This is a genomic window from Streptomyces sp. NPDC088732 (assembly GCF_044751205.1).
Classification (GTDB): Bacteria; Actinomycetota; Actinomycetes; order Streptomycetales; family Streptomycetaceae; genus Actinacidiphila.
The window spans coordinates 53,770-110,533 of sequence record NZ_JBIVLI010000014.1 but is presented as its reverse complement, the minus strand read 5'-3'; the positions used below and the strand labels follow the sequence as shown (position 1 = coordinate 110,533).

The window sequence follows — 56,764 nt, the reverse complement described above, 5'->3', positions numbered from 1 at the left end:
CTCGACGCGGTGGAACTCGCCGAGGCGGCAGGCGACGACGCGGGCGAGGCACGGGCCCGCCTCCACCTCGGGGACGTCCTGCGCCAGAGCGGCCGCCACAGCGGCGCCCAGGCACACCTGCGCCGGGCGCTGGAGCTCTGGCGGACGCTGGGGCGGACCGCGGAGGAGGCCGACACATGGGGCAAGCTGGCGACGCTCCACCTCGTCATGGGCGAGTTCGGGGAGGCCGCAGACGACGCGGAGCAGGCGCTCGCCCTCGTGGCCGACGACGCAGCCTCCCCCTCCGACCGGGCCCACCTGCGGGGGCTGGCCGGGGCGGCCTACCTGCGGCTGGGACGGTTCACGGAGTCCCGGGCGGCGACCGAGGAGGCCGTGGCGGCGCACCGCCGCGCCGGAAACCGGCTGAGCGAGGCGTACGCCCTGGGCGGTCTGGCCGCGCTGGCACTTGAGGAGGGCGACCACGAGGCGGCACTCGGCGCCCACCGCGCAGCGCTGCGGCTGTTCGAGCGGCTCGGCACCGTCCCGGGCATCGCGGGTACGCACGGCGCCATCGGCGACCTGCTGCTCCTGCGCGGCGACGTCCCGGGGGCCAGGCGCGAACTGGAGGCGGCCGTCGGCCTGTTGAAGGACCTGGGGCACCCGGTGGCCGAGGGCACGATGCGGCTCAGGCTCGCCGCGGCCCTGGCGACGGCCTCCGACGTCCCCGCCGCGGCCGAGCAGCAGCACCTCGCGGAGTCCCTGCTCGCCGGCACAAGCACCGGCCCGGAACTCCACGCCCTCAGAACCCGCCTCACCGCCCTCGGCCTGCCGTCCCAGGAAGCCTGAACCGCTCCGCGGCCCCCACGGCAGCGGCGCCAGGCGCGCCCACGAAGCGGTGGACTCCTCACACGTCAGAGCCTTGAAGGGGCCATCAAGACGGCACGGAGGCTTGCTGAAGACGGTCCCGCCGATACGCGGCGAGCGGGGCCGGCCGCAGCGTAGCCCCGATGTCGTTCTCGCAGACCGCGGCTACGACCCGCGACAGTGCCGTCGCCTGGTTCGCGGCCTCGGCATCCAGCCATGGACCGCTCGGCGCAACACCGGGCTCCGTCCCAGGGATTCATCCGCGATGACATCCATGAGGCCCTCCTCAGTCCCGGATGACCGTTGATCTGCCGGCGGAGGCTTCCCTCACTCCGGCGACAGGTGGTCATCCCAAACGCGAAGCACGTCGGCAAGCAGAAGGCGGTGGGTTTCGATCCAGTTGGCCGGCAGGTCGATCGGGACCCGTACCGTTGCCATCGAGACGAGGACGTCTTCAACCACCACCTCGGGGCAGTCGCGTTCGCCGTTGAGGTCGATGAAGACCGAGGGGCCGCGCTGGACGTGCAGCCAGGCGATGTCTTCGCCGGACTCAAGCCGCGTGAGCGCCTCGCCCCAGGACGTCAGCCGCGACCGCCACAACGAGAGATCCACCCGCCCACTGACGAATGGCGTGTCGACGACGATCTCTGCCGCCAGCCCTCCATGCACACCCTGCAAAGGGCCCAGCACCGTGATGCGGACACTGTTGCCCTCGTCATCACGCAACAGAGCCAGGTCCAACCCCCCGACCGTCACCACGTCACCTCCTGCAGAGATGAGCCGATCCTGGCTCACGGTCCGCTTGGCCGGCAAGCGAATTCGGTCCGCGTCGATTTCTTTCGCCACGAGTTCGCAGGCCACGATCCGCCTCAGACCGAGCGCAGCCAGTGCCAGGTGTGCTCCCTGCTCGCCGGCGCAAGCACCAGCCCGGAGCATGGGAGTGCCCACCCAGAAGGCCTGAGCCCCCCAAGGCAGCAGCCCCGAGCGGACCGGGCCGCCCGTGCCGCGCGGTCCGCGCGGTCCGCGTGTCAGCGCCGGGCGGATGCCGCAAGGGCACGGGCGCCGCAGTTCGTCCCCGTGCCCCGAAAACCAACGCCAGGCACGAGGAACAGAACTGCCGGACCTCCGGACCGTCAGCGGGCGCCGCGGAGGCGCTCCATGTCGCGGCGGTCGCGCTTGGTGGGGCGGCCGGTGCCGCGGTCGCGGACCACGGGGGCCGGCACCTCCTCCGGGGTGGGCGGCGGCGGGCTGTTGTCGACGAAGCACTCGGCGGCCACCGCCGCACCGACACGCTTGCGGACCAGCCGGGACACGACGACGACCCGCTCCCGCCCGGCGCCGCGCAGCCGTACCTCGTCGCCCGGGCGGACGGCCTGCGCCGGCTTCACGCGCTCGCCGTTGACGCGCACGTGACCGGCCCGGCACGCCGTGGCGGCCATGGAGCGCGTCTTCGTGAGCCGGACGGACCAGATCCAGGCGTCGACCCGCACCGGGCCCTCGTCGTCAGCCATGGTCCGACCCTAGCGCGCCCGCTGCACGGAACGCGGCGTCCGGTATGCGCCCTTGACGGAAGGCCCCGCCGTACACAGGATCTGCACAGGCATGTACGCGTCAAGAATTGCTCAAGAACGTCCCATCACCGCACGACTCCATCCCCCCACACACCGGAGTGACCTGTGCCCGCAATCAGACTCGTCGCGGCCGGCGCCGCCGGCGCCTTGGCCGCGGTCCTGCTGACCGCCTCCGCCACGCCCGTCGCGGCACGGCCCGCCCTCGCCGCCGCGCCGGACATCCCGGTCGCCAACGTCAAGGCGCACCTCAGCCAGCTGCAGTCGATCGCCACCGCCAACGGCGGCAACCGCGCGCACGGCCGGACCGGCTACCGGGCCTCCGTCGACTACGTGAAGGCCAAGCTGGACGCGGCCGGCTACACCACCGCGCTCCAGCAGTTCACGTCCGGCGGTGCCACCGGCTGGAACCTCATAGCGGACTGGCCCGGCGGCGACACCAACCACGTGATCATGGCCGGCTCGCACCTCGACTCGGTGACCGCCGGTCCCGGGATCAACGACAACGGCTCCGGTTCGGCCGCCGTCCTGGAGACCGCCCTCGCGGTCGCACGCGAGAACCTGCAGCCCACGAAGCATCTGCGGTTCGGATGGTGGGGAGCGGAGGAACTCGGCCTGATCGGCTCCAAGGCGTACGTCAACAGCCTGTCCACCGCGGACCGCGGCAGGATCGACGGCTATCTCAACTTCGACATGATCGCCTCGCCGAACCCCGGCTACTTCGTGTACGACGACAACACCGCGCTGGAGAAGGTCTTCAAGGACTGGTTCGCCGCCAAGGGGATCGCGACCGAGATCGAGACCGAGGGCGACGGCCGCTCCGACCACGCGCCCTTCAAGAACGCGGGCGTGCCCGTCGGCGGCCTGTTCAGCGGCGCCGACTACATCAAGACGGCGGCGCAGGCGCAGAAGTGGGGCGGCACCTCGGGTCAGGCCTTCGACCGCTGCTACCACGCCTCCTGCGACACGGCGTCCAACATCAACGACACCGCGCTCGACAACAACACCGACGCCATCGCCAACGCGGTCTGGACGCTCTCCACCGCCGCGGCTCCCCCGCCGGGCACCGTGTTCGAGAACACCGCCGACATCACCGTCCCCGACGCGGGCGCGGCCGTGGAGTCCCCCGTCACCGTCAGCGGCATCTCCGGCAACGCGCCCACCGCCCTCGCCGTGGGTGTCGACATCCGGCACACCTGGCGCGGCGACCTCGTCGTCGACCTGGTCGCCCCGGACGGCACCGCGTACCGGCTGAAGAACTCCAGCAGCAGCGACTCCGCCGACAACGTCATCGCGACGTACACCGTCAACGCGTCCGCCGAAGTGGCGGCCGGCACCTGGAAGCTCCGTGTCCGCGACGTGGCGGCCCAGGACACGGGCTACATCAACAGCTGGAAGCTGACCTTCTGACCTGCTCACGCACGGTGCGCGGGGCCGGCCCGGTCGCCGGCCGGCCCCGCGAGCCGGCCCAGCGAAAAATTTGCACGCGCCGACTATCGGCGGCCCGACTTACCATGGAGCCATGACCGCCACCACGGACTCCGCACCCACCCGGCTCGCGCAGAGCTGGTGCGCCCTGTCAGTGCTCCACAACCGGATCGAGGCGCACGTCGAGCGCGCGCTCGAGGCCGGGCACGGGCTGAGCGTGCGCGAGTTCTCCCTGCTCGACGTCCTCAGCCGGCAGCACGCGGGCGAAGGCGGCCATCTGCGGATGGCGCAGGTGGCCGAGGCCGTGGTGCTCAGCCAGAGCGCCACCACGCGGCTGGTGACGCGACTGGAGGACCGCGGCCTGCTCACGCGCTACCTGTGCGCGACCGACCGCCGCGGCATCTACACCGATGTCGGCGAGGCCGGTCTCGCCCTGCTCGCGCAGGCCCGCCCGACCCACGACGAGGCGCTGCGCCAGGCGCTCGCCGACGCCGCCGCGGAGCCGGAACTCGCGCCCCTGGTCGAGGCGCTGGAGTCGCTCGACTGCGGCGCGTGACACCGGCCCGCCCGCTGCGGACCGGCGGGCGCCGACCTACGCTGAGAGGGGCGCGGACCGCGGTCGCCCGCGGCGCCGCGCCGCAACGGGGCATCCCGCGAGAGGAGAATCGCCGATGACCACGCACCACTCCGACTCCCACCACGCCTCCCAGGTCGACGTCCTGCTCACCGACTGCGCCAAGCAGGACGCGGGAGCCGTACTGGGCGCGCTGGAAGCCGCCTTCCCCACGCGACCCGGCGAGAGCCTCACCGAGGCAGTGGAGCCACGCCCCGGCGCCAAGCACCCGACCGTGTGGGCGGCCTCCGTCGACACGCGCAGCCACGGCCACGAGCTGGGGCCGGTCCACCTCGACGGCCCGCTCACCGCCGACCTGTCCGGCGGCCCGCGGCACGTCCGCGAGGTGAAGAAGGTCCTCGGCGACTGCTTCGAACTGGAGGAGCAGGGCAGCGTCTCCGGTGACCAGGAGGTCGAACTCCGCGTCCGCCTGACGGAGATGCCCCACCGCTGAGCCGCCCGTGCCGGAGAGCCCCCGGAGCCATCGCTCCGGGGGCTCTCTCACGCCACGAACAGGCCGGTGCCCTCGGTCTCCGCCCCGCCGCCGTCGCGTACGGCCTGCTCGGCGGCGGCCAGCCGCTCGACGGCGTCGCGGGCCACGCTGCCTCCCACCGTGAACGGCAGCCGGATGTAGGACTCGAAGGCCCCGTCGATACCGAAGCGCGGACCGGACGGGACGCGGACGCCCAGGCGCTCGCCCGCCATCGCAAGGCGAGAGCCGGAGACCTCCCCGGTGCGCACCCACATGGTCATCCCGCCGGAGGGCACGGCGAACTCCCAGTCGGGCAGCCGGTCCCGCAGGGCGGCGACCAGGTCGTCGCGGTGCGAGCGGGCACGTTCGCGCCGGGCGGCGACGGCGTCGTCCCAGACCTCGTTGCGCAGCAGCCAGGCGACCGCGAGCTGGTCCACGACGGGCGAGCCGAGGTCCAGGTAGGCGCGGGCACTGACCAGCCGGCGCACCACGTCGGGCGTGGCACGGACCCAGCCGATGCGCAGGCCCGCCCAGATCGCCTTGCTGGCCGAGCCGACGGTGACGACCGTGCCGCCGCGGTCGAAGGCGGCCAGCGGCCGCGGCGCGGGCCCCCCGCCGGCGTCCAGGGTCAGCTCGGCCATGGTCTCGTCGGCGATCAGCACGGTCCCCGCCGCGCGCGCCGCCTCGACCAGCGCGCGGCGCTGCTCGTCGGGGACGAGGGTGCCGGTCGGGTTGTGGAAGTCGGGCATGACGTACGCCATGCGCGGCGCCGCGTCGCGCAGGACGCGCTTCCAGTGGTCGAGGTCCCAGCCCGCGAGCCCTTCGCGCAGGGCGACCGGGACCAGCCGCGAGCCGCTCTCTCTCAGCAGTTCCAGGACGTTGGCGTAGCTGGGGGACTCGACGGCCACCCGCTCGCCGGGGGCGACCAGCCGCCGGACGGCGGCGGCGATCGCCCCCATGGCACCGGTGGTGACCATGATCTGCTCGGGGAGGGTGGGGATGCCGCGCGCGGTGTAGCGCTCGGCGATGGCCTCCCGCAGTACGGGCAGCCCGGCGGGGAAGTCGCCGTGGGTGGCGGAGTAGGAGGGCAGGTCCGCCAGCGCACCGCCGACCGCGCGGGACAGCCACGGCTCGGGGGCGGGCAGGGCGGCGCAGCCGAGGTCGATGACGGTGCCGGCGGCGTCCGGCGGCAGCGGCTCCAGGCCGCGCGTGGGCAGGGCGTGCCCTTCGGGGACCGCGGTCCAGGTGCCGGCGCCGCGCCGGGAGCGCGCGAAGCCCTCGGCGCGCAGCGCCTCGTACGCCGCGGCGACCGTCGTCCGGCTGATCGTGAGGGCGAGGGCCAGTTCGCGTTCGGCGGGGAGCCGGGCGGCGACGGGGACGCGGCCCTCCAGCACCAGGACCCGGATGCCGTCGGCGAGGCCCCGGTAGGCCGGGACGCGGCGTCCCGTGGAGCGCTGCGGGCGGGGTTCGAGCAGCCGGGCGAGATGCGTGACACCCACGGTTGCGGTCCACTGCGACATGGTTACCGGTCCACCTTCCGCACATTGGCCATGGAATACGACCACGACCATGCCACACACTCTCACCTACGTCGCCATCACGGCCAGAGGGGGGTCCTGTGGAGGGCCAATCACACAACGGTGCACGCACAGCCCGCAGGCTGGTGCACCTCTACGCGGGACTGACCCTGTACGGCGCGAGCGCCGCCCTCCAAGTGCGCGCCGCGCTCGGTCTGGACCCCTGGGACGTGCTGCACCAGGGCATCGCGAAGCACACCGGCATCAGCATCGGCCTGGTGTCGGTGGCCGTCGGCGCGCTCGTCCTGCTGCTGTGGTGGCCGCTGCGCCAGCGGCCGGGCCTGGGCACGGTCTCCAACGTCTTCGTCGTCGGCCTGTCGATGGACGCGACACTGAGCCTGCTCCCCCAGCAGCACTCCCTCGGCATCCGCATCCCGCTCCTGGTGGCGGGCATCGTGCTGGGCGGCGTGGCGACGGGCCTGTACATCACCGCCGGCTACGGGCCGGGGCCCCGCGACGGCCTGATGACCGGGCTGCACCGGCGCACCGGCCGCTCGATCCGGCTGGTGCGCACCGGGATCGAGGTGACGGTGCTGGCGGTGGGCTTCGTCCTGGGCGGCAGCGTCGGTGTCGGCACAGTGCTGTACGCCCTGTCCATCGGCCCGCTGGCCCAGTTCTTCCTGCGCGTCCTCGCGTTCCCGCCGCCCCCGGCGGAACCGCGGCCGGCGGTCGTGGCCCGGGGAGGGCAGCCGGTGGCGGAACCCACCGGGGGACACGCGATACTGCACGAGTGACTGCAACGAGCCACCCGTACCTCGACAGCCCGGCACCGATCGCCTTCGCCCACCGGGGCGGTGACGCCGACGGCCTGGAGAACACCATGGCCGCCTTCCGGACCGCCGTCGACGGCGGCTACCGCTACCTGGAGACGGACGTCCACCTGACGTCCGACGGGGTGCTGGTGGCCTTCCACGACAGCTCCCTGGACCGGGTCACCGACCGGCGCGGGCGGATCGCCGAGCTGACCTGGGCCGAGGTCCACGAGGCCCGCGTGGCGGGCAAGGAGCCGGTCCCGCTCTTCGAGGACCTGCTGGAGGCCTTCCCCGACGCCCGCTGGAACGTCGACGCCAAGGTCGACGAGGCCGTGGCGCCCCTGATCGAGACGATCCGGCGCGCGGACGCCTGGGACCGGGTGTGCGTGGGCTCCTTCTCCGAGGCACGGCTCGTGCGGGCGCGCGCGCTGGGCGGTTCACGCATGGCCAGTTCCCTGGGCACCCGCGGCGTGGCGGAACTCCGGCTGCTGTCGGTCGGCGGCCGGGTCGCCGAGCGCTTCCTGCTCGACAAGGTGGTGCGGCGCGGCGCGGTCTGCGTGCAGGTGCCGGAGCGCTCCAACGGCATCCGCGTGGTCGACGCCGCGTTCCTGCGGACCGCGCACCGCCTCGGCCTCCAGGTGCACGTGTGGACGGTGAACGACGAGAGCCGCGTGCACGCACTGCTGGACCTCGGCGTGGACGCGATCATGACCGACCGGCTGGACATGCTGCGCTCGGTCTACGTCGAACGCGGCGTCTGGACCGGCTGACGGATCGTCATTTCGGTTCCGGCTTCTCCTCCTTGCCCGGGGTCGGGGTCGGGGTCGGGGCGGCAGAGCCGGACCTGTCGCCCTTGTCGGCACCGTCCGCAGGCTTGGCCTTCGCCGCCTTTTCGGCCTTCGCTGCCTTCTCCGCTTTTTCGTCGGCTGCCGACTTCGTCTTCGACATCCGAGCGAAGACGACGACGTTGCCGGAGTAGCCGCTGGCGCTGCTGTACGTACCGCCGCAGGTGATGACGCGCAGTTCGGGGTCCTTCGTGTCGCCGTAGACCCGGTGGGCCGGGAAACCGGTCCTGTTGAAGACCTCGATGCCGAAGATGGTGAACACCGCGGTGGTGCCGTCGTCACGGGCGACCTCGATGGTCGAACCCTTCTTCAGCGCGCCGAGGCTGTAGAAGACCGCGGGCCCGCTCATGTTGTCGACATGCCCCACGATGACGGAGGCGCCGCGCGCGCCGGGACTCACCGAGTCCTTGTACCAGGCGGCCTCGTTCTTCTCCTCGGGCGGCGGCGTCTCGATCACGCCGTCCTTGTCCAGGCCCACGTTCATGAGTGGGGCGTCCACGCCGATCGACGGAATGCGCACACGCGTCGGCTGGGCCGGTGGCAGCGGCGGCGGCACCTTGATGCCGGAGGCCCCGCCGTTCCCGCCGCCGGCGAGGGCGGCGGCAGCCGAGGGCTGGGGCGGGCCGCCCGATCCGACGAAGCCGTCGAAGGTGAGCACGAGCCCGGACACCACGACGGCGCCCACCGCTACCCCGACGACCCGCCGCCCGCGCCGCGTCAGACGCAACGGCGGCGGCTGCTGACGACGGCGTGCGGCGGGCCTGACCCCGGTCGTACGAGCGGCGGGACGCTGCGGAATCCCCTGCCCGGCACGGGCCTTCGGCGCGGCGGCACGGGGAGCCGGGGCCGCGGGACGGGCCTTCGGCGCGGGCCGGGCGTGCGCCTCAGGACGGGCCTTCTCTTCGGGCCGCTTCTTCGATGCCGGCCGGACCTCCTGCTCGGGACGGGCCTTCGCCTCAGGACGGGCCTTCTCTTCCGGCCGCTTCTTCGATGCCGGCCGGACCTCCTGCTCGGGACGGGCCTTCGCCTCAGGACGGGCCTTCTCTTCCGGCCGCTTCTTCGATTCCGGCCGGACCTGCGGCTCAGGACGGCGCGTCGCCTCAGGACGTGGCTTCGGGGCCGGCTCGGCTGCCTTGGCGTCCTCGCGGGCCCGGGTGGTGGGCGTCTTCCGGGTGCGTGGCTGCGGCGCGGGCTCGGGCGGGCGGCCGGCCTTGGGCTTCTGTCGCGAGCGGGGCGCGGGCTCCGGCTTGCGGCGCTGCCGCGCGGCACGGGACGGCGTCTTCGGGGCCGGGCGGGGGCGCGCGGGCCCGCGCGGCACCTCGTCCTCCCACGTGCCCGGGAGCGGCTGGCCGAACCAGGGGTCGGGCTGCCCGTACCAGGCATCGGGATGTCCGTACCACGGCACGGGAGCGGTGTGCTCCCCGGGATAGTGATCCATCACAGTCCTTCAGCTCCGGCGCCAGGTGCGTGACGGCACATGACGGCCCGTCATACAGGACCGTAGGACGGGTGTGTGCCGCCCGCATTCGGAGGAGTGCGAACGGGGCAATCCGCACCTCACCCGATCGGGTAGAGCGGATGAGGCAGCGGGTCCAATACGGCGGCGCCGGGATGCGGAGCGGTCCCCGGGTACCGACCGTGGCCTGATGAACACTCAGCACCCACGCGCACAGGGTCTCGACGGTCTGCGTGCGCTGGCCGTGACCGCGGTCGTCGTGTACCACGTGCACGCTCCGTGGCTGCCGGGCGGCTTCCTGGGCGTGGACCTCTTCTTCGTCCTCTCCGGCTACCTGATCACCAGTCTGCTCGCCGCCGACCACTGGCGGGGCGGGCGCCTGCGGCTCGTCGCCTTCTGGCGTCGCCGCGCCCTGCGGCTGCTGCCCGTGCTGTGGCTGGTCCTCGCGGTGACCGCGTGCGCGGCGACGCTGGTCGGCGGGGACGGCCGGCGCGACCTGCGGGGCGCCGTGGCGGCCGCGCTCACCTACCGCAGCAACTGGTGGCAGCTCGGGCGGCACGACATGTACTTCGCGCAGTTCGGCGCCGAACCGCCGCTGCGGCACCTGTGGTCGCTGGCCGTGGAGGAGCAGTTCTACGTGGCGTGGCCGCTGCTGCTCTGGGCGGTGATGGCCGTCGTCCGCCGCCAGTGGGCGCAGGCGGCGATCGCGGCGGTGCCGGCCGCCGCGTCGTTCACGGCGATGGCGGTGCTCTACGTACCGGGCACCGACCCCTCGCGGGTGTACTACGGCACGGACACGCACGGCGGCGGCCTGCTGCTGGGCGCGGCGGTCGCGCTCGTGCTGCCGCTGTCACGGGCCGGGACGCTGCGCAGGGCCGGGCACGTGCGGGCCATCGACGGGCTGGGCGCGGCGGGGCTGGCCGTACTGGCCGCGACGGCGCTGCTCGTGTCCGGGACCTCGGCCTTCGTGTACCGCGGCGGTCTGGTGCCGGTGTGTCTCGCGGCGGCCGCGCTCACGGTGGCGGCGGGCGGTCCCGGGAGGATCGCCCGGCTGCTGGCGTGGCGGCCGCTGGCCTGGACCGGGCGCCGCTCGTACGGGATCTACCTGTGGCACTGGCCGGTTCTCGCCTGCCTGGTCAACGCCGCCCCGGAGGCGCTGAGTTCGCCCTTCGTCCGCTGCGCGGCGCTCGCCCTGCCGGTGGTCCTCGCGGCGGTGTCGTACCGCGTGCTGGAGGAGCCCCTGCTCCGGCTCGGCCTGCGCGGGTACGCCGAGTTGTGCAGCACGTTCCTGCGCCGGGCGTGGGGCGCCCGTCCCCGGACGGTGCTGGGAGCGGTGGCCGCGGTCGTCGCGGTGGCCTGCGTGGCGTACGTCGGTGTGCTGCGGGCGCCGTCGGGCGGCGGCCTGCAGGCGCAGATCGCGTCGGGCGAACGCGTGGTCGCGGCGGCGCCGACCGCCAGGATCGCCGAGCCGCTCCGCGCGGAACGGCCGCAGCGGCCCGAGGAGGACGGACCGGACACCGCGACCGGCGGCGCGCCGGACGTGACGGGCGCCGACATCACGGCGGTGGGCGACTCGGTGATGCTGGCCTCGGCGGACGCGCTGCGGGAAGTGCTCCCCGGGATCGCCGTCGACGCCGTGGTGGGCCGTCAGATGGATGCCGCCCCCGAGGTCTTGGAACGCATGCGGGACGCCGGGCGGCTGCGCCGTGTGGTGGTCGTCGGGCTCGGGACGAACGGGGACGTCACCCGGGAGGCCCTCGACCAAATCGTGCGGATCGCGGGCCCCGGACGGCTGCTCGCGTTCGTGGACGTCCAGGCACCCCGGTCCTGGGAAACCCGGGTGAACGAGGCGCTGAGGGAGGCGGTGCGGCGGCACCCGGGGTGCGTGCTGGTCCCGTGGCGGGGGGTGATCGCCCGGCACCCGGGGCTGCTGTGGGGGGACCGCATCCACCCGCGCCCCGAGGGCGCACGGCTGTACGCACGGGCCCTCTCCCATGCCGTGGGGGCGGGATTCTGACGTGCCGTCCGCACCGGCCCGGAGCGCGCCTGCCTGACGGCTCGTCGGCTGACGTATCGTCGGCCCATTCCGAAGTCAAGATCCTCTGACAGAGGGTCACCCGTTTGACCAGCTCTTCACATTTTTCTGACGCGGCTCCAAATGTGTCGCTGACCTGCGGTGACCGCGATCGACCGACAGACCTGATGCCCCGTCCGGAGCAACGCGGCAGCCCGTTCCGAGGTGCGGCCGTATCCCGGTCCTCGTGCCATGGGAGCAAGGACGCGGTCGCAGTTCGTGCCACGGGAAGCCAGTCCCACCTGCCCCGTCCGCAAGGAGGTTCACCTCATGCGTGCTCCACGCATCATGGCCGGGGCGGCGATGACCGTAGCCGCTGTCGTCCTGCCAACAAGCGCTGTCGCAGCCCCTGGCGTCGGGCTCTCGAGCTACCGGGTCTCCCCCGGTGACCTCGTCACGGTCACCGTCGCCAACTGCGTGAGCGACACGGTCATCACGACCAGCATCCCGGAGCGCCCCACCGTGGCGGTCAGCTCGACCGGCGGCGGTGCCAGCTTCACGGTCCCGGCGGCCACGCCCCCGGGCACGTACAACGTGACCGTCGACTGCACCGAGCCGACCGGTCAGGACACCGGCCCGAGCGTCGTGCAGCTGACCGTCCGCGCCATCGACGGCAACGGCAGCGTCCCGGGCGCCGGTGCCGGCGTCGGCACCGGCTCCGGTGACGGCCGGGGCGACAGCCGCGGCGACGACCGGGGTGAGGGTCGCGGCGACGACAACGGCGACCGCGACCGCGACCGTGACCGCGGCGACGACCACGGCGACCGCGGCGACGACCGGGGTGACGACCGGGGCCGGGACCACGGCGACCGGGGCTACGGAGACCGGGGTTACGGCCGCGGCGGGCACGGCGGTTACGGACACGGCCGCGGCGGCTACGGCGACAACTGCGACTCGTGGTGGGGCGGTGGCCGTGACGGCTACGGCCGCGGTGGCGAGGACGGCCGTGGCGGCGACGGCGGTTACGGCGGCGGCGGTCGCGGTGACGGCGGCGGCCGTGGCGACGACGGCGGCCGTGGCGACGACGGTGGCCGCGGTGACGGCGGCGGCCGCGGCGACAACGGCAACGGCGGCCCCGGCAGCCAGGGCCTGAGCGACGACTTCGCCGCTCAGGGCGCGGGCACCGACCTGGCCGACGGCCGCAACATGGACGACAACGGCGGCTTCGGCCGTGGCGGCGACGACCGCGGTGACTTCGGTGGCCGCGGCGGCGAAGGTGGCCGCGGCGGCGAAGGTGGCCGCGGCGGCGAGGGCGGCCGCGGCGGCGACGGCGGTTACGGCGGCGGCCGCGGCGGCTGCTGGGGTGGTGGCGGCCGCGGTGGCGGTGGCGGCGGGATCGGCGGCGGCATCGGTGGTGGCGGGATCGGCGGCGGCGGGATCGGCGGCGGCCCGATCGGCGCCCCGAACACCGGTCTCGGCGGTTCGATCGGCATGAACACCCCCGAGACCATCGTGGGTGGCGCGCTGCTGGCCACGGGTGTCGGTGCCACCTTCTGGGTGCTGCGCCGCCGCCGTACGAACGGCGGCAAGGCCTGATCGTCGCGGACCGCCGCGATCCAGGCATACCGCCCTGCCCCCGGGGCCGCCCCAGCGGCGCCCGGGGGCAGTCGTGTGTCCTGGCTCTCACCCGGCGCCCGGCGGATGGCATCATGCCGATCACATCGGCACGGCGCACGGACACGGAACGGCGGGCACAAGTGGTGAGCACGGACGAGGCGCGGGACACGACGGCGGGCGGCGGCGCCGTGGCGGCCGCGGGCGAAAGACGCCGCGAGCAACGCGGCTGGTACTTCTACGACTGGGCCAACTCGGTCTTCTCCACCAGCGTCATCACGGTCTTCCTCGGCCCCTATCTCACGGACATCGCCGAGGCGGCGGCCGATCCCGACGGCTTCGTCCGCCCGCTCGGGATACCCGTGCGCGCGGGCGCCTATTTCGCGTACGTCGTCTCCGCCTCCGTACTGCTGTCGGTGCTGGTGATGCCGCTCGCCGGGGCGATCGCGGACCGTACCGGCCGCAAGAAGCCGCTGATGGGGCTGTTCGCCTACATCGGGGCCGCCGCGACCACCGCCATGTTCTTCGTGGGCGGTGACCGCTACCTCCTGGGCGGCGGGCTGCTGATCGTCGCCAACGTCGCCTTCGCGGCGTCGGTCGTCCTCTACAACGCGTTCCTGCCGCAGATCGCCGAGCCCCACGAACGCGACGCCGTGTCCTCGCGCGGCTGGGCGTTCGGCTACGCCGCGGGCGCGCTGATGCTCGTCGCCAACCTCGCCCTCTTCCTGGGCCACGACGCGGTCGGCGTCTCGAAGGGCACGGCCGTGCGGATCTGCCTCGCCTCGGCGGGGCTGTGGTGGGCGGGCTTCACGATCGTGCCGATGCTGCGGCTGCGCGACCGGCTCGCCCCGGCGGCCGAGGCGGCCGGGGTCCGGCCCGGATCAGGGTCCGGGGCGCTGCGCCAGGGCTGGCGGCAGCTCGCCGACACCGTCCGGGACATGCGCCGCTATCCGCTCACGCTCGGATTCCTGCTGGCGTACCTCATCTACAACGACGGCATCCAGACCGTGATCTCCCAGGCCTCCGTCTACGGTTCGGAGGAACTGGACCTGGACCAGACGACGCTGATCGGCGCGATCCTGCTGGTGCAGGTGCTGGCGGTGTTCGGTGCCCTGCTGCTCGGCCGGCTCGCCGCGCGGTACGGGACGCACCGCACCGTGCTCGGCTCGCTGGTGGCCTGGACGATCACCCTTGCGGCCGGATTCTTCCTGCCCGCCGGCCGGCCGGTGGGCTTCTTCCTCCTGGCCGCGGCCATCGGCATGGTCCTGGGCGGCAGCCAGGCGCTGTCGCGGTCGCTCTTCTCGCACCTCGTGCCGCGTGGCAAGGAGGCCGAGTACTACTCGGTGTACGAGGTGAGCGACCGGGGGACGAGCTGGCTCGGGCCCCTGCTGTTCGGGCTGACCTACCAGCTCAGCGGCAGCTACCGGGACGCGATCATCTCGCTGGTGGTCTTCTTCGCGATCGGCTTCGTGCTGCTGCTCCGGGTGCCGATGCGGCGGGCGGTGGCGGCCGCGGGCAATCCGGTCCCCGAGACGATTTAGCCCCTCTGAGTGCGACGCGGTAGTGTACGCGGTTGGTTCGACGGATGGGCCGTTACTGCGCGCTAAAGATATCAGAACGCAGGGTGACATCTTTCGTGAGATGTGACAAAACGGGCGCCGATGGGTACAAAAAGGGGCGGCACGACGGGCGACGCACCTCCCGATACGGGAATCTTCACCGCCGACCGGACGTTGACCGGATGACGACGACAGCGACACCTGTCCTGTGGGCGACATAGCCCGGGAGGCACGATTCATGAGTGAGCGAGCTCTCCGCGGCACGCGACTCGGGGCGACGAGCTACGAGACCGACCGCGGCATCGATCTGGCGCCTCGCCAGACCGTTGAGTACGCATGCCGGAACGGCCATCGATTCGAGATGCCGTTCTCGGTGGAGGCCGAGATTCCGCCGGAGTGGGAGTGCCGGGCCTGTGGCCAGGTGGCTCTTCTGGTCGACGGAGAGAGCCCGGAGGAGAAGACGAGCAAGCCCGCGCGTACGCACTGGGACATGCTCATGGAGCGGCGTACGGTCGAGGAGCTGGAGGAAGTCCTGGCCGAACGGCTGGCCGTTCTGCGCTCCGGCGCGATGAACATCGCGGTTCATCCGCGCGACAACCGCAAGACCGCCTGACAGAAGGTAGCGGGCCCGTGAGGGGCGGGCCCCATCCGACGTGCGCCCCGGGCGACGTGGCCTCAGTGCCGCGACCCGGGGTTTTCGTTGTCCTCACCCGCGCCCCGGTCGACCACCTCGCCCGGAATGACCTTGCCGTCGGGGCGGTGGATCCGCATCTGCGTTTCCGCGTCGCGGGCCTGCCGGAAGAGGTCGCCGAGCGAACCCTGTTCCTGGGGCCGGGCGGCGACCCTGCGCTCCAGCGCGCGCCCGCCGACGCGGGTCAGCAGCGAGCGGGTGGGCGGGAAGAGGAAGAGCAGCCCCGCGACGTCGGAGATCAGGCCGGGCACCATCAGCAGCAGGCCGCCGGTCAGCAGCGCGCCGGCGCCGCCCTTCGCCCTGCCCTTGCCCGCGGTGCCGCCGCCGGCGGCTCCAGTGGCCCCGGAGTCCTCGGCCCCCGCCGCGCTCCCGTCCTGACCGGGCGGTGTCGCCGCGCGCACCGCCTCGCTCAGCGACCGCCACGCGCTGCGGCCCGCGTTGCGCACCGCCAGCCCGCCGAGGACCAGTCCTGCGACGAGCAGCAGCAGGACCGTGAAGCCGCCGGCCGCCCTGCCGACCAGGATCAGCAGCCAGATCTCCAGCAGGGCGTACGCGGCCACGGCCGGCGCGATCCAGCGCCGCCCGCGGGAGCGCCCCTGCTGTCGCTGCTGCTGCGGTCCACCGGACCCGTCCGGCGGCGGGGTGCTGATCGTCATACGCCCCATTGTGCCTGGTCGCCGCCGGACGCCCCGAGGGCCCCGGTCAGCTCTTGCGGCGGGCCTCGCCGAAGCGGCGCACGCGGGACCCGACACCCCAGGCGGTGACCCGCCACAGGGCCTCCACCACGATGTCCCGGCTCATCTTGCTGTCGCCGCGCTCGCGCTCGACGAAGGTGATCGGCACCTCGACGACGTGGAAGCCGGACTTCACCGCGCGCCAGGCCAGGTCGACCTGGAAGCAGTACCCCTGCGAGGCGACCTCGTCCATGCCGAGTCCGAGCAGCGTCTCCTTGCGGAAGGCCCGGTAGCCGCCGGTCACGTCGCGCAGCGGCACGTCGAGGAGGAAGCGCGAGTAGGTGCTGCCGCCGCGGGACAGGTACTCGCGGGACTTGGGCCAGTTCACCACGCGGCCGCCGGGGATCCACCGCGAGCCGAGCACCACGTCGGCGCCCTTGAGGGCGGTCAGCAGCCGCGGCAGTTCCTCGGGCTGGTGGGAGCCGTCGGCGTCCATCTCGACCAGCACGCCGTAGCCCTGGTCGATACCCCAGCGGAAGCCGGCGAGGTAGGCCGCGCCCAGGCCCTCCTTGCCCTTGCGGTGCAGCACGTGCACGTGGTCGTCGACGACGGCCAGCTCGTCCGCGAGCTTGCCCGTGCCGTCGGGGCTGTTGTCATCGGCGACAAGGACGTGCGCCTCCGGCACGGCAGCCCGGACCCGGCTCACGATCGGCTTGATGTTCTCGGCCTCGTTGTACGTCGGAATGATCACGAGAACCGTGCCGAGCGGCCCGTAGGCGCTCCCCGGGGCCGTACCGCGGGTGACCCCACCGCCAACGCTCACTGCTGCTCCTCCGTTTGCTTGCTGCCTCGCCTGCCCAGCACGAACGCCGCGACGCACGACAGGAGCCCCACCATAGCGAGCGCCCATTCGGGACCGTCGCCGACGCGGTCGGCGACGGTCAGTTCGTCCCGCAGCGGAAGCCGGGCGCTCAGTACGTCCTGGGTGAACTCCCGGGTCTGCTGCTCGATCCGGCCGTCGGGGGCGACCACGGCCGTTATGCCGCTCGTGGCGGCCGTGACGACGGCGCGGCCGTGCTCCACCGCCCGGAGCTGCGACATGGCCAGCTGCTGCTCGGGCTGGCCGGTGCGCCCGTAGGTCGCGTTGTTGGTCTGGATGATCAGCGCGCGGGCGCCGGCGGCGACGGTGTCGTGCACGATGCCGTCGTAGGCCACCTCGAAGCAGATCACGTCGCCGAGCCGCGCCGGGCCGATCTGGAGCACCCCGGAGTGCTTGCCGGGGTAGAAGTCGCGCGGGATCTGGTCCAGGCGCTTGATGACCTTCGTCAGCTCCTGCCGGAACGGCACGTACTCGCCGAACGGCACGGGGTGCTGCTTGGTGTACGAGGCGCCGGGGCCGGTCACCGGGTCCCAGACGATGCCCTCGTTCTGCACATGGGTTTCGTCCGGGCCGTCGACCAGCGCGCCGACGAGGACGGGGACTCCGACGGCCTGGACGGCCTTGGTGATCAGCGCGTAGGCCTGCGGCTCGGCGAACGGGTCCATGTCGGAGGAGTTCTCCGGCCAGATCACCAGGTCCGGCTTGGGGGTGCGACCCGCCTTGACGTCCGCGGCGAGCTTGAGCGTCGCCTCGACGTGGTTGTTGAGGATCTTCAGCGGACGGCCGAGGAAGTGCAGACCCGGCTGCTGGACGTTGCCCTGCACGATGGCGACCCGGACGCTGTCGTCGGCCTTCGTCGGGACCGGTACGGCCCAGCCCGCCGCGAACACGGCTACCGCCGCCACGGCCGCCCCCGCCGCGGGCACGAAACGACGCCGCCCGAACACGACCGGGCCCGTGCGCAGCAGCCACACGGCGACGGCCGCCGAGGCCAGCAGGGAGCCGCACAGCGCCACGGCGAAGGTCACCAGCGGGGCCCCGCCGAGCGCCGCCAGGGGCGTGAACGGCGAGGAGGTGTTGGCGAACGCCAGCCGCCCCCACGGGAAGCCGCCGAACGGCAGCCGGTCCCGGGCCAGTTCCTCCGTCACCCACAGGCAGGCACCCCACAGGGGCCAGGCCCGCAGCCGTGACGTCACGGCCAGGCCGGCGCCGAGCAGCGCGACGAAGGCGGCCTCGATCAGCGACAGGCCGACGACGGCGTCGTAGCCGATCACCCGCAGCCACAGCAGCAGCCACAGGAAGAACGGCAGGCCGAAGGCGAAGCCGAGCCAGGCGCCCTGGCCGCCGGTGCGGCCCCGGGTCAGCAGTGCCAGGCCCGCCACCGCCGCGATCGACAGCGGCCACAGTCCGTACGGCGGGAAGGCCGCCGCGAGCGCCAGGCCGCACACGGCCGCGATCGCCGTGCGCCGCGCGTGCCGCCGCACGGACCGCCGGACGCGGGCCGCCCTCCCGGGGGCGCCCACGGCCGCCGGCGGGCGGGCCTCATCGGTCGTCGCCGTCGGCTCGGCGGTCGCCGTCGGGGCGTCGGAACGCGGTCGCACGTTCGCGGCCTTCCTTGCAGGTGGGCACTGTGTGAAGTGACCGTACCCCGGATGGCGGCCCCCGCGGACCTCGGGCGGGCAAAGCGGACGGCCGGACCGCGCCCGTGACGGGGCGCCAGGGTCCGGCGCGGCGGTCCCCCAGCGCTGGGGGAAGGCGAGGGGAGGTGGGCTCGGGGCCCGGAGCGCCCTTCGGGCCGACCTGGGACCCGCTGGCTGCGGATCGGCGACAAGGCCGTTGTCTACTGGGCGTCCGGGCCCCTCCCGGTCACACCTGCCGGCCGGGCGAGCCCGTTCCGTACCGCGGGCGCTGGACCTGGCTTCCAGTGGCGCGTGCCAATGCGGCGCGACGCCCCGGGGCCCAGCGGCGGTCGCCGGACGCGTGGAGGCCTCCGGTCGGACGTCCGGTGGTGGACCCGGCCGAACCTACTCGCCCCCGACCGTCGCCTGTCAACAGCCGTGTGACCTGCGCTGATTGGCCAAATCAGCAGGTCAAGCGCGGGCCGCGGACCGTGCCACGCCATGCCGAGGGAGAACCGTTCGGCCGCATCGCGCGGGCTCGCGTCACTCGTTCGGCCGTGCGAACACCGTGCGGCCTCCGACGACCGTCCGCAGGGCGGTGGGCAGCGGCAGGTCCGGGCTGAGGTCGGGCAGGCCGGGGGTGCCGGAGCGCGGGTCGGTGGACCAGTTGGCGACGCGGTCGTCGGGGGCCTGGACGACCAGGTCGCCGGCCTGCCAGACGACGTAGTCCGCGGGCGCGCCCGGGACGAGGACACCCGCGTCGTCGCGGCCCGCGGCGCGCCATCCGCCGCGCGTGTGGGCGTTGAAGGCGCCGCGTGCGGAGATGCGGTGGTCCAGGGTCCGGTGGAAGGCCGCGGCACGCACCGTTCCCCAGGGGTCGAGCGGTGTGACGGGGCTGTCGGAGCCGAGCGCCAGCGGCACGCCGGCGCGGGTCATCGCCGCGAAGGGGTTCAGCGTGCGGGCCCGGTCCACGCCCAGACGCCGGGCGTACATGCCGTCCTCGCCGCCCCACGCCGCGTCGAAGGCGGGCTGCACGGAGGCGACGAGCCCCAGTTCGGCGAAGGCCGCGACGGTGTCCCCGGTCATCATCTCGGCGTGCTCGACCCGGTGGCGCAGGGCGCGCACCCGGTCGAGGCCGACGCGCCGGGCGGCCTCGCGCACGCCCTCGGCGACGGCGGCGACGGCGGCGTCGCCGATGGCGTGGAAGCCGGCCTGCACGCCCGCCGCGGTGCACAGCGCCACGTGCTCGGCGACGGCGGCGGCGTCGAGGTACCCGGTCCCGCTGGTCCCGGGAGCGTCGGCGTACGGGGCGTGGAGGCAGGCCGTCCTGGAGCCGATCGAGCCGTCCACGAAGAGGTCGCCGCCCGCCCCGATCGCCCCCAGGTCGCGCAGGCGCTCCAGGTCCTTCGGGCCGGTGACGGCCTCGGCCCAGTAGCCGAGGACGGACGGGCCCGGCTCCTCGGCCGCCAGGCGCAGCAGCGCGGTCAGGTCGTCCTCGGAGGAGATCTCGGGCCCCGCGCACTCGTGGAGGGCCCCGATGCCCAGCGAGGCGGCGTGCGCGAGCGCGGCGCGCTGCGCGGCGGCGCGCTGTTCGGGGGTGACGGCGGCGTACGCGGCGCGGCGCACCGCGTGGTGCGCGTCGCGGGTGAGCGGCCCGGCCGCGTCGTGGCCGGCCAGCGCCTCGACGCCGGGGACCAGCGCCAGGAGGGCGGTGGTCACGACCGCGGAGTGCACGTCGGCGCGGGTCAGGTACAGGGGGCGGCCGCCGGTCGCGGCGTCGAGTTCGGCACGGGCCGGCGGGCGCTGCTCGGGCCAGCGGGACTCGTCCCAGCCGTGGCCGAGCAGCACGCGGTGGCCCGGGTGGGCGCGCGCGTGGGCGGCCACCCGGTCCAGCGCCTCGGTGAGCGTGCCGGCCCCGGCGAGGTCCAGGCCGGTGAGGGCGAGACCGGTCGCGGTGGTGTGCACATGCGCGTCGGTGAAGGCGGGGGTGACCAGCGCGCCGGCCAGGTCGACGACCTCGTCGACGCCCTCCGTGAAGGAGTCCGCGGCGCCCTCGGAGCCGAGCCAGGCGACCGTGCCGCCGTCGACGACCATGGCGGTGGCGAAGGGGTCGGCGGGGCTGTAGACGTTGCCGCCGCGCAGCAGCACGGTACGGGGGGTGGTCGGCTCGTTCGTGGTGTGCGGCACTGGTTTCGCCTCGCGGGGTGGTGCGGTGTGGGAGTGCTTCGGTGGGGCCGGGCTCAGACGCGTGGCGGCCGGGCCTCGTAGGGGGTGGAGAGCACGACCGTGGTCCGGGTGGAGACCCCGGCCAGGGTGCGGATCCGCGCCAGCAGGTGCTCCAGCTCGATCGGGGTGGCCACCCGGACCTTGAGGATGTAGTTCTCCTCGCCGGCCACGCTGTGGCAGGCCTCGATCTCCGGGACCTCGGCGAGCCGGTCGGCGATGTCGTCCGGGGCGCTGGGATCGAAGGGCTTGACCGAGATGAAGGCGGTGAGCGACAGGCCCACCGCGTCGGGGTCGACGATCGCGGCGTACCCGCGGATCACCCCGCGCTGCTCCAGGCGGCGGACCCTCTGGTGCACGGCCGAGGTCGACAGACCGGTGGCCTTGCCCAGGTCGGTGTAGCTCATGCGCCCGTCGGCCACGAGAAGTTCCACGATTTGCCGGTCCAGCTCCTCCACGACGCAAGAACCTACAGGGTCCGTGGTCGTCCGCGACATCCGGCCCGGTTCCCGGCGGTACGTCCCCGGCCGGCACACATGGCGGACAATTCCCTTGAACGCCGTGTTTCCGGCATCCGTCGCGGGGCAGTCGAACCGGTGCCGAACAGCCACGGAGGTGATGCCGGTGCCGGAAGGCCAGGAGCGACCGCCGAGCGGCGGCGACGGAACCCGCCGGCCGGACCCGGGAGCGCCGGACGACTCCCCCGCCGCCGGCGAACTCGACGAACTGCTGCGCTACGAGCGCGAGCACGCCGACCGGCCCGCCGTGCTCCGGATGCTGCGGGCCCACCGCCGGCGGCTCCGCGGCGAGGAGGACACAGGGGCCCATGGCTGACGACCCGTCACGCCGTGACGCGCACGCACAGCAGGCAGCTGTCGTCCCCCGGATCGGCCGGGACGAGCGCCTCGGTCACCCGTAGCGCCACCGTGGCCGAATCGCCGCCGGCCACGGACTCGGCCGCACGGCTCAGGCGCTCCAGCCCCGCGTCCAGGTCCTGGCCGCGCCGCCCGACCAGCCCGTCGGTGAACAGGAAGAGCCGGTCGCCTGAGCGCAGTTCCGCCGTCGCCTGCCCGTAGGCGCTCTCGTGGCTCGCGCCGAGGATGCGCCCGTCGGGCTGGGCGAGGAAGACCGCGTGGCCGTCGCGCAGGTGGAGGATCGGCAGATGTCCGGCCCGGGCCCAGGTGAGGATGCCGGTGCCGGGCCGGTACTGGGCCAGCAGCATCGTCGCGGTGGCGGTGCCCTTGCTCATCAGCGCGTGGTTCAGACGCTCCAGGACGCGCTGCGGGGGCGTGCCGCTCAGCGCCATGGCCTCGGCGCCGTGGCGCAGTCCGGCCATGGTGGCGACGGCCTCGATGCCGTGGCCCGCCACGTCGCCGACACCGAGCAGGGTCGAGCCGTCGGGGAGTTCGACGGCGGAGAACCAGTCGCCGCCGATCTGGATCGAGGCCGCGGCGGGCAGGTAGGACACGTCGCAGTTGAGTCCGGGCAGGTCGAAGGAGCGGGCGGGCAGCGGCAGCAGCGCGTCCTGGAGGCGGCGGGCCAGCGCCTGCTCGGCGCTCGGACCGCGCTGCCGGGCGCCGAACGCGCGCCGCGCCTCGTCGAGGGCGATCTGCTCGTTCCGCTGCGCGGTCAGGTCCTGGTAGAAGCCGTGGACCGCGACCGGCCTGCCCTCGGCGCCGATCACGGCCTCGGCGACGAAGCGCAGGTGACGGGTGCCGTGCGCGGTGCGGATGCGGAAGGGCACGTCGACCGGCTGTCCGGAGGCGAGCAGCGCCTGCGCGGCGGCGCCGGCGGCCGGCAGGTCCTCGGGGAACAGCTGCCGGGCCAGCTCGTCCATGGGGATGGGGCCGAGCGCGGGATCGCGGTCGAAGATGGCGTAGACCTGCGGGGACCACTGGAGGGCGTCGGTCGCCAGGTCCCAGTCGGCCCAGCCGAGGTTGCCCAGGTACTGAAGCCGCCGCAGCCGTTCGGCCTCTTGGCCGGCCGCGGCCTGCGGCGGCCAGGAGACGACGAGCGCGTCACCGAGGCGCACCGCGCGCACCGCGTGGCGGACGGCGGGGTCGGGGCCGCCGCAGGCGATGCCGGGGTCGTCGGACGCGTCGCTCTCGTAGGGCTCGCCGGTCGTGAGCGCGTGCAGGCAGCCGTGCCAGAGCGGGGTCCCGGCGACCGCGGGGTCGCACTCCAGCACCCGCAGCCCCACCAGCTCGCGCCCGGTGCGGCCCGCCGCGTCCACCGACGCCGGGGCGGCGGCCTCGATCCGGAAGTCGGTCACCTCGCCGCTCCGGCCGCGCACGGGCACGAGCAGGACGACGGCCTCGCGCAGGCAGTCGAAGACGACCTGAAGCGCCGGGGCCCGGTCCGCCGCGCTGTCCGGGGCGGCCGCCGGTTCCGCGCAGGCGGTGCAGACCCGCGCGGCGGCCTGCACCAGGGCGCGGTCGGCGGCGTCGAACGCGTCGGGCCGCCGCCGCAGGAACCCCACCACGCCGACGACGTCCTCGCCGCGGCGCATCGGCACCCAGGCCCGCGACGGCCATGTCTCCGGGCAGTCGCCCACGAGCGGCCGTCCGGCGGTGCCCTTGTGGAGGTCGCTCATCCACACCGGGCGTCGCAGGTTCACCGCCTCGAAGGGTGCGAGGTCGCGGATCGGCGGCAGATGGCCCCAGGCGGAGGCGAGGGCGGTGTCCACCCCGGCGTGGGCGACGAGGTCGAGCCCGCCCCCCGGAGAGCGTACGTAGACCAGGAGCGCGTCGACCCCCGCCGAGCCCGCGAGCTGCTCCTCCAGGCCCTGGGCGAATTCGTCGGCGGTGTCGCCGCCGGCGTTCTCCTTCCCGCCGGGGAGCGGCGTCCCCGCGGCGGAAAGGGCGGGACCGTGCGCGGCGAGCAGCGCCCACGCCTCCTCCACCAGGGTCCGGCCCGCGCTCGCGGCCCGCGCCTGCAATTCCTCGCGGGCCTCGCGGGGTGTCATTCCCAGACGCCCCATGAGCACGCCCCTCGCCCGCTCCACCGCGTCCCGGCCGGGGATCGTCCGCTGCTGGTCGTCCAGCTCCGTGCGGAGGCGGGCGACGGTGCGCGCCAATTGCTCGGCGGCGGTACGCGGCTCCTGCCGGCCACCGAACGCGGAAGCGTGTCCGTCGTGGCTCACCTTGCGAGCATCGCACAGGCGGACCCCCGAACGGGCAGGTCATCGTTCGGCCATCGCGCACCGGCCAAGCCGGGCGACGGGGCGACCGGGGTTAGGAGCATCTCCTCCGGGAAGCCGAACCACCGACCGTTCCACGAAAGGAGAAACCACATGGGCACCATCAGCGAATTCGTCGACGTCGACGTCCCGCTGCACACGGCGTACAACCAGTGGACGCAATTCGAGGAATTCCCGCAATTCATGGAGGGCGTGGAGCAGGTCACCCAGGTCGACGACCGCCACAATCACTGGGTCACGAATGTCGCGGGCGCCCGACGGGAATTCGACACGGAGATCGTCGACCAGCTCCCCGACGAGCGCGTGGCGTGGCGGACGCTGTCCGGTGACGTCAGGCAGCGCGGCGTCGTCACGTTCCAGCGGCTCGACCGGAAGCGCACGCGCGTCAACCTCGCCATGGAGGTCGAGACCTCCGGGCTCGCCGAGAAGGCCGCCGACGCGCTCGGTGTGCTGGACCGGCGCACCCGGGGCGACCTGCGGCGTTTCAAGGACTGGATCGAGGAGCGCGGAGCTGAGTCCGGTGGCTGGCGCGGCCGGGTAGCGCCGGGCGGGTGACGGTGCGACCGTGGCGCCATGACGGACCTGGACGCGGTGGCGGACGAGCTGTACGCGCTGGCGCCGGAGGACTTCACCGCCGCCCGCGACGCGCACGTCAGGAACGCCCGCCGGGCCGGGGACCGGGGGCTGGCCGCCCGCATCGCGGGCCTGCGCCGGCCCTCGGTCGCCGCGTGGGCGGGCAATCTGCTCGTGCGGGAGCACGCCGACGAGGTCACGGCCCTGCTCGGGCTCGGCGAGGCACTGCGGCGGGCCCATCGTGAGCTCGACGGCGCGCAGTTGCGGGCCCTCGGCCGGCAGCAGCGGGTCCTGGTCGAGGCCCTGGGCCGGCAGGCCGCCCGGCTCGCCGCGGACGCCGGGCGGCCGCTGGCGGACGCCGCGCTGGACGAGGTTCGCGGCACCCTGCACGCCGCCCTCGCCGACGCCGGCGCCGCGCGTGCCTGGGCGACGGGGCGCCTCGTGCGGCCGCTGAGCGGCGCCGTCGACTTCGACCAGGCCGTCGGCGGCGCCGTTCCCGCGGCAGGGGCCCCGGCCGGGCCCGAGCACGCGGCGGCCGCCAAGGACACCGTCGTTCCCCTGCGGTCGCGGCCGCACGACGCGGCCAGGCGCCGCCGCAGGCTGGACGAGGCCCGCCGCCACGCCGAGCGCGCCCGCAACGAGGCCCTCGCCCGCGACGCGGACCTCGCGGAGGCCCGCACGGCACTGGACGCCGCCGAGTCGCGGCTCCGCGAACTCACCGAGGCCGCACTGCGCGCGGAGGAGGACCGGCGGTGCGGCGCCGCCGACCGCGACCGGGCGCTCGGCCGGGTCGCGGAGGCCGAGGAGTCGGTGCGGGCCGCCGCCGGGCAGGCGGCCGCCGCCGCGGCGCGCGTCGGCGAGCTGGCGGTGGACCTCGCGGAACCCGGCTCGGGCGGGTAGACGCACGGCCATGACCGCCCAGGAGGAGAACGTGCCCCCGCCGCGGCCCGCGACGGCGCCTGAGCCCGGCAGGACCCTCGGGGTCGAGGAGGAGTTCCTGCTCGTGGACGCGCGCACGCGGCGCATCGCGGGGCTGGCCGGCCCCGTGATCGAACGGGCCCGGCGGATGCCCCCGCCCGCGCCGGACGCCGTACTGCAGCGGGAGCTGTCCGCGGCGCAGGTCGAGGCGGCCACGGGTGTGGCCACGGACCTGCCGGAACTGGTGCGGCAGCTCGACGGGGCCCGGCGCACCCTGGCCGCCGCAGCGCGGGCCGAGGGCGGGCGCCTGGTGTCGACGGGCCTGCCCGTGCTCGACGGGGCGGCGCCGTTGAGCGGCGGGGAGCGCTACGCCGCGATCGCCCGGCTCTACGAGCGGCAGGCCGCGGGATATCTGGCCTGTGGCTGCCATGTGCACGTCGGGGTGCCGGACCGGGAGACGGCGGTCGCGGTGGTCAACTGGCTGCGGCCGTGGCTGCCCGTCCTGCTGGCCCTGTCCGCGAACTCCCCCTGGGACCGGGGCCGGGACTCGGGGTACGCGAGCTGGCGGGTCATGGATCAGGCGCGTTTCCCCGGGTCGGGAATCCCGCCGCGGTTCGGCTCGGCCGCCGAGCACGACGCGGAGGTGGCCCGGCTCGTCGAGTGCGGCGTCCTCGTGGACCCCGCGATGACCTTCTGGCTCGCCCGGCCGTCGCCCCATCTGCCGACGGTCGAGGTCCGGGCCGCCGACGCGCTCGGCACGACGTGGGAGACGGCTCTGCAGGCGGCCCTCACCCGGGCCCTGGTGGCGACGGCGCTCACCGACCTCGCGGCGGGACGCGAAGCGCCCGCCGTACCGGCGCAGCTCGCCTCCGCCGCGCTGTGGACCGCGGCCCGCTTCGGTCTCGACGGCCACGCCGTCGACCCCGTGCGCGAGACCCGCGTCCCGGCCCGTGCGCTGCTCGGCCGCCTCCTGGCACGGCTGGCCCCCGCGCTGGAGGCCACCGGCGACCTGCCCTTCGTCCGGGGTGCCGTCAGGGCCCTCCATCTGCACGGCACGGGCGCCGTCCGCCAGCGCCGGGCCGGCACGGTCTCCGGGCCCACCGCGGCGGTCGACATGCTCGCCGCCCAGACGGAGGGCGCGCCCCCGCCCGGCCGGCGGGCCCATGACTGCCCGGCGCCTGGTTTGTCCGGTGCCGGAGGGGAAAGCCGCTCCCCATGAGGCTCCCGGCGGAGCGTGCGGACCGGGCGCGGTCCTCCGGTGCCGGTCGACGTCCGCCGCGCGCGGACCCGAGCGAGGGAGGCCCGCCATGCGCCGGGACGTCCTGGAGATCTATCTCAACGACCATCTGGCGGGCTCGACCGCCGGCCGCCGGCTCGCACACCACCTCGCCGAGCACCACCGCTCCTCGCCGTACGGCGGCGAACTGAGCCGGGTCGCCGAGGAGATCACGGAGGACCGGCAGGCCCTTCTCGGCGTGATGGACGCCCTCGACGTACCGGCGCGGCGTCACAAGGTGTATGCCGGACGGCTCGCCGAGAAGGCCCGCCTGCTGAAGCTCAACGGGCGCGTGACCCGCAGGTCCGGACTGAGCACGGTGATCGAACTCGAGACGCTCCGGCTCGGCATCGAGGGGAAGTCCCTGCTCTGGCGTACGCTGCTGTCACTCACGCCGCACCGGGACCTGGACGAGGCGCAGCTGAAGGGCCTGCTGGAGCGGGCCCGTGAGCAGGCCGACACGGTGGAGGCGGTACGTCGTCACGCGGCCGTCGCCGCCTTCCGCTGAACGCCGAGGTGTGTGATGGCCCGACCCGGGGTGTGGTGGACGCTGCGGCATCCGCTCCGGGCATGGCGGCGTTCCACGGGCCACCGGGTGATGCGCCAGGGCGGCGAACTGGAACTGCTGCACCGGGCCATGGGGTTCGCGGCGCTGGGCATGGTGACGCTGGTGCCGCTGCTGATCGTGGTGGCGGCCGCCGTGCCGTTCCAGCAGGCCGGGTTCGCGCAGTGGATCGTCGACGGGATGGGCCTGTCGCCGACCCCGTCGGAGGCGGTGCGCAAGCTCTTCGCGGCACCGCGCAGGGTGTTGAGCAGTACCAGCGTGCTGAGCCTCGTGCTGCTGGGGCTCTTCGGTCTGTCCTTCGCGGCCGCCGTCGAGGTGGGGTACCTGCGGATCTGGGAGCTGCCGCCGGCGCCGTGGCACCAGTTGTGGCGCCGGGCGGTGTGGCTGGTGGCGCTGACGGCGTACCTGTTCGCGGAGGCGCAGAGCGGCACGGTGCTGAGGGAGGGCCTGCCGGCCGCGTTCGTGCGGGTGGCGCTGACCCTCCTCCTGGGGGTGCTGTTCTTCTGGTGGGCGCAGCACTTCCTGCTGGCCGGGCGGATCAGCTGGGGGGCGCTGCTGCCGGGGGCCATCCTCACCGTGGCGGGCCTGGTGGGGCTGCGGATCTTCTCCTCCCTGGTGTTCTCCCCGCTGATCGTGACGAACGCGGTCTCCTACGGCGCGGTCGGCACGGTGCTGATCGTCCAGTCGTGGCTGATCGGCGTCGGGTACGTCGTCTTCGGGGCCTGTCTGCTGGGCCGGCACCTGTCCGTCCCGATTGACAGGTTTTCGCACCATTCCGGCGGGCAGGCGCACGACGAGAACGAAGCTGCCGAAGGCTCGGAAGGAGACCCCCATGGGCGCCGAGAAGAAGGCCAAGCACACCGGTCAGAAGATCAAGGGCCAGGTCGAGGAGACGGCGGGCAAGGCCACCGGCAATGACCGGTTGAAGATGAAGGGCAAGGCCGATCAGGTGAAGGGCGACGCGAAGCAGGTCGTGGAGAAGTCGAAGGACACCCTCGACCACTGACGCGCACCGGCGACCGTACGGCGCCGGGGGCCGGCGACGCGCGACGGCGCGTCGCCGGCCCTTGCCCGTGGGCGAAGCCTCAGGTACGGGACGACCGCATGTAGAAGCGGATCCTGGTGCCGTCCGCGCCGGTCCGCGTGCGGACCAGGTCCGCGAGGTGGTGCACCATCAGCAGGCCGCGCCCGTGCGGCAGGCCGCGGGCCGCGGGGCGGCGCCCCGCGAGCGGGTCGTCGAGGCGGCCGGTGTCGGCGACCTCGCACACCACGTGACCGTCCTCGGCCCACACGGCGACGGTCCCGGAACCGCCCGCGTGCACCACGCTGTTGGTGATCAGCTCCCCCGCGGCCGGCGTGAAGTCGCCGAGCCGCTCCCCGGTCAGGCCGAGCCGGCGCGCCCGCTCGGCCGCGGCGCCGCGGGCGACGGCCAGGCGCTCGGAGTCGAAAGGCTCGGAGACGGTGTCCGGCGGTGGCGGCGGGAGGGCGTTGTACGCGGCCACCACGCGGTCCGGCGCGTACGCGGGGCTCCGTGACAGGCGCCCGCCCTCGACGGTGACGGGGTGCGTGGCACGGGCGTCGGCCAGCGCGGTGGCGTCCAGGCGGGCGGCGTCGTAGGGGCACAGGATCGTCAAGGGGCGGCCGGCGAAAGCCAGGTTGATCAGTGCCTCGTGCTGGGCGCAGGCGGGGTGCTCGACAGCGCTGCGGCCCGGCCACACGGGCTCGCCGACGATCCTGACGCGGACGCCCGGGTGCTCGTCGGCGAAGGCGCCGAGCACGCCCGGGATGATGCGGCCCGGATTGCGGCCGGCCTGCTGCATGTCGAGCCAGTGGACCTGGTCCGCGCGCGTCCCCAACTGGGCCCGCAGCAGTTCCAGTCGGGCCCCGGGCACGGCGACGGCCACGGGTTCGCCGCCGTAGAGCCCCTCCAGCACGAAGGGGACCGTGCCCTCCATGTAGTCGCGCATGGTCCGGTAGAACAGCGCCGGGTGCACGAACGGCCCGGCCTGGGAAGCCTCGTTCCGCACCTCGTCACCCTCCCGCCGCCCCCGGCGACCCTACCAACCGCTCACGCGCCGCGGGCGCGGCAGCGCGACTGGGCGGAGCCCCGTAACGGGAGGCGCCCTCCCCCTTCGCGCGCCTTGCCGGGTCCCGCGTTGACAGGCAGCCGGACGGCTGCCTATGGTCGACGGGACAGGCAGCCGGACGGCTGCCTGTCCGGGACGGCGGGACATGGACGACGCGATCTTCAAGGCACTGGCGGACGCCAGCAGGCGCAGGCTGCTCGACAGCCTCAACGCCCGCAACGGGCAGACCCTGCGGGAGCTGTGCACCGGCCTCGACATGGCCAGGCAGTCGGTCAGCAAGCACCTCGCCGTCCTGGAGGCGGCACATCTGGTGACGACCGCCCGCCGCGGCCGCGAGAAGCTGCACTTCCTCAACGCCGCCCCCGTCAACGCCATCGCCGAGCGGTGGATCGACCAGTACGACCGCGAGCGCGCCCGCGCGCTGGCGGACCTGCACAGGGCATTGGAGCTGCCGGCGATGAGCGAGAGCGCGTTCGTCTACACGACCTACATCCGCACCACGCCGGAACGCCTCTGGCAGGCGCTGACCGATCCGGCCTTCACACGCCGCTACTGGGGCGTGGCGTTCGAGACCGACTGGCGGCCGGGGTCGCCCATGGTCTGGGAGGAGAAGGGCGCCCGGACCGCCGACCCGGAGCAGGTCGTCCTGGAGTCCGGGCCGCACCGGCGGCTGTCGTACACCTGGCACACCTTCACCCCGCGCTGGGCCGAGAACGCGGGCGTGGACGCGGACACGCTCGCCCGGCTGGTCCGGGAGGAGCGGTCCCGGGTGACGTTCGAGATCGAACCGCTCGGCGACACGGTCAAGTTGACCGTGGTCCACGAGGCCCACGACCCCGGCAGCACCGTGCTCGGCATGGTCCGGCACGGCTGGCCCGCCCTGGTCTCGGGCCTGAAGACGCTGCTGGAGACGGGCGAGACCCTGGAGCAGCCCGGCTAGGCCGCCGCCTTCCCGGCCGACTGGCAGGCGTCACCCGTACGGCCCAGCATGGGAGGAGGGCCGTGCAACGCTCCAGGCGACGACGGAGGGCTCAGAGATGTCGATGCACACGCCGCTCGTTCTCCTCGACCCGCTCCTCAACCGGGGGAGCGCCTTCACCGCGGAGGAACGCGAGAGTCTCGGGCTCGTCGGCCGCCTCCCCAGCGCCGTGCTCACCTTGGACCAGCAAGCACAGCGTGCGTACGAGCAGTTGCAGGAGGCGCCGGGCGACCTGGCCAAGTACATCTACCTGGAGCAGCTGCACAACCACAACGAGGTCGTCTACTACCGAGTGCTGGCCGATCATCTGGCCGAGCTGCTGCCGGTCGTCTACGACCCCACCGTGGGCGAGGCCATCAAGCGCTACAGCCACGAGTACCGGCACCCCCGCGGCGTCTTCCTGTCCATCGACCGGCCGCAGGACATGCGGCGGGCCTTCGAGTCGCTGAGGCTCCACCGCGACCAGGTGGACCTGGTGGTGGCCACCGACGCCGAGGAGATCCTGGGCATCGGTGACTGGGGTGTGAACGGGATCCAGATCTCGGTGGGCAAGCTCGCCGTCTACACCGCGGCGGCCGGCCTGCACCCCGGGCGGTGCGTCCCCGTCGTCCTGGACGTCGGAACCGACAACGAGAACCTGCTGAACGATCCGCTCTACCTGGGCATCCGCCACAGCCGGGCCCGGGGCAAGCAGTACGACGACTTCGTGGCGGCCTATCTGGAGACGGTCGCGGAGCTGTTCCCGAACGCGCTCCTGCACTTCGAGGACTTCGGGCCGAGCAATGCCCGCCGCCTTCTGGAGGAGTACAAGGACCACTACCGGATGTTCAACGACGACATGCAGGGGACGGGCGCCATCGCGCTGGCCGCCGTCATGTCCGCGCTGAGCATCACCGGTGTGCCGTTCCGCGAGCAGCGCGTCGTCGTGTTCGGCGCCGGCACCGCCGGTGTGGGCATCGCCGACCAGCTGCGGGACGCCATGGTCCGCGACGGGCTGGACACCGATGCCGCCACCCGCCGGGTGTGGCTGGTCGACCAGCAGGGGCTGCTCGTGGACGGAATGCCCGACCTGCGCGACTACCAGGTTCCCTATGCCCGCCCCCGCGCCGAGGTGCGCGACTGGGCGGAGGGGCGGATCGACCTGCTCACGACGGTACGGCACGTACGGCCGACGCTCCTGGTCGGCACCTCGACCAGCCCCGGCTCCTTCGACCGGGACGTCGTCACGGAGATGGCCGCGCACGTCGAACGGCCCGTCATCCTGCCCCTGTCCAACCCCACGGAGAAGATCGAGGCCATGCCGGCGGACCTGCTGGCGTGGACCGACGGCAAGGCGCTGACGGCGACGGGGATCCCGGTCGACCCGGTGGACCACAAGGGCGTCCAGCACGTCATCGGACAGGCGAACAACGCCCTGCTCTACCCCGGTCTGGGCCTCGGGACGATCCTGTCCGGCACCGACCGCCTCACCCCCGCCATGATCCTGGCCGCGGCGGAGGCCGTGGCCGGTCAGGTCGACGCGCGGGCGCCCGGTGCGCCGCTGCTGCCGCCGGTGGCGAATCTGCGTGCCTCGTCGGCGATCGTCGCCAAGGCCGTCATCCGCGCCGCGACGGAGGACCAGGCCGCCACCCGGCACCCGGACGACCTCGTCCAGGCGGTGCAGGACGCCATGTGGCAGCCGGCGTACGGGCCGCTGCCCAAGGAGCTCGGGGACCACGAATGACCGCGCGTCAGCAGGGCGGCGAGTCCGAGCGGCCACCGCGGGTTCGGGACATCCCGATCGGCCTTGCCGCCACGGGCACCCGCCGCGAGACGGACTCCATGGGCGCGGTGGACGTGCCGGCCGACCGCTACTGGGGCGCCCAGACCCAGCGTTCCCTGATCCACTTCTCCATCGGGGACGACCGGATGCCCAAGGCCGTCTACCACGCGTACGGTTACGTCAAGAAGGCGGCGGCACTGGTCAACGGTGACGCGGGTCGGCTGCCGGGCTGGAAGGCCGACCTCATCGCGCAGGTGGCCGACGAGGTGATCCGCGGCGCGCTGGACGAGCATTTCCCGCTGTATGTCTGGCAGACGGGGTCCGGCACCCAGAGCAACATGAACGTCAACGAGGTGATCAGCAACCGCGCGATCCAGCTGGTGGGCGGAACGCTCGGCTCCAAGACGCCCGTTCACCCCAACGACCACGTCAACATGGGCCAGTCCTCCAACGACACGTTCCCCACCGCCATGCACATCGCGGCCGTCCACGAGGTCAGCGACCACCTGCTCCCCCGGATACAGCAGCTCCAGGAAGCGATCACGGCGAAGTCCCGGGCGTGGTGGGACATCGTCAAGATCGGCCGCACGCACCTGGAGGACGCCGTTCCGCTGTCGGTCGGCGAGGAGTGGTCGGGTTACGCGGCGCAGCTCGGGGACGCGATGGACCGCGTCCACGGCACCCTGCCCGCGCTGTACGAACTCGCGGTCGGCGGGACCGCCGTGGGCACGGGCCTCAACGCGCCCGAGGGCTTCGGCGCCGAGGTCGCCGGGCGGATCGCCACGCTGACCGGGTTCCCGTTCCGCGGCGCGTCGAACTCCTTCGCCGCCCAGGGCGGGCTGGACGCCATGGTCGCCGCCTCGGCGGGCCTGCGGTCCCTGGCGGTCCCCCTGATGAAGATCGTCAACGACATCCGCTGGCTCGCCTCGGGACCCCGCTGCGGCCTCGGCGAGCTCGCACTGCCCGCGAACGAGCCCGGCAGTTCGATCATGCCGGGCAAGGTCAACCCGACGCAGTGCGAGGCCATGGTGATGGTGTGCATCCAGGTGCTGGCGGAGGACAGCGCCATCGCGTTCGCGGGGAGCCAGGGCAATTTCGAGCTGAACGCCATGCGCCCCGTCATCGTGAACAACTTCCTGCACTCCGCGCGCATCCTCGGCGACGCGGCGGAGAAGCTGCGCCAGTACTGCATCGACGGGGTGGAACTGCAGCGCGACCAGATCGACGCGTACCTGTCGCGCTCCTTGATGCTCGTCACCGCGCTGTCGCCGGAGATCGGCTACGACAAGGCCAGCAGCATCGCGCACAAGGCCGACGAGGAGGGCACCACGCTGCGCGAGGCGGCGATCGGCAGCGGGTACATCAGTGCCGAGGACTTCGACCGGATCGTGGACCCCGTGAAGATGGTCCGTCTCCGGCACTGATCGAACCCCCCGGCTACTCCCCCAGCCGCGAGCGCAGGAACGCCAGGGCGGCCTCGTCGTCGTCGACGGCGCCGCCCTCGTGGCCGTTGTAGGGCCAGACGGTGATCGCCTTGGGCCCGGCGTAGGCGTTGTAGGCGGCGAAGACCGTCGAGGGCGGGGTGATCTCGTCCATCAGGGCGGCCGAGAAACGGGCGGGAACGCGGGCGCGGGCGGCGAAGTTGACGCCGTCGAAGTACGAGAGGGTGCGGTGGACGCGGTCGGCGCTGCCGCGGTGCACGGCGAGGTAGCGGCCGATCTCGCGGTACGGGTCGGCGTCGGTGACGACGACGGCGCGCGGGAAGTCGCACAGGAACGGCACGTGCGCGACCAGGGCCGAGACGTCGGGGACCAGCGCCGCGACCGCGAGCGCGGTGCCGCCGCCCTGGCTGGCCCCGAGCACCGCCACGCGGTCGGGGTCGACGGAGGGCAGCGTGCGCACCGCGTCGACGGCGCGCACGGCGTCCGTGAACAGCCGCCGGTAGTAGTACTGGTGGGGGTCCTCGATGCCGCGGGTCATCATGCCGGGGGCCTGGGGGCCGGCCGGGCCGGAGTCGGGGGTCGCGCCGCTGCTCCAGCCGGAGCCCTGGCCCCGGGTGTCCATGTGGAAGTGGGCGAAGCCCGCGGACGCCCACAGCAGCGACTCCAGGGCGTGCCCGCGGCCGCCGCCGTAGCCGACGTACGTCACGACCGCGGGCAGCGGGCCCTCGGCGCCGTGCGGGAGCCGCAGCCAGGCCCGTACGGGCTCACCGCCGTAGCCCGGGAAGGTGACGTCGAAGACGTGCAGGGTGCGCAGGCCGGTGGCGACGGGCTCGACCGTGACGGTGCCGGGTGCCGCGGCGGCGCGCGCCGCGGTGAGCGTGGCGTCCCAGAAGTCGTCGAAGTCGTCCGGCGCGGTCTGGGTGCTGCGGTGGGCCCGCAGTTCCGGCTCGGGCAGGTCGGTGAACAAGGCGGCGGCTCCGGATCGGTCAGGCGGTGAGGGGCTGGTAGTCGAACCAGTCGACGTCGGCGGCGGTGGCCGAGGCGGCCCCGTGCGCGGTGGCGTAGGGGCCGAGCCACACGCCGAGGAAGCCCCCGGCGCGCGGGGAGCTGAGGAAGCCGCCGTCCACGACGGCCAGTTCGGTCTCCCGCGGCCCGGCGCCGGCGCCCGCCGGAGCGTACCGCAGTCCGTAGCGCTGGCCCTCCGCGTGGATGCGCAGGACCACCGGCCCCTCGGGCAGGGGTGCCTCGGCGACGATTCGCTGCGCGCCGTGCTCGCGGACGGCGGCGAGCACACGGCGTCCGCCCCGTCCGTCGCCCGCGACGGCCAGCACGAGGTGGTCGGCCTCGGACTGCCGCACGGCCAGTCCCGCCCACTCGCCGGGCGTCCGCGGCGCCACGTCGAACAGCGCGGACACACTGACCTGCTGGTGCTGCTGCCGCCGTCCGAGGAAGCAGGGCGTGGCGGTGTCGGCGAGCGACGCGGGACCGAGCGGCAGCCGCAGGGAGCCGGGCCGGGCGGTCAGCGACCAGAACGGCGCGCCGGTGCGCACCTGGTTCCAGGAGGGCCGCAGCGCCGGGCCGTCGAAGTCGTCGCGGACCGGTTCCTCGTACGGCTCACCGGCGGGGCCCGTGGTCCGCGGCCGGCGGAACGGCCCGAGGGTGGTGCCGACGCCCGGTGCGAAGACCGGCCAGCCGTCCTCCCAGGTCACGGGGACGAGGAAGGTCTCCCGCCCGAGGTTGGGGTGGTAGCCGCCGTAGGGGCGGCTGCCGAGGAGCACCGCCCACCACTCCCCCGCGGCGGTGTGCACGAGGTCGGCGTGGCCGACGCCGACGACGGGGAAGTCGCGGCCCAGGTGCCGGTGGGTGAACACCGGGTTGGCGGGGTTGCCCGTCCAGGGCCCGGTGACGTGGTCGGCGCGGGCGACGCTGACGGCGTGCCGGTGCTCGGTACCGCCCTCCGCGGCAAGCAGGTAGTACCGGCCGTCGGCCTTGTACAGGTGCGGGCCCTCCGCCCACACCGCGCCGTGCAGCGCGCCGCGCCACAGCAGGTGCTCGGGCCCGGTGAGGGCGATCGCGACGGGGTCGAACTCCCGCAGCCAGACGTCGGTCTGGCCCTCCCACTCCCCCGGTTCCGCGAGCCGCGTCCCCGTGCACCAGGCGCGGCCGTCGTCGTCGAAGAACAGGGAGGGGTCGATGCCGGGGGCGTCGTCGAGCCACACCGGGTCGCTCCAGGGCCCCGCGGGGTCGGTGGCGTGGACGGCGAAGGTGCCGTTCCTCCCGGTGCCGCCGGCCCCGCCGACAAGGGTCGTGATGACCCAGAAGCGGCCTTCGTGGTGGCGGATCGTCGCCGCGAAGATGCCCTGCGAGGACGCGACCGGGCCGAGGTCCACCTGCGAGGTGCGGTCCAGGACGTGGCCGATGGGCCGCCAGTGCAGCAGGTCGCGGCTGTGGAAGACGGGGATGCCGGGGAAGTACTCGAAGGTCGAGGTGATCAGGTAGTGGTCGTCGCCGACCCGGCAGACGCTCGGGTCGGGGTGGCAGCCCGGCAGTACGGGGGCGGCGGCCGCGAAGCCCGCGTCCGCCTCCCCCGTACCGTCGGACCGCGTCACGCGCCGGCCCCGGCGGCGGTGACCCGTGCGTGCAGCCTGCGGGTGTGGTCCACCTGCCGTGCCGGTCCGGTGAGTTCGGCCCGTACCGTGAGCCGGACGTCGGTGCTGGAGGCGGCCAGCCGCAGTTCCAGTGCGCCCGGCTCCACGACGCGCCGGCCGTCGCGGCCGGTGAACGCCGCGACGTCGGCGGGCACGGTCACCCGGACCCGGGACGCCTCGCCCGCCTCCAGCGGGAGCCGCAGGTAGCCGACGAGCCGCTGCACCGGCTGCACGACCGAGGCGACCGGGTCGTGCAGATAGACCTGGACGACCTCGCTGCCCGCGCGGTCGCCGGTGTTGCGGACGGTGAAGGACAGCTCGACCTCGCCGTCGGTGCCGATGACGGCACCACCGTCCGGGCCCGCGCCCGGCACGTCGAGGCCGTCCCACGCGAAGGCCGTGTACGTCAGCCCGTGGCCGAACGCGAACGCGGCGGCCGGGTCGATGTTGGAGACCTCGCTGGCCCGCGCGAGCGGTGCGGCCAGATACGTGGACGGCTGCACGGCGGGGTGGGCGGGCACGCTGACCGGCAGGCGCCCGGAGGGGGCGATGCGGCCGCCGAGGACGCCGGCGAGCGCCGGGGTGCCCTCCTGTCCCGGGAAGAAGGACTGCACGATCGCGCCGGCCTCGGTGACGGCCCGGCCCAGGGCGTAGGGCCGCCCGGCGAGCAGGGTGAGCACCACGGGCGTGCCCGAGTCGAGGAGCGCGTCGAGGAGTTGCTGCTGCACACCGGGCAGGGTCAGCGACTCGGCGTCGCAGCCCTCGCCGCTGGTGCCGCGCCCGAACAGGCCCGCCCGGTCGCCGAGCGCGGCGACGACCACGTCCGCGTCCCGCGCCGCGCGCACGGCCGCCGCGAACCCCTTGGTGTCGGCGTCGTCGATGCCGCAGCCCGCGACGGTCACGATCTCGGCGCCGGGGAACTCCGCGACCAGCGCCTGGCGCAGCGTCGGCAGGTCGATGCCGGGCGGGGTGCCCGGGTGCTGCGATCCGACGTGGACGGGGAAGGAGTAGCAGCCCAGGACGGCGGACGGGGTCTCCGCCTGGGGGCCGACGAGCGCGATCCTGGCGGGCCGGTGCAGCGGCAGCACACCGTCGTTGCTCAGCAGGATCACCGACTCCTCGGCAAGCCGCCGGGACAGCGCGCGGTGGGCCGCGGGGTCCAGGTCGACGGTGCCGCGCAGGCTCGCCGCGTCGGTGAGGTCGGCCCCGGCGAGGGCGGGCGGCACCGCGCTCCACCCGGGGTCGAGCAGGCCGAGTTCGGCCTTCTGCGCAAGGACCCGGCGCAGGGCCCGGTCGACCAGCTTCTCGTCGATCCGGCCGGCGGCGACGGCCTCGCGCAGCGGCTGCCCGAAGGTCTTGACGGTCGGCAGCTCGATGTCGACCCCGGCGGTGAGCGCGGTGCCGGCGGCGTCGGCCCAGTCGGCGGCGACGCCGTGCAGGGTCTTGAGGAAGGCGATGCCGAAGTAGTCGGCGACCACGGTGCCGTCGAAGCCCCAGGTGTCGCGGAGCAGTCCGGTCAGCAGTTCCTCGTCGGCGGCCGACGGCATGCCGTCGGTGTCGGTGTAGGCGTGCATCACCGAGCGCACTCCGCTCTCGCGGACCGCCATCTCGAAGGGCGGCAGGACGACGTCGGCGCGCTCGCGCGGTCCCATGCTCACCGGCGCCAGGTTGCGTCCGGCGCGGGAGGCCGAGTAGCCGGCGAAGTGCTTCAGGGTGGCGACGATGCCGGCCGACTCCAGTCCCTGGATGTAGGCGGTTGCGATGGTGCCCACCAGGTAGGGGTCCTCGCCGATGGTCTCCTCCACCCGTCCCCACCGGGCGTCGCGCACGACGTCCAGGACGGGGGCCAGGCCCTGGTGGATGCCGACCGCGCGCATGTCGCGGCCGATGGCGGCGGCCATGACCCGGACCAGTTCGGGGTCGAAGGAGGCGCCCCAGGAGAGCGGTACGGGATAGGTGGTGGCGCCCCAGGCGGCGAAGCCGGCGAGGCACTCCTCGTGCGCCATGGCGGGGATGCCGAAGCGGTTCGCGGCGGCGATCCGCTCCTGGGTGCGCATCAGGGACAGCGCGCCGAGTGCGGGGTCCACGGGGGCGGTGCCGAAGGGCCGGGTGAGCTGGCCGAGCCCGGTCGGCAGGAGGTCGTCGAGGCTCGGGGGCTGGTCCATGTCGTGCTGGTGCGGGGCGACTTCGGCGCCCTCGTTGGATGCGCCGACCCAGACGCCGTACAGCTGGGCGATCTTCTCGTCCAGGGTCATCTCGCGGATGAGCGCCTCGACGCGGGAGTCGGCGGTCACGTTGTCGTTCACTTTCCTCCGACACCCATCAGCCCCTGGACGAGGGCACGGCGGGCGAACAGGTAGACGAGCAGGACGGGAATGGTCGACAGCACCACGGCGGCCAGCAGGCCGGGGATGTTGATGCCGTACTGGGTCCGGAAGTTGTACAGGCCCAGCGTGATCACCTTGGTCTCGTCCGACTGGGTGAGCACCAGGGGGAAGAGGAAGCCGTTCCATGCCTGGAGCGCGGAGAAGACGACGATCGTCGACAGCCCGCTCTTGGACAGCGGCACCACCAGCTGGAAGAAGGTGCGGCTCACGGAGGCGCCGTCCACGGCCATGGCCTCGAAGAGTTCGGTGGTGATGTCGCGCATGGTGCCGGTGAGGATCAGCGTGCAGACGGGCAGGCAGAAGGCCGCCGTCGGCAGGATGACGCCGACAAGGTTGTCGTAGAGCCCGGCCTTGCTGATCACGTAGAACATCGGGACGATCACCGCCTGGGCGGGGATGGCCAGCCCGAGCAGGAAGAGCCGGAACACCCCGGAGGTGCCGCGTCCCCGGTTGCGGACGATCGTGAACGCCAGCGGCGGCACGAGCAGCACGACGATGGCGACGACGCTGGCGGTGACGACCACGGTGTTCAGGAAGTACTGCCCGAAGCCGTTGCTGAAGTCCTGGAGGTAGTTGTCCAGGGTGAAGGACTTCGGGAAGGACAGCGGGCCGTTCGCGCTGTACGCCGAGCGCGACTGCACGGTCGCGCCGAGCATCACGTACAGCGGCAGGCCGACCAGCGCGAGCCACAGCAGGGCGCCGAGGCCCGCCAGGTAGTTGGGGCGGCGCCTCATCAGAGCCCTTCCTTGGTGCCGGCCATCTTGTCGTAGCCGGAGACCTTGACCACGACCAGCGAGATCACGGTCGCGACGACGACGAGCATCAGCGCGATGGCGGCGCCCGCGCCGAAGTCGAAGCCCTTGAAGGCCTTGTCGTACATGTAGTAGGCGCTGATGGTGGTGTCGGTACCGGGGCCGCCCTGAGTGAGGATCAGCACGGTGTCGAAGGTGGTGAGACCGCCGACGACCATGAGGATCACCGAGGTGATGATCGAGTTGCGCAGCTGCGGCAGCGTGATGTGGAAGAACTGCCGTACGGTGCCCGCCCCGTCGATCTCCGCGGCCTGGTAGAGCACCTGCGGAATGGCCCGGGTGGCGCCCTGGTAGATCAGCGCGTGGAACGGGGTGAACTGCCACGTACTGACGAACACCAGCACCCCGATGGCGGCGGTCTGCGTGCCGAAGAGGTTGCCGTCGCCGAACAGCCAGCGCGCCTGCGAGGGGACGCCGAAGTTGGGGTCGAGCAGCGCGCGCCACAGCACGGACACGGCGGTCGCGGAGAGCAGCAGCGGCACGAAGAAGATCGCGGACAGCACGGCCCGGTTGCGTTCGGGGCCGGCCGCCCACACGCCGAGCAGGATGCTCAGCGGGGTCTGGACGACGACGCCGAGCACGGTGAGCAGGACGCTCAGCCAGAGGCTCTTGATCATCACGGGGTCCTGGAAGAGCCGGACCCAGTTGCCGAAGCCGGCGTACTCCGGCGAGCCGAGGCCGTTCCACGCGGTGAAGGACAGCACCGCGACCATCACCAGCGGAACGAGGGCGAACAGGGCGAAGAAAACGGTGGCGGGGAGCGCCCAGGCCAGGCCCGGCCGGCCGACGGTGCGGCCGGCCGGGCGCTGGGTCTGTCGCTTGCCCGTCACGGTGGCGGCGAGGGAAACCATGGGGGTCGTCGCTCTCAGGCCGTGGGCAGGGCCTGCATGGCCTTGATGAAGGCCGCCGCGTCCATCTGCCCGTTGAAGAACTGCTGGACGGCCTGGTGGATCGGGGTGATGGCCGAGGGCGGGTAGGCCTGGTCCCACGACAGCTGGAAGGACGGGGCCTTGTCGACCAGGTCGAACTGGTACTTCAGGTAGTCCGGGTTGTCGGCCGTGTCGAGGAACTTGGTGGTGTTCGTGGTGGTCGGCAGGTTGCCGATGGCCAGCTGCTGCTTCACGAAGTCGTCGGAGTACATGAGCTTGAGGAACTCGGCGACCGCGTCCGGGTGCTCGGTCTTCTTCAGCACCGAGTAGAAGTTGTTGGTGTTGCCGACGATGTCCGCGCTGTCGCCCTTGCCGCCGGTGACGGTCGGGAAGGAGGTGTAGCCGAGGTCGTTCTTCGCGAAGTCCGGGTTGGCGTCCTGCTGCGTGGAGTACTCCCAGGAGCCCATGAGCTCGAAGCCGGCCTTGCCGGCGGCCAGCAGGGCGGGCGACCCGCCGTCGGTGAACTTCACCGAGTCGTAGTTGGTGCCGAAGGCGCCGGCGTCGATGAGCTGCTTGATCATGTCCAGCGCCTTCTTGCTGTCCTCGCTCTCCCAGGCGCTCTTGTCGCCGGACAGCGCCTTGGTGAACAGCTCCGGGCCGGCTATGCGGTCGTAGAGGTACTCGAACCACATCAGGGTGGGCCACTGGTCGCCGCCGCCGAGGGCGATCGGGGTGACGCCCTTGGCCTTGAGCTTCTTGACCGCGTCGACGAGCTCGTCCCAGGTCTGCGGGGGCTGGACGCCCGCGTCCGCGAGGACCTTCTTGTTGTTGAACATCAGGACGGGCTGGGTGCCGCGCATCGGGACGCCGTAGGCCTTCCCGTCGATCACCGCGGTGTTGAACACGGAGGACAGGAAGTTGTCCTTCAGGCCGGGGTCCTTGGCGATGAAGTCGTCGAGCGGCAGGAGCAGGCCCGCCTTGACGAAGGGCTGGATGCTGCCGCCGCCCCAGTTGAAGAAGACGTCGGGAGCCTGCTTGGTGTTGATGATCGTCTGCAGCTTCTGCTGGTAGTCCGCACCGGGGATGGTGTCGAGGACCGCCTTGACCTTGGAGGTCTTGTTGAACTCGGCCACGATCTGCTTCTCCACCTTGTTGGCGGAGTCGCCGTACACCAGGACGTGAATCGTCCCGGAACCGCCGCCGGCGGAGGAGTCGCCACCGCCGCAGGCCGTCAGGGTCAGGCCCAGTGCCAGTGCCGCACCACCGGCGACGGCACGGGGGAACCACGCACGCTTCTTCATCTTCGACCTCTCGAAAGTTTCGGCTACTTTGCCGAAATTCGCCTGACGACGGACCGTAGGCTTCCCTCAGCCCGGGGTCAACAGGGTGGAATCCCCGGGACCAAACCGTTATCGAACAGCGGCGAGCGGGGTGCTCTATCCTGTGCGCCATGCATGAAGATGAGATCGAGGGCGGCCGGATCACCCTGGCCGACGTGGCTTCGAAAGCCGGCGTGTCACTTTCGACAGTTTCGAAAGTCCTCAACGGCCGTCCCGACGTCGCCGCGCCGACCCGGAGCAAGGTCGAACGGCTGCTGGAAGCCAACGGCTACCAGCGCCCGGCGCCCACCCAGCCCGAGTCCCGGCTGATCGAGATCGTCTTCCACGAACTCGAGAGCATCTGGGCCATGGAGCTGATCCGCGGCGTGGAGAACGTCGCCAAGAGCCGCAACATGAGCGTGGTGCTCACCGAGAGCGGCACTCGGCACGCCCCCGGCCCGGAGTGGATCGAGGGGGTGCTGCGGCGCCGGCCGCTCGGCGTCGTCCTGGTGTTCTCCACGCTCCCGGACGACCTGAAGCGCAAACTGCGCTCGCGGGCCATCAACTTCGTGATCATCGATCCGGCCGGCGACCCCGAGCCCGACGTGCCCTCGGTGGGCTCGGCCAACTGGGCCGGCGGGGTGGCCGCCACCCGGCACCTCATCGAGCTCGGCCACCGCCGCATCGGGATCATCACCGGCCCGGACGACATGCTCTGCTCGCTCGCCCGGCTCGACGGCTTCCGCTCGGCGATGGGTATGGCCGGGCTCGCGGTGGACCCCGATCTCATCCGGTACGGGGACTTCCATGTGCAGGGCGGCCACGACGGCGCGATCGAGCTGCTGGAGCGGCCCGAGCCGCCGACCGCGATCTTCGCGGGCAGCGACCTGCAGGCGCTCGGTGTCCTGGAGGCCGCGCGGGTCAAGGGACTTCAGGTGCCGCGCGACCTGTCCGTCGTCGGGTACGACGACATCCCGCTGGCGCAGTGGGCGAGCCCGGCGCTCACCACCGTCAATCAGCCGCTGCTCGAAATGGCCGAGGAGGCCACGCAGATGCTGCTGCGGATGGCCCACTCCGGGGACGCGGGGGATCTCGGCACCATGCGCGTGGAGCTCGGTGTCCGACTGGTCGTCAGGAAGAGCACCGCCCCGCCCCGCGACACCACAGGTCCGGACGCCGGCTGAGCGCGCGGCGACCGCGGGGAGGGCGCACGGCGGGCGCACGGCAGCGTCGCGGTGGGCACGGAAGTCCCTTCGGCGGCATCGTGTGACGAAGGCCACACCCGATGTCAACGGTCGTGGCAGTGACGGTGATTACCGCACCCGGGTGGCGGGAAATGCTCGCTATGGCCGTGGCCGAGAGCCCTGGCCGGCCCCACTGATGGGCGTTCTTCTGAGGGGGAGATGCACCCATGCGTACCCACGCGCGACACAGCCGCGGCGAAGGCACGACAGCCGCGCTCGGGGAGGAGCACGAACGCACCCAGGTGCTCGCGCTCCTGACGGCGGACGACGCGGACTCCGACGCCGACTCCGTTCCGGACTCCACCGATGACGCCTTCGACGCCTTCGACGACGAGGCGTACGAGATCTTCCGTCTGCACTGCCCCGACTGCGCCCGCCCGATCGCGCTGCTCGCCGACGAGGACGTGCTGCCGGAGCACGCGCTGTGCTCGTCGCCGTGGAATCCCTTCGGGCTGACGGTCTGCCCCGGCTCGGGCCGGCCCGCCGCGGACGCGACCCCGGCCGACGGGGAGGACTCCGCCGAGGACCAGGACTGGGGGCAGCTGCTCACGCTGCCGGACGGCCTCGACTGGCGTATGCAGCCCTTCTCGCACGTCGGGGGCCCCGGCTCGCAGCCGATCCGGTTGCGGTTCCAGCACGCCGCCTGAGCTCGCGCGGCCGCGGTGCCGCGCCGATCCTCACGGACGGCGCGGCACCGGGGCGTCACGGGCCCGGGCGCGGGCGTACGGCTACGGGGCCTTGCTCTCCGGTCCGGCGAGGCTGCGGGCGATGACCATCCGCTGGATCTGGTTGGTGCCCTCGACGATCTGCAGGACCTTGGCCTCGCGCATGTACCGCTCGACGGGGAAGTCGGCGGTGTAGCCGTAGCCGCCGAGCAGCTGGACCGCGTCCGTGGTCACCTGCATCGCGGCGTCGGTGCAGAACAGCTTGGCCATGGCGGCCTGCCGGGAGAACGGCCGGCCGGCGTCGCGCAGCCGGGCGGCCGCGAGGTACAGGGCCCGGCCGGCCTCGATCCGGGTCGCCATGTCGGCGAGCATGAAGCGCAGGCCCTGGAAGTCAACCACGGGCCGGCCGAACTGCCGCCGGGTCATGCCGTAGGCGAGCGCCTCGTCGAGGGCCGCCTGGGCGACGCCGATCGCGCACGCGGCGATGCCGAGGCGCCCGGAGTCGAGGGCGGACAGCGCGATCGTGAAGCCCTGGCCCTCCTCGCCGATCCGGCGGGCGTCGGGCACGGTGACCCCGTCGAGGTGCAGCTGGGCCGTGGGCGAGCCCTTCATGCCCATCTTCTTCTCCGGCGGCGCCGCCGACAGTCCCTCGGCGTCCCCCGGGACGAGGTAGGCGGTGATGCCGCGCGGGCCCTCGGCGCCGCTGCGGGCGAGCACGGTGTAGAAGTCGGCGACGCCGCCGTGGGTGATCCACGCCTTCGTGCCGTCGATGCGCCAGCCCTCGTCCACCCGGGTGGCCCGGGTGCGCAGGGAGGCGGCGTCCGAGCCGGACGCCGGCTCGGACAGGCCGTAGGCGCCCAGCAGCGAGCCCTCCAGCATCGCGGGCAGGTACTCGGTGCGCTGCTCCTTGGCGCCGAAGTGGGCGACCGCGTGGCAGGCCAGGGTGTGCACGCTGACGCCGAGGCCGACCGTGAGCCGGGCGGCGGCCAGTTCCTCCAGCACCTGGAGGTACACCTCGTACGGCTGGCCTCCGCCGCCGTACTCCTCCGGATAGGGCAGGCCGAGCAGGCCGGCCTCGCCGATCAGGCGGAAGGTGTCGCGCGGGAAGATGCCCGCGTCCTCTTCCCCGGCCGCCTTGGGCTTGATCTCCCGCTGGGCCAGCTCTCGCACGAGCGTGAGCAGGTCGCGGGCCTCCTCGGTGGGCAGTTGGCGTTCCACCGGCTGGGGGCCGTCGTGGGTCATGGCGGCGCTCTCCTCCCTGTCGGGCGCGGCGGCGGCGTCCGCCCAGGATGTGGCGGCGCTACCGGTATACGTACCCTCCGCCCATGGTCTCCCGCCGGGTCACGGCATGGTCCGACCTGCGGCTTCGGCGCGATGGAGTATGCCCGATCGGAGGTGCCCGCGTCACGGGTCGCCGGCCTCCCCGGAGGCCGGCGGCGGATTTTGTCATATCGCCTGCCGGACGGACACGGCTTTCGCAAGGCCGTACGGGTTCCACGAGGTCCGGGATACCGTCTGCGGGCGCGCGGTGCGCGTGGGCGGCTGTGCGATCGGTGCGGCCGGTGTGGACGCTGGGGAAGGGTGATGCGGGTGTCCGTGATCCGTACGTGGGGTCCGCGGGCGGCCGCCGCCGTGGCGGTGGCGCTGCTCGGGACGGCCTGTGGCGGCCAGGACTCCGGGACGCCGGACGGCCCGGTGGCACTGGAACGGATCGGCCGGGCGATCGGCTGCACCCCGCAGGTGCAGACCGACGTCGACGAACTGCGCCAAGGGGCGTGCACGACGCCGCGCGGGGCGTACGTGATGGTCACCTTCGCCAGTGCCGCGGGGCAGAAGTCCTGGCTGGAGGAGGCGCAGCCGTACGGCGGTTCGTACCTGGTGGGCGAGCGCTGGGTGGTCGAGGCCGACCCCGACGCCCTGGAACCGGTCCGCAAGGAGCTCGGCGGCACCGTCGAGGAGGGCCAGCACCACGCGGGGCACGGCTCGCACTCGGCCGCTCCCACCGGCTCCGCCCCGGCGAACGGCTGATCCCCCTCCGCACGGGACCGGCCCGGCACACGGCGGCGTCGCCTGGTGTGCCGGGCCGTCACCGGCCGCGGGTGCTCGGGTCGGGCAGGGTCAGATCTCCAGGTCGGACTCGATGCGCTTGAGCTGGTGGCGGGCCATCGCCAGGTTCGCGCGGTCCTTGTCCAGCGCGACGTAGAGGAAGAGGCCCTTGCCCGAACGCCCGGTCAGCAGCCGGATCATGTGGGTCTGGGTGTTGAGGGTGATCAGGATGTCCTCGATGTGCTCCTTGAGGTTGAGCATCTCCATCGTGCGCATCTTGGCGCGGACGACGTCGGTGTTGCCGGCGGCCGCGACGGTCAGGTCGAGGTCCTTGGAACCACCGAGGGTGCCCAGGGCCATGCCGCTGCCGTAGTCCACGAGAGCGACGCCCAGGACGCCCTCGATCGACGTCATTACATCCTTCAGCGCGGTCTCGGTGTTGGCCATGACGGTCTCGCTTCCTTGTCGTTGAGTTCTGTTGCGTGATGAATGCCTGGGACCCGTGGCGGCGCGGCCGCGTCCGGTGCCCGACGGCTTGTCGGCTGGTGAAGACGGTCGTACGGTCATTTCCGCTCCTGACGTTGGAGCGCGAGGTCGACGAGATCCTCGATCCGTCGACTGGATCGGCGGGCCTCCAGGTGCAGCCGGCCCACGTTGGAGCCGGGGCCCGCGACCAGGGCGAGGGCCATCGCGCTGCCCGCCGCGTACGCCGCGACATATCCGCTGTCCCCGCGGACGATCAGCTCCCGGAAGGCCCCCCGCTCCGTCGCCTCCGTGATGCGCGCCGCCACGCCCAGCGCCGCCGCGGTGAGAGCTGCGACGCCCTCCGGTTCCGGCCCGCTGAGGTCGTGCGCCACGACCAGGCCGTCGGCGCTGGCGACGAGACCGCCCGTCAGATGCGGCACCCTCGTGCGCAGACTCCGGAGTTCGGCCAGCACATCGGCTTCGAGTGCCACGAGCTGTCTCCTTCCGGCGAGCTGCCGCAGAGCCTTCCTCCACGGTCGGTCGGCGGGTGCCGGGCGGGTCGGCAGGGCGCTCACAGGCGGGCCTCCAGGGCGGCACGTAGTCGGAGCAAGAGGGCGACGGTGGGATCGGTGGACGCCGGCGCCGCGGGCTGCGGCCCGCCGGCCACCGGGGGCGGGGCGGATGGGGACGGCTCGGCCCGGGCCGCGGTGGCGATCCGGCCCCCGGCGGCCAGCCGCCGGACGTCCAGCAGCGTGGCGAAGGCGGAGCGGCCCAGGTGCCACGCGATCTGGACGGGGGTGCGGCGGCCGTCGGCCGCCGCGAGCACGGCCAGCTGGCCCCGGGTGGGGGCGCGGGCCCGTCCGCCGCGGAGCTCCTCGCCGGGGCGCGGGACGACGGGGCCCGCGTCGGTGTCGTCCCACGGCCAGGCGCGTTCCAGCTGGGTGCGCCTGCGCTGCGCCTCCCGGGCGATCCGCTGCGCCGGGACCGGCCGGGAGATCGGTCCGAGCCGCGAGGTGGCGCCCGGCTGGAACCGGTCGGGCTCCGAGTCGGGCAGCAGGGTGAAGTACGCGGCGTCGAACAGCGCCAGCAGATGGCACAGTTCGAGTTCTCCGCGGGCCACCCGGCCGGTGTCCACCAGGTGCCGGCCCACGCCGCGGCCGACGTCCGCGCCGGTGACCGCCTCACGCCACTGGTCGGGCGTCAGGCGACCGCAGGCCATCAGCCGTACGCCCAGGTCGGGGGCGCAGGGGCTCTCGGCGTGCACGACGGCGCCGTCGCGCAGGTAGACCGCGCCCGCCGACCCGTACAGCGCCCCGCTGGCTCCCGCGTCGGCGAGCCGGGCGAGCGCCGCGCCGAAGGCGTACGCCCCGAACCGGCCGGGGCCGCCGGCGACGGGGGCGGGAGCGGTGGCGGGCGCCTGGACGCCCCGGGACGGCGTACGGCGGGGCAGGGAACGCAGCGCGAGCGGAGGCCGCGCGGCCTCGGCCCCGGTCATACGAGCACCAGCCGGTCGGCTATGGACTGGAGCCCGATCCGGGCGACGGCCAGGTTGGCGATCGCCCGGTCCAGCCAGATGTACAGGAGGACGTCGCTGTCGAAGGACGTGTCCAGGAAGCGGATCAGGTGGTAGCTCCCCGGCGCGGTGATGATGATGTCCTCCACCGGGATGCGCCCCGGCTCCTTGGCCGTGAAGGTGGCCCCCTCCACGACCGCCCGGGCCGCCTCCGTGGTGTCCGCGGCCGCGGCCTCGTGGCCGTGTCCCGGTTCCTGCCCGACCGCCCCGAGGATCAGGCCGCTGCTCCAGTCGACCACGCTCGCCCCGAGCACACCGGGTATGGCCAACGCCTCGGAAAGGCATTCGTCGATGCCGGGCACGCGCACCCCTTCGCCGCCACGTCTGGTATACGGAACAGCACGGAACGTTACTCAAGCCGTACGCGAATCAGGTGAGTTACGGCATTTTCCATTGGCACGTGCGACGGACTCGCTAGGATTCCGAACCGCTTGCGCTCACTCGGCGGAATTGTCCTCCGGTGCCCCCTTGGCGATCACCGCGAGCGTGTCCAGCGCAGCCCCGAGGACCTGCGGGGACGGCGAGGCGAGGCCGATCCGCACGGCGTGCGGGGCACTCCCCCGCCCCGCGGCGAAGGCGGCGGCCGGGGTGACGGCGATGCCGTGCCGGGCCGCCGCGGCGACGAAGGTGTCGGCCCGCCACCGGCCGGGCAACCGCCACCAGCGGAAGTAGGCGTGCGGGTCCCCGGACACGGCGAAGCCGGCCAGCCGCTCGGCCGCCAACTCCCCGCGGAGGGCTGCGTCGCGCCGCTTGGCGGCCGCCACGGCGTCCAGCGTCCCGTCGGCGGCCCACCGGGTGGCGGCCTCCAGGGCGAAGCCCGTGGCAAGGCTGCCGGCGGAGCGCAGGGCGGCGGCCACCGGCGCGGCGAGCGGCTCGGGGACGAGGGCGAAGCCCGCGGTGAGCCCGGGGGCGAGCCGCTTGGAGAGGCTGTCGACGAGGATCACGCGATCGGGCGCGAACGCGGCGAGCGGGGCCGGCGCGTCCGGCCGCAGGAAGGTCCACACGGTGTCCTCCACCGCGTGCAGGCCCAGCTGACCGAGGGTGTCGGCGAGTTCGGCACGGCGGGCGCCGGACATGGTGACGCCGAGCGGGTTCTGCAGGGTGGGTTGCAGGTAGAGGGCGTGCAGCGGGGCACCGGCGTGCAGTGCGGCAAGCGCGTCGGGACGGATGCCGTCCTCGTCGCACGGGACGGGGACCGGGCTCACCCCCAGGCGTGCCGCGACCGAGGCGATCACGGGGTACGTCAGCGGCTCGACGCCGAGCCGGCCGCCCGGCGGGACGAGGGCGGCGACGGCGGCGGCGATGGCCTGGCGGCCGTTGCCGGCGAAGAGCAGCCGGCGCGAGTCCGGGCGCCACGCCGGGCCGGACAGCAGCGCGGCGAACGCCTCGCGCGCCGCGGGGGTGCCGTCGGCGGTGAGGGGGCGCAGGGCGGCGCCGAGCACGTCCGGGCGCAGCAGCGGGGCGAGTCCGGCGGCCAGCAGTTCCGGCTGGCCGTCCGTGACGGGGTAGTTGAGCTCCAGGTCGACGCGCTGCCGTGCGGGTTCGGCGAGCGCGGGGCCGGCCGCGGGCGCGGCGGCGCGGACGAAGGTGCCGCGGCCCACCTCGCCGACGGCCAGGCCACGGCGGGCGAGTTCGGCATAGACGCGGATGGCCGTGGAGTTGGCGATGCCGCGCTGCCGCGCGAAGACGCGCTGCGGCGCGAGCCGGTCCCCGGGGCGCAGCCGTCCCGCGGCGATGTCGGCCGCCACGGCGTCCGCGACCGCGCGGTAGTCCTCCGTCGGCATGTCCCCTCCAGAGCGCGGATCGGATTGCACCGAGAGCAAAGATCTTATTGCACCGAGCCGGAGAGGGCACCTAGCATCACGACCAACGCCCCCACATCGTGGGGCATTTGGGGAATCCGGCAGAAAAGGGGAAGGCCCGTGGCGACCGCGCACGTCAACGGCATCACCGTCGCGTACGACGACGACAAGGGCGGGGACGGGGACGGAGGCAGCGGCGGGAGCGCCGGGGGCGCTCCTCCCGTCCCGCTGCTGCTCGTCCACGGCCACCCCTTCGACCGCTCCCTGTGGGCGCCCCAAGTGGCGGCGGTGGCCGGCACCGGGCGCCGCGTGATCGCCCCCGATCTGCGCGGCTACGGGGCGAGCGAGGTGGTCCCGGGGATCACACCGCTCAGCACCTTCGCGCGGGACCTCGCCGCCCTGCTGGACCATCTGGGCCTGGCCCGGGTGGTGCTCGGCGGGCTGTCGATGGGCGGCCAGATCGTGATGGAGTTCCAGCGCGCCTTCCCCGAGCGCGTCGCCGCGCTCGTCCTCACCGCCACCTTCCCCGGCGCCGACACCGAGGACGGCAGGAAGGCCCGAGAGGCGGCGGCCGATCGTCTGCTCGACGAGGGCATGGCGGGGTACGCCGACGAGGTGCTGGACCGGATGATCGCGCCGTACAACGTCACCGAGCTGCCCGACGTGGCCGCCCATGTGCTGCGGATGATGCGCGGCACCCCGCCCGAGGGCGCCGCCGCCGCGCTGCGCGGGCGCGCCCGGCGCCCGGACTACGGCCCCGTGCTCGCCGCCGTCCGCGTGCCCACCCTGATCGTGGTCGGCCGGGACGACACCTTCACCCCCGTCGCCGAGGCCGAGGCCATGCACCGCGCCGTGACCGGCTCGCGGCTGGCGGTCGTGGAGGGTGCCGGGCATCTGCCCAACCTTGAACGGCCCGAGGTCTTCACGGGCCTCCTGCACGATTTTCTCGGCGGGTTGGACGCATAGGAGCGAACCCGCGGCGTTCCGGCGCGGGTTGCGACAGCTTCGGCACGGTCGCTGTCCCGCGGGCCCGGCCGGGCGCCGGCCCGACCCTGTGGGCAGCGTCGACACCCCCCGCGAACAAGCAGGTCGACGTCACACGGGCCCGGCCGCTCAGGCCGTCGCGTCCACGAGCGAGAGCGAGTGAAGCCGTTCCGGCGGGCCGGGCCGGGCGTAGTACCAGCCCTGGGCGGTGTCGCAGCCCAGGGCCCGCAGGTACTCCGCCTGGGTGCCGGTCTCGACGCCCTCGACGGTGACCGACAGGCCGAGCGTGTGGGCGAGGTCGACGACGACCTCCACGATCTTCACGTCGACCGGGTCCGCCGGGTGCTGCTGCATGCCGCGTGTGAACGAGCGGTCCAGCTTCAGCGTGGTGATCGGCAGCCGGCGCAGCGACGCCAGGTTGGAGTAGCCGGTGCCGAAGTCGTCCAGCGCGATGGCCATGCCCAGGTCGGCGAACTCCCGCAGCGGGCGCAGCAGTTCCTCGTCGGCGCCGATGAAGGCGCTCTCGGTGACCTCCAGGCACAGCGCGGTCGGTTCCAGACCGGCGTCCTTGATGACGGCGAGTGTCTCCGGGACCAGGCCGTGATGCCCCAGTTGCGCCGGGGAGAGGTTGACGTTGATCCGCAGCGGGTGGCCGTCGCTGCGCGGGAACTGCCAGTCCCTGGCCTGCCAGGCGGCCTGCTGGAGCACCCAGTGGCCGAGCGGCACGATCAGCCCGGTGCTCTCCGCCAGCGCGATGAACCGGTCGGGGCCGAGCACCCCGTGCACCGGGTGGCACCAGCGCACCAGCGCCTCCGCGCCGCGCACGCTGCCGTCGGAGAGCCGGACCAGCGGCTGGTACTCGATGAAGAACTCACCGCGCTCCAGGGCGACGGGCAGCTGGTTGGTGAGCCCGTGCCGGGTGATGGCGCGGGCGTCGGAGTCGGGGTCGGCGAGCTCGAAGCGGTTCCCTCCGGCGGCCTTGGCGCGGTACATGGTGATGTCGGCGCTGCGCAGCACCTCGGCCGGGCCGAGGCTGCCGGCCTGGCCCTCCACGATGCCGATGCTGCACCGCACGGAGAGTTCGCGGTCGTCGACGCGGATGGGGTCGGCGAGCGCGGCCAGGACGAGGTCGGCGAGGCCGGTGACGTCCGCGCGGCTGGCCGGGTTGACGACGAGCGCGGCGAACTCGTCGCCGCCGATCCGGGCGACGAGCTGGTCCGGCGAGGTGACGCAGGCCTTCAGCCGTTCGGCGACGGCCACCAGCAGCCGGTCGCCGACCGCGTGGCCGAGGCTGTCGTTGACGTCCTTGAAGCCGTCGAGGTCGAGGTAGCAGACCCCGACGCGGGAGCCCTCGGCGCCGCCGAGCACCTGTTCCAGACGCTCGAAGAACAGGTTCCGGTTGGCCAGCCCGGTGAGGGCGTCGTGCGTGGCCTCGTACCGCAGCCGCTCGCTGAGCAGGCGCTCCTCGGTGATGTCCTCCATCAGCGCGAGCATGTACTGCGGGACTCCTGCGGGGTCGCGGAGCAGGGAGACCGTCAGGTTGGTCCACAGGGCGGTGCCGTCGGGGCGGTAGTACGCCTTCTCGACGCTGTAGCGGTCGCGTTCGCCCCGGTTGAGCTGGCGCTGCATCTCCCAGACCTCGGGGGCGTCCTCGGCGTGCACCCAGTCGTAGACGTTCCGGCTGAGGATGCGGCGTTCCAGGCCGCCGAACATGGCGGTCAGGGCGTCGTTGACGTCGAGGATGCGGCCCTCCATGTCGGCGATGCCGATGCCTATGGAGGCGCCCTGGAAGATGGCGCGGAAGCGCACCTCGCTCTCGTGCAGGGCCTGTTCGACGGCGGTGCGGGCGGCGAGCGCGGCCCGGGACAGGGCCTCCTGCTCCGTCCTGGTCCGTTCGCGCAGCGCGCCCGTGTAGCCGTAGGCGATCCAGTGCTGCAGCCGGGCGGAGCGGGTACGGCCCTCGTCGGCGGGCAGGGCCGGGTCCAGCGGCGAGTACAGCAGCAGATAGGCGTCCACGACGCCGAGAATGCGGGGCAGCGCCTCGGGGTCCGTGCAGTGCGCGGCCACCAGCGCCGAGCCGATCTCCGCGGCGGCGCGCGGGTCGAAGGGCCGGGCGTGCAGGGCCGCCTCCAGCCGCGCGGCGAGCGGGAGCAGGTACTCCTCGAACTCGCCGCGGGTCATGGAGGTGGCGGTCGCCGGGTAGATCGCCCGGCTCCAGATGATCGCGAAGCGCCGCAGGCCGTCGGCGGGTTCGGGCTCGGGCTCCGGCTCCGGGTCGGGTTCCGTGGCCACGGTCACACCTTGCGGCCGACGCCCGCGAACCCGCTGAAGACCACCGGGTCGGGTTCGTCGTCGTCCGAGCCGTCCGGCCGCCACAGCGGCGGCGAGACCAGTCCGGGTTCGACGAGTTCGAAGCCGTCGAAAAACGCCTCCACCGCGGCCCGCGAGCGCATGATCAGCGGCGAACTGGCGCTGCGGTAGACGCTCTCGACCCGCTCGCCCTCCTCCGGCCGGCGCGGGCCGCCCTCCACCGAGGCGTGGGTGAGGACGAGCAGGCTGCCGGGCGCGAGCGCGTCGCGCAGTTCGGCGACGGCCTTGGCGGGGTCGTCGGCGTCCTCGACGAAGTGCAGGACGGCCACCAGCAGCAGCGCCACGGGGCGGTCGAGGTCCAGCAGCCGGCGGGTCTCCTCGCTGTCGAGGATGTCGCGCGGGGACCGCAGGTCGGCGGCAACGATCGCGGCGTTCCCGTGCCCGTCGAGCACGGCGCGGCTGTGGGCGACCGCGACGGGGTCGTGGTCGACGTAGACGACGCGGGCGGCCGGGTCCGCGGCCTGGGCGACCTCGTGGACGTTGCCGAAGGTGGGGATGCCGGAGCCGATGTCGAGGAACTGGGTGATGCCCTCGTCCACCGCGAAGCGCACGGCCCTGCGCATGAGGGCCCGGTTGGCCTGCATGATCTTGGGCAGGCCCGGGAAGGCCTCGATGGCCCGGCGCCCCGCCTCCCGGTCGACCTCGAAGTTGTGCGATCCGCCCAGGTAGTAGTCGTAGATGCGCGACACGCTCGGGACGGACAGGTCGATGCCATGGGGGGCCCAGGCGGGACGCTCCATCAACGGCTCCAGCTCGTCGGGATCAGGGCACGGGTCCGTGGGGACGGCCGCGTGGCTCAGAGGCTACTGATCGTTCGATCGGGAGGAAACCAGAAATGGAAATATTCGATCCGTTTTCGGTCACTCGCCAACGGCACGTGCCCTGCCCCCGCGGTACGGGGAACAGGGCACGTACTACCGCCGGATGACGGGCAGTCAGGTTGTTCAGACGCTGACGCCGTGCGCGCGCAGGTAGGCGAGCGGGTCGATGTCGGAACCGAACGACGCGGTGGTGCGCACCTCGAAGTGCAGGTGCGGGCCGGTGACGTTGCCGGTGGCGCCCGACAGGCCCAGCTGCTGGCCCTCGGAGACGGTCTGGCCGGCCGAGACCGACAGCGAGGACATGTGGGCGTACTGCGAGTACTTGCCGTCCGCGTGCTTGATGACGACCTGGTTGCCGTACGAGCCGCCCCAGCCCGCGGAGACCACGGTGCCGGAAGCGATCGCCTTCACCTTGGTGCCGGTGGAGGCGATGAAGTCGACACCGGTGTGGTAGCCCTTCGACCACATGGAACCGGCCTGGTGGTACGGGGTGCCCAGCGTGACGTGGTCCAGCGGGGCCGTGTAGCCGGAGGCGGACGAGGTGGAGGGCTTGGCCGGCGCGGGCGTGCTCGCGGGCTTGTCCGGGAGGGCGACCTTGACCGTGCCGCTCAGCGCCAGGACCTGGCCCGGGCGGATCAGGTTGGGGTCGCCACCGATGACGGACCGGTTTGCGGCGTACAGCTCGTGCCAGCCGCCGGTCACGTCCTGGGCGTCCGCGATGGAGGAGAGGGTGTCGCCGCCGACGACCGTGTAGCTGCCGCCGGTGCCCGGCTTGGAGGTGGAGCCGGCGGGCTTGCCGGCCGTCGTGTCCTTCGCAGGGGTGGCGGGCTTGGGGGCCGTGGTGCCGGCGACGCTCTCGGGGGTGGCCGAGGTGTCGGCCATGTCCTTGGTCAGACCGGCCTTGGGACCGCACACCGGCCAGGCCTGCGGGCCCTGGACGGCCAGGACCTTCTCGGCGACCGCGATCTGCTCGGCCTTGGTCGCGAGGTCCGCGCGGGCGGCGTACTTGGTGCCGCCGAATCCGGCCCAGGTGCTCTGGGTGAACTGGAGGCCGCCGTAGAAACCGTTACCGGTGTTGATGGACCAGTTGTTGGTGCTCTCGCAGCTGGCGACCTTGTCCCAGACGCTCACCGGAGCGGCGTGGGCACCGGTGGCGCCGACAACCGGAAGGGCAATCGCGGCACTCGTGGTGCCGGCGAATGCGCCGATGCGGACGAAACGGTTGGTCCGCTGACGACGGTGCTTTCCCTTTGCGGGCATGGGGAATTCCTCTCCGACGCCTACGAGGTGAGCTGTCGGGTTCGGGCTGGAGATGCCCGGCCGCATCGAGGCATGCCAAACAAAGGCACGTCGCTGCGACTTCACCCCAAGCCGTCCCGTGACACGGAACGGCACTTACCTGGGTCCCCCGCTCCTGCCGTGCGGTCTTGTCATCCGGCTTACGAGTGGCGGCAGGATTAGGCGTTCCACTCGGAAGAATTCCCGCCGGCATCCGGCCTGCGGGACTTGGAAGCTAAACGACGCAATCGCGCCCCGGCAAGGTCCTGAATCACAGCAATTGCCGACCGGCAAGTCGATCAATGAATTCCGTGACGTTACGTGAGATGTGTCCGCTCTGTGTAGGCGAATTGATGACCCCGGGCGAACGGCCGTATACGAGTGGTGAATATGGGGGGCATAAATCGACGCTCGGTCGCCGCGGGGCGCCGCAGCGTGTTCGCCGCGTGACACCCATCACGTACCTATTGCCTACGCATGCACTGTGGATACATATGTCCGCTTACGGCCCTCAATGCCGGATAAGGCAGGACAAGGGGAGTTCCAACCCGCCCTCCAGGAAGGCGTCATGGCGCCCGCGCACGTCGTCGTGCCCGGCGGGACAACCGATGCCCGCACCCGTCGATTCCCGGCGGCGCCCCCGCCCCCTTCCCACCCCGCGGGAGGGCCGGGAACCCGGGTGACAGCGCGGAACCCCCAGGGGTAGCCTCCCAATCCCGAACATTTTCTTACATCGACACCTCAGCGCACCGCCGTACCCACACCTCGACCGGGAGCCCCCGCGTGCCCTACCTCGCCGCCGAAGACCGCTACGCCTCCATGCAGTACCGCCGCACCGGCCGCAGCGGGGTCCTGCTCCCCGCCGTGTCCCTGGGCCTGTGGCACAACTTCGGCGACACCTCGCCGCTGGAGACCCAGCGCGCGGTGCTGCGCCGCGCCGTCGACCGCGGGGTCGTCCACCTCGACCTCGCCAACAACTACGGCCCGCCGGCCGGCTCGGCCGAGGCCAACTTCGGCACCCTCTTCGCCCAGGACCTGCGCCCGTACCGCGACGAGCTGTTCATCGCCAGCAAGGCCGGGTACGACATGTGGCCCGGCCCGTACGGCGAGTGGGGCAGCCGCAAGTACATGCTGGCCTCCCTGGACCAGTCCCTCGGCCGGATGGGCCTGGACTACGTCGACGTCTTCTACTCCCACCGCTTCGACCCGGACACGCCCCTGGAGGAGACCATGGGCGCCCTGGACACCGCGGTCCGCCAGGGCAAGGCGCTGTACGCGGGCATCTCCAACTACCCCGCGGACGCCCACCGCCGGGCCACGGAGATCCTGCGCGGACTCGGCACCCCGCTGCTGATCCACCAGGCCGCCTACAGCATGCTGCAGCGCGGCCCCGAGGCGGGCGTCCTCGACGCCGTCGGGGAGACCGGGACCGCTCTCATCGCCTACTCGCCGCTCGCCCAGGGCCAGCTGACGGACCGCTACCTCGACGGCGTCCCCGCGGACTCCCGGATGGCCCTCGGCCACTTCCTCAAGCGCGACGCCCTCACCGACGAGAAGCTGACCCTGCTCCACGCCCTCAACAAGCTCGCGGGCGAACGCGGCCAGACCCTCGCGCAGCTGGCCCTGACCTGGGTCCTGCGCGACCCGCGGGTGGTCTCCGTGCTCATCGGCGCAAGCAGCGTCGCGCAGCTCGACCAGAACCTCGCGGCCCTGGACGCGGAGCCCCTCACCGCGGCCGAACTCGCCGAGATCGACCGCCTGTCGGCCGAGGCGGGCGTCGAGATCCCGTAGCTCCCGCAGGCGTCGCCGCCCCGGGGGTCCCGGCCGTCAGGACCCCTGGAGGCGGCCCCGC

At 73.3% G+C, this 56,764-nt stretch carries 50 protein-coding genes, 3 pseudogenes and 1 riboswitch (2 of these 54 running past the window's edge); of the genes and pseudogenes, 26 read left to right on the top strand and 27 right to left on the bottom strand.

All coding sequences use genetic code 11. From position 1 onward, the window contains the following. Together ACIP9H_RS23665 and ACIP9H_RS23660 are read left to right on the top strand one after the other, a co-directional pair. Positions 1–825: the end of an ATP-binding protein gene (locus ACIP9H_RS23665; protein WP_401586247.1), read on the top strand. 1,551 nt of this gene lie to the left of the window's left edge; 825 of the gene's 2,376 nt are visible here — the last part of the coding sequence; the start codon falls outside the window, past its left edge; it ends in the stop codon at positions 823–825. Between the two features lie 46 nt (positions 826–871). Further along, a pseudogene (locus tag ACIP9H_RS23660) lies at positions 872–1,075 on the top strand (IS5/IS1182 family transposase); the annotation flags it as partial. A gap of 95 nt (positions 1,076–1,170) precedes the next feature. Here the strand turns inward: ACIP9H_RS23660 and ACIP9H_RS23655 are convergent. Both ACIP9H_RS23655 and ACIP9H_RS23650 read right to left on the bottom strand, forming a co-directional pair. Continuing rightward, positions 1,171–1,704 carry a DUF5959 family protein gene (locus ACIP9H_RS23655; protein WP_401586249.1) on the bottom strand — a complete coding sequence of 178 codons (534 nt, stop codon included), beginning with the start codon at positions 1,702–1,704 and terminating at the stop codon, positions 1,171–1,173. Between the two features lie 272 nt (positions 1,705–1,976). After that, a complete protein-coding gene (locus tag ACIP9H_RS23650) occupies positions 1,977–2,354 on the bottom strand; it encodes an RNA-binding S4 domain-containing protein (RefSeq protein ID WP_401586252.1) in 378 nt (125 codons plus the stop codon). Positions 2,355–2,519: 165 nt separating this feature from the next. Between ACIP9H_RS23650 and ACIP9H_RS23645 the strand changes: the two genes are divergently transcribed. The 3 genes from ACIP9H_RS23645 (at position 2,520) to ACIP9H_RS23635 (ending at position 4,906) form a co-directional block, all read left to right on the top strand. Next, on the top strand, positions 2,520–3,821 hold the full coding sequence (locus ACIP9H_RS23645) for a M28 family metallopeptidase (protein ID WP_401586255.1): 1,302 nt from the start codon (positions 2,520–2,522) through the stop codon (positions 3,819–3,821). 112 nt (positions 3,822–3,933) lie between these two features. Further along, the gene (locus tag ACIP9H_RS23640) at positions 3,934–4,395 is read left to right on the top strand and encodes a MarR family winged helix-turn-helix transcriptional regulator (RefSeq protein ID WP_401586257.1); all 462 of its coding nucleotides are present in this window, start codon (positions 3,934–3,936) and stop codon (positions 4,393–4,395) included. Between the two features lie 115 nt (positions 4,396–4,510). Then, positions 4,511–4,906, top strand: coding sequence for a hypothetical protein (locus tag ACIP9H_RS23635; protein WP_401586259.1), 396 nt, complete (start codon positions 4,511–4,513; stop codon positions 4,904–4,906). Positions 4,907–4,953: 47 nt separating this feature from the next. Here ACIP9H_RS23635 and ACIP9H_RS23630 read toward each other — a convergent pair whose 3' ends face one another. After that, positions 4,954–6,444: a PLP-dependent aminotransferase family protein gene (locus tag ACIP9H_RS23630; protein WP_401586261.1), complete on the bottom strand. Its 1,491-nt coding sequence runs from the start codon at positions 6,442–6,444 to the stop codon at positions 4,954–4,956. Positions 6,445–6,542: 98 nt separating this feature from the next. Between ACIP9H_RS23630 and ACIP9H_RS23625 the strand changes: the two genes are divergently transcribed. Further along, a complete protein-coding gene (locus tag ACIP9H_RS23625; RefSeq protein WP_401586264.1) occupies positions 6,543–7,235 on the top strand; it encodes a YitT family protein in 693 nt (230 codons plus the stop codon). Continuing rightward, positions 7,232–8,023 carry a glycerophosphodiester phosphodiesterase gene (locus ACIP9H_RS23620; protein ID WP_401586267.1) on the top strand — a complete coding sequence of 264 codons (792 nt, stop codon included), beginning with the start codon at positions 7,232–7,234 and terminating at the stop codon, positions 8,021–8,023. Before ACIP9H_RS23625 ends, ACIP9H_RS23620 begins: the two co-directional genes overlap by 4 nt. Positions 8,024–8,186: 163 nt before the next feature. Here ACIP9H_RS23620 and ACIP9H_RS23615 read toward each other — a convergent pair. Further along, a pseudogene (locus tag ACIP9H_RS23615) lies at positions 8,187–8,825 on the bottom strand (class F sortase); the annotation flags it as partial. Between the two features lie 919 nt (positions 8,826–9,744). On the opposite strand from ACIP9H_RS23615, the gene ACIP9H_RS23610 reads away from it, so the two are divergent. The 4 genes from ACIP9H_RS23610 (at position 9,745) to ACIP9H_RS23595 (ending at position 15,354) form a co-directional block, all read left to right on the top strand. Next, entirely contained in the window at positions 9,745–11,571 is a 1,827-nt protein-coding gene (locus tag ACIP9H_RS23610; protein WP_401960600.1) for an acyltransferase family protein, read from the top strand. Positions 11,572–11,898: 327 nt separating this feature from the next. Further along, positions 11,899–13,164, top strand: a complete 1,266-nt coding sequence (locus ACIP9H_RS23605; RefSeq protein WP_401960597.1) for a hypothetical protein — start codon at positions 11,899–11,901, stop codon at positions 13,162–13,164. 113 nt (positions 13,165–13,277) lie between these two features. Further along, positions 13,278–14,723 carry an MFS transporter gene (locus ACIP9H_RS23600; RefSeq protein WP_401586275.1) on the top strand — a complete coding sequence of 482 codons (1,446 nt, stop codon included), beginning with the start codon at positions 13,278–13,280 and terminating at the stop codon, positions 14,721–14,723. 256 nt (positions 14,724–14,979) lie between these two features. Then, positions 14,980–15,354: an RNA polymerase-binding protein RbpA gene (locus ACIP9H_RS23595; RefSeq protein ID WP_319658303.1), complete on the top strand. Its 375-nt coding sequence runs from the start codon at positions 14,980–14,982 to the stop codon at positions 15,352–15,354. 62 nt (positions 15,355–15,416) lie between these two features. Here ACIP9H_RS23595 and fxsA read toward each other — a convergent pair whose 3' ends face one another. The 5 genes from fxsA to ACIP9H_RS23570 form a co-directional block, all read right to left on the bottom strand. After that, a complete protein-coding gene (gene fxsA, locus ACIP9H_RS23590; RefSeq protein ID WP_401586278.1) occupies positions 15,417–16,088 on the bottom strand; it encodes an FxsA family membrane protein in 672 nt (223 codons plus the stop codon). 46 nt (positions 16,089–16,134) lie between these two features. After that, complete coding sequence (locus ACIP9H_RS23585; protein ID WP_401586280.1) at positions 16,135–16,929, bottom strand: polyprenol monophosphomannose synthase; 795 nt, start codon at positions 16,927–16,929, stop codon at positions 16,135–16,137. Further along, positions 16,926–18,587 carry an apolipoprotein N-acyltransferase gene (gene lnt / locus ACIP9H_RS23580; RefSeq protein WP_401586282.1) on the bottom strand — a complete coding sequence of 554 codons (1,662 nt, stop codon included), beginning with the start codon at positions 18,585–18,587 and terminating at the stop codon, positions 16,926–16,928. Before lnt ends, ACIP9H_RS23585 begins: the two co-directional genes overlap by 4 nt. Before the next feature lie 561 nt (positions 18,588–19,148). Further along, complete coding sequence (locus tag ACIP9H_RS23575) at positions 19,149–20,792, bottom strand: amidohydrolase (RefSeq protein ID WP_401960593.1); 1,644 nt, start codon at positions 20,790–20,792, stop codon at positions 19,149–19,151. A 53-nt stretch (positions 20,793–20,845) separates the two neighbouring features. Further along, entirely contained in the window at positions 20,846–21,286 is a 441-nt protein-coding gene (locus tag ACIP9H_RS23570; RefSeq protein WP_319658299.1) for an Lrp/AsnC family transcriptional regulator, read from the bottom strand. A gap of 166 nt (positions 21,287–21,452) precedes the next feature. Here ACIP9H_RS23570 and ACIP9H_RS23565 point away from each other — a divergent pair, with 166 nt between their 5' ends. Then, positions 21,453–21,662 (top strand): hypothetical protein, encoded by a 210-nt coding sequence (locus ACIP9H_RS23565; RefSeq protein ID WP_401960591.1) that lies wholly within the window; start codon positions 21,453–21,455, stop codon positions 21,660–21,662. A 7-nt stretch (positions 21,663–21,669) separates the two neighbouring features. Here the strand turns inward: ACIP9H_RS23565 and ACIP9H_RS23560 are convergent, their stop codons facing one another. Then, complete coding sequence (locus ACIP9H_RS23560; protein ID WP_401960589.1) at positions 21,670–23,970, bottom strand: SpoIIE family protein phosphatase; 2,301 nt, start codon at positions 23,968–23,970, stop codon at positions 21,670–21,672. Between the two features lie 150 nt (positions 23,971–24,120). Between ACIP9H_RS23560 and ACIP9H_RS23555 the strand changes: the two genes are divergently transcribed. The 6 genes from ACIP9H_RS23555 to ACIP9H_RS23530 all read left to right on the top strand — a co-directional run bounded on the left by ACIP9H_RS23555 (position 24,121) and on the right by ACIP9H_RS23530 (position 28,365). Continuing rightward, positions 24,121–24,582: an SRPBCC family protein gene (locus tag ACIP9H_RS23555; RefSeq protein WP_401586294.1), complete on the top strand. Its 462-nt coding sequence runs from the start codon at positions 24,121–24,123 to the stop codon at positions 24,580–24,582. 18 nt (positions 24,583–24,600) lie between these two features. After that, positions 24,601–25,500 carry a hypothetical protein gene (locus ACIP9H_RS23550; protein ID WP_401960587.1) on the top strand — a complete coding sequence of 300 codons (900 nt, stop codon included), beginning with the start codon at positions 24,601–24,603 and terminating at the stop codon, positions 25,498–25,500. 10 nt (positions 25,501–25,510) lie between these two features. Further along, positions 25,511–26,737 (top strand): glutamate--cysteine ligase, encoded by a 1,227-nt coding sequence (locus ACIP9H_RS23545; protein ID WP_401960584.1) that lies wholly within the window; start codon positions 25,511–25,513, stop codon positions 26,735–26,737. An 88-nt stretch (positions 26,738–26,825) separates the two neighbouring features. After that, on the top strand, positions 26,826–27,302 hold the full coding sequence (locus ACIP9H_RS23540) for a hypothetical protein (RefSeq protein ID WP_401586300.1): 477 nt from the start codon (positions 26,826–26,828) through the stop codon (positions 27,300–27,302). 15 nt (positions 27,303–27,317) lie between these two features. Then, the gene (locus ACIP9H_RS23535; RefSeq protein WP_401960581.1) at positions 27,318–28,277 is read left to right on the top strand and encodes a ribonuclease BN; all 960 of its coding nucleotides are present in this window, start codon (positions 27,318–27,320) and stop codon (positions 28,275–28,277) included. Next, on the top strand, positions 28,231–28,365 hold the full coding sequence (locus ACIP9H_RS23530) for a CsbD family protein (protein WP_401586521.1): 135 nt from the start codon (positions 28,231–28,233) through the stop codon (positions 28,363–28,365). The genes ACIP9H_RS23535 and ACIP9H_RS23530 overlap by 47 nt, the downstream gene beginning before the upstream one ends. Positions 28,366–28,444: 79 nt before the next feature. On the opposite strand, the gene ACIP9H_RS23525 is transcribed toward ACIP9H_RS23530, so the two are convergent. Continuing rightward, a complete protein-coding gene (locus tag ACIP9H_RS23525; protein ID WP_401960579.1) occupies positions 28,445–29,386 on the bottom strand; it encodes an anti-sigma factor RsbA family regulatory protein in 942 nt (313 codons plus the stop codon). 205 nt (positions 29,387–29,591) lie between these two features. Here ACIP9H_RS23525 and ACIP9H_RS23520 point away from each other — a divergent pair, with 205 nt between their 5' ends. The 3 genes and pseudogenes from ACIP9H_RS23520 (at position 29,592) to fumC (ending at position 33,611) form a co-directional block, all read left to right on the top strand. Beyond that, the gene (locus ACIP9H_RS23520) at positions 29,592–30,386 is read left to right on the top strand and encodes an ArsR/SmtB family transcription factor (RefSeq protein ID WP_401960576.1); all 795 of its coding nucleotides are present in this window, start codon (positions 29,592–29,594) and stop codon (positions 30,384–30,386) included. A 91-nt stretch (positions 30,387–30,477) separates the two neighbouring features. Continuing rightward, positions 30,478–32,148, top strand: a pseudogene (locus tag ACIP9H_RS23515) (NAD-dependent malic enzyme); the annotation flags it as partial. Further along, positions 32,145–33,611, top strand: a complete 1,467-nt coding sequence (fumC, locus tag ACIP9H_RS23510) for a class II fumarate hydratase (protein WP_401960575.1) — start codon at positions 32,145–32,147, stop codon at positions 33,609–33,611. The pseudogene ACIP9H_RS23515 and the gene fumC, both read left to right, overlap by 4 nt. Positions 33,612–33,624: 13 nt before the next feature. Here fumC and ACIP9H_RS23505 read toward each other — a convergent pair whose 3' ends face one another. From ACIP9H_RS23505 to ACIP9H_RS23480, 6 genes are read right to left on the bottom strand one after another with little or no spacing between them, the layout of a single operon-like run. Continuing rightward, positions 33,625–34,596 (bottom strand): acetylxylan esterase, encoded by a 972-nt coding sequence (locus tag ACIP9H_RS23505; RefSeq protein ID WP_401586314.1) that lies wholly within the window; start codon positions 34,594–34,596, stop codon positions 33,625–33,627. A gap of 19 nt (positions 34,597–34,615) precedes the next feature. After that, the gene (locus tag ACIP9H_RS23500) at positions 34,616–36,238 is read right to left on the bottom strand and encodes a glycoside hydrolase family 43 protein (RefSeq protein ID WP_401586316.1); all 1,623 of its coding nucleotides are present in this window, start codon (positions 36,236–36,238) and stop codon (positions 34,616–34,618) included. Then, positions 36,235–38,532 carry a beta-glucosidase gene (locus ACIP9H_RS23495; protein WP_401586523.1) on the bottom strand — a complete coding sequence of 766 codons (2,298 nt, stop codon included), beginning with the start codon at positions 38,530–38,532 and terminating at the stop codon, positions 36,235–36,237. The genes ACIP9H_RS23500 and ACIP9H_RS23495 overlap by 4 nt, the downstream gene beginning before the upstream one ends. 47 nt (positions 38,533–38,579) lie before the next feature. After that, entirely contained in the window at positions 38,580–39,398 is an 819-nt protein-coding gene (locus ACIP9H_RS23490; RefSeq protein ID WP_401586318.1) for a carbohydrate ABC transporter permease, read from the bottom strand. Beyond that, positions 39,398–40,327: a carbohydrate ABC transporter permease gene (locus ACIP9H_RS23485; protein WP_401586321.1), complete on the bottom strand. Its 930-nt coding sequence runs from the start codon at positions 40,325–40,327 to the stop codon at positions 39,398–39,400. The genes ACIP9H_RS23490 and ACIP9H_RS23485 overlap by 1 nt, the downstream gene beginning before the upstream one ends. Positions 40,328–40,341: 14 nt before the next feature. Further along, positions 40,342–41,646, bottom strand: a complete 1,305-nt coding sequence (locus tag ACIP9H_RS23480) for an ABC transporter substrate-binding protein (protein ID WP_401586323.1) — start codon at positions 41,644–41,646, stop codon at positions 40,342–40,344. A gap of 149 nt (positions 41,647–41,795) precedes the next feature. Here ACIP9H_RS23480 and ACIP9H_RS23475 point away from each other — a divergent pair, with 149 nt between their 5' ends. Beyond that, positions 41,796–42,848, top strand: coding sequence for a LacI family DNA-binding transcriptional regulator (locus ACIP9H_RS23475; RefSeq protein WP_401586326.1), 1,053 nt, complete (start codon positions 41,796–41,798; stop codon positions 42,846–42,848). 227 nt (positions 42,849–43,075) lie between these two features. Beyond that, a complete protein-coding gene (locus tag ACIP9H_RS23470; RefSeq protein WP_401586328.1) occupies positions 43,076–43,555 on the top strand; it encodes a hypothetical protein in 480 nt (159 codons plus the stop codon). Between the two features lie 81 nt (positions 43,556–43,636). Here ACIP9H_RS23470 and ACIP9H_RS23465 read toward each other — a convergent pair whose 3' ends face one another. Next, positions 43,637–44,815 carry an acyl-CoA dehydrogenase family protein gene (locus ACIP9H_RS23465; RefSeq protein ID WP_401586331.1) on the bottom strand — a complete coding sequence of 393 codons (1,179 nt, stop codon included), beginning with the start codon at positions 44,813–44,815 and terminating at the stop codon, positions 43,637–43,639. Between the two features lie 348 nt (positions 44,816–45,163). Here ACIP9H_RS23465 and ACIP9H_RS23460 point away from each other — a divergent pair, with 348 nt between their 5' ends. After that, a complete protein-coding gene (locus tag ACIP9H_RS23460) occupies positions 45,164–45,601 on the top strand; it encodes a hypothetical protein (protein WP_401586334.1) in 438 nt (145 codons plus the stop codon). A gap of 90 nt (positions 45,602–45,691) precedes the next feature. On the opposite strand, the gene ACIP9H_RS23455 is transcribed toward ACIP9H_RS23460, so the two are convergent. From ACIP9H_RS23455 to ACIP9H_RS23435, 5 genes are all read right to left on the bottom strand, one after another. Continuing rightward, complete coding sequence (locus ACIP9H_RS23455; protein ID WP_360910506.1) at positions 45,692–46,066, bottom strand: hypothetical protein; 375 nt, start codon at positions 46,064–46,066, stop codon at positions 45,692–45,694. Between the two features lie 116 nt (positions 46,067–46,182). Then, the gene (locus tag ACIP9H_RS23450) at positions 46,183–46,575 is read right to left on the bottom strand and encodes a roadblock/LC7 domain-containing protein (RefSeq protein ID WP_319658275.1); all 393 of its coding nucleotides are present in this window, start codon (positions 46,573–46,575) and stop codon (positions 46,183–46,185) included. A gap of 80 nt (positions 46,576–46,655) precedes the next feature. Continuing rightward, the gene (locus ACIP9H_RS23445) at positions 46,656–47,579 is read right to left on the bottom strand and encodes a transcriptional regulator (RefSeq protein ID WP_401960567.1); all 924 of its coding nucleotides are present in this window, start codon (positions 47,577–47,579) and stop codon (positions 46,656–46,658) included. Continuing rightward, complete coding sequence (locus ACIP9H_RS23440) at positions 47,576–47,959, bottom strand: hypothetical protein (RefSeq protein ID WP_401586341.1); 384 nt, start codon at positions 47,957–47,959, stop codon at positions 47,576–47,578. The genes ACIP9H_RS23445 and ACIP9H_RS23440 overlap by 4 nt, the downstream gene beginning before the upstream one ends. A 135-nt stretch (positions 47,960–48,094) precedes the next feature. Next, positions 48,095–49,441 (bottom strand): PLP-dependent aminotransferase family protein, encoded by a 1,347-nt coding sequence (locus ACIP9H_RS23435; protein ID WP_401586344.1) that lies wholly within the window; start codon positions 49,439–49,441, stop codon positions 48,095–48,097. Positions 49,442–49,579: 138 nt separating this feature from the next. Here ACIP9H_RS23435 and ACIP9H_RS23430 point away from each other — a divergent pair, with 138 nt between their 5' ends. Then, entirely contained in the window at positions 49,580–50,425 is an 846-nt protein-coding gene (locus tag ACIP9H_RS23430; protein ID WP_401586346.1) for an alpha/beta fold hydrolase, read from the top strand. Positions 50,426–50,572: 147 nt separating this feature from the next. Here ACIP9H_RS23430 and ACIP9H_RS23425 read toward each other — a convergent pair whose 3' ends face one another. From ACIP9H_RS23425 to ACIP9H_RS23415, 3 genes are all read right to left on the bottom strand, one after another. Continuing rightward, positions 50,573–52,741, bottom strand: coding sequence for a putative bifunctional diguanylate cyclase/phosphodiesterase (locus ACIP9H_RS23425; RefSeq protein WP_401586349.1), 2,169 nt, complete (start codon positions 52,739–52,741; stop codon positions 50,573–50,575). After that, positions 52,738–53,553 carry an SAM-dependent methyltransferase gene (locus ACIP9H_RS23420; RefSeq protein WP_401586352.1) on the bottom strand — a complete coding sequence of 272 codons (816 nt, stop codon included), beginning with the start codon at positions 53,551–53,553 and terminating at the stop codon, positions 52,738–52,740. Before ACIP9H_RS23420 ends, ACIP9H_RS23425 begins: the two co-directional genes overlap by 4 nt. Before the next feature lie 204 nt (positions 53,554–53,757). Further along, positions 53,758–54,894: a transglycosylase family protein gene (locus ACIP9H_RS23415; protein ID WP_401586354.1), complete on the bottom strand. Its 1,137-nt coding sequence runs from the start codon at positions 54,892–54,894 to the stop codon at positions 53,758–53,760. 4 nt (positions 54,895–54,898) lie between these two features. Next, positions 54,899–55,108: riboswitch (cyclic di-AMP (ydaO/yuaA leader) on the bottom strand. Positions 55,109–55,695: 587 nt separating this feature from the next. Here ACIP9H_RS23415 and ACIP9H_RS23410 point away from each other — a divergent pair. Next, positions 55,696–56,703, top strand: coding sequence for an aldo/keto reductase (locus ACIP9H_RS23410; RefSeq protein WP_401586357.1), 1,008 nt, complete (start codon positions 55,696–55,698; stop codon positions 56,701–56,703). A 36-nt stretch (positions 56,704–56,739) separates the two neighbouring features. Here ACIP9H_RS23410 and ACIP9H_RS23405 read toward each other — a convergent pair whose 3' ends face one another. Further along, positions 56,740–56,764: the end of a GNAT family N-acetyltransferase gene (locus ACIP9H_RS23405; RefSeq protein ID WP_401960560.1), read on the bottom strand. Its footprint extends 614 nt past the window's final position; 25 of the gene's 639 nt are visible here — the last part of the coding sequence; its start codon lies beyond the right edge, outside the window — the gene reads right to left on this strand; its stop codon occupies positions 56,740–56,742.

Coding starts and splice junctions, on each gene's coding strand:
- ACIP9H_RS23415 (WP_401586354.1), bottom strand. CDS start 54,894: ATGCCCGCAAAGGGAAAGCACCGTCGTCAGCGGACCAACCGTTTCGTC.
- ACIP9H_RS23540 (WP_401586300.1), top strand. CDS start 26,826: ATGCGCCGGGACGTCCTGGAGATCTATCTCAACGACCATCTGGCGGGC.
- ACIP9H_RS23600 (WP_401586275.1), top strand. CDS start 13,278: ATGCCGATCACATCGGCACGGCGCACGGACACGGAACGGCGGGCACAA.
- ACIP9H_RS23550 (WP_401960587.1), top strand. CDS start 24,601: ATGACGGACCTGGACGCGGTGGCGGACGAGCTGTACGCGCTGGCGCCG.
- ACIP9H_RS23490 (WP_401586318.1), bottom strand. CDS start 39,398: ATGAGGCGCCGCCCCAACTACCTGGCGGGCCTCGGCGCCCTGCTGTGG.
- ACIP9H_RS23465 (WP_401586331.1), bottom strand. CDS start 44,815: ATGACCCACGACGGCCCCCAGCCGGTGGAACGCCAACTGCCCACCGAG.
- ACIP9H_RS23650 (WP_401586252.1), bottom strand. CDS start 2,354: ATGGCTGACGACGAGGGCCCGGTGCGGGTCGACGCCTGGATCTGGTCC.
- fumC (WP_401960575.1), top strand. CDS start 32,145: ATGACCGCGCGTCAGCAGGGCGGCGAGTCCGAGCGGCCACCGCGGGTT.
- ACIP9H_RS23555 (WP_401586294.1), top strand. CDS start 24,121: ATGGGCACCATCAGCGAATTCGTCGACGTCGACGTCCCGCTGCACACG.
- ACIP9H_RS23520 (WP_401960576.1), top strand. CDS start 29,592: ATGGACGACGCGATCTTCAAGGCACTGGCGGACGCCAGCAGGCGCAGG.
- ACIP9H_RS23605 (WP_401960597.1), top strand. CDS start 11,899: ATGCGTGCTCCACGCATCATGGCCGGGGCGGCGATGACCGTAGCCGCT.
- ACIP9H_RS23640 (WP_401586257.1), top strand. CDS start 3,934: ATGACCGCCACCACGGACTCCGCACCCACCCGGCTCGCGCAGAGCTGG.
- ACIP9H_RS23435 (WP_401586344.1), bottom strand. CDS start 49,441: ATGCCGACGGAGGACTACCGCGCGGTCGCGGACGCCGTGGCGGCCGAC.
- ACIP9H_RS23545 (WP_401960584.1), top strand. CDS start 25,511: ATGACCGCCCAGGAGGAGAACGTGCCCCCGCCGCGGCCCGCGACGGCG.
- ACIP9H_RS23630 (WP_401586261.1), bottom strand. CDS start 6,444: ATGTCGCAGTGGACCGCAACCGTGGGTGTCACGCATCTCGCCCGGCTG.
- ACIP9H_RS23455 (WP_360910506.1), bottom strand. CDS start 46,066: ATGGCCAACACCGAGACCGCGCTGAAGGATGTAATGACGTCGATCGAG.
- ACIP9H_RS23470 (WP_401586328.1), top strand. CDS start 43,076: ATGCGTACCCACGCGCGACACAGCCGCGGCGAAGGCACGACAGCCGCG.
- ACIP9H_RS23610 (WP_401960600.1), top strand. CDS start 9,745: ATGAACACTCAGCACCCACGCGCACAGGGTCTCGACGGTCTGCGTGCG.
- ACIP9H_RS23475 (WP_401586326.1), top strand. CDS start 41,796: ATGCATGAAGATGAGATCGAGGGCGGCCGGATCACCCTGGCCGACGTG.
- ACIP9H_RS23635 (WP_401586259.1), top strand. CDS start 4,511: ATGACCACGCACCACTCCGACTCCCACCACGCCTCCCAGGTCGACGTC.
- ACIP9H_RS23595 (WP_319658303.1), top strand. CDS start 14,980: ATGAGTGAGCGAGCTCTCCGCGGCACGCGACTCGGGGCGACGAGCTAC.
- ACIP9H_RS23420 (WP_401586352.1), bottom strand. CDS start 53,553: ATGGAGCGTCCCGCCTGGGCCCCCCATGGCATCGACCTGTCCGTCCCG.
- ACIP9H_RS23535 (WP_401960581.1), top strand. CDS start 27,318: ATGGCCCGACCCGGGGTGTGGTGGACGCTGCGGCATCCGCTCCGGGCA.
- ACIP9H_RS23495 (WP_401586523.1), bottom strand. CDS start 38,532: ATGACCCTGGACGAGAAGATCGCCCAGCTGTACGGCGTCTGGGTCGGC.
- ACIP9H_RS23485 (WP_401586321.1), bottom strand. CDS start 40,327: ATGGTTTCCCTCGCCGCCACCGTGACGGGCAAGCGACAGACCCAGCGC.
- ACIP9H_RS23480 (WP_401586323.1), bottom strand. CDS start 41,646: ATGAAGAAGCGTGCGTGGTTCCCCCGTGCCGTCGCCGGTGGTGCGGCA.
- ACIP9H_RS23445 (WP_401960567.1), bottom strand. CDS start 47,579: ATGACCGGGGCCGAGGCCGCGCGGCCTCCGCTCGCGCTGCGTTCCCTG.
- fxsA (WP_401586278.1), bottom strand. CDS start 16,088: ATGACGATCAGCACCCCGCCGCCGGACGGGTCCGGTGGACCGCAGCAG.